This window comes from Sphingomonas sp. Y38-1Y (assembly GCF_032391395.1).
Classification (GTDB): domain Bacteria; phylum Pseudomonadota; class Alphaproteobacteria; order Sphingomonadales; family Sphingomonadaceae; genus Sphingomonas.
Genome location: NZ_CP135916.1, coordinates 2,950,866 through 3,007,630 on the forward strand (window position 1 = coordinate 2,950,866; position 56,765 = coordinate 3,007,630).

At 66.2% G+C, this 56,765-nt stretch carries 55 protein-coding genes and 1 pseudogene (2 of these 56 cut by a window edge); 22 read left to right on the forward strand and 34 right to left on the reverse strand.

Annotated features, from left to right (window positions below; translation table 11 throughout):
* From RS883_RS14000 to RS883_RS14020, 5 genes are all read left to right on the forward strand, one after another.
* A protein-coding gene (locus RS883_RS14000) for a helix-turn-helix transcriptional regulator (protein ID WP_315760798.1) crosses the window boundary here: on the forward strand, positions 1–366 show its 3' portion. Its footprint begins 102 nt before the window's first position; 366 of the gene's 468 nt are visible here — the last part of the coding sequence; its start codon lies off the left edge, out of view; it ends in the stop codon at positions 364–366.
* The gene (locus RS883_RS14005) at positions 363–701 is read left to right on the forward strand and encodes a hypothetical protein (protein WP_315760799.1); all 339 of its coding nucleotides are present in this window, start codon (positions 363–365) and stop codon (positions 699–701) included. Before RS883_RS14000 ends, RS883_RS14005 begins: the two co-directional genes overlap by 4 nt.
* A 15-nt stretch (positions 702–716) precedes the next feature.
* A complete protein-coding gene (locus RS883_RS14010) occupies positions 717–1,154 on the forward strand; it encodes a hypothetical protein (protein ID WP_315760800.1) in 438 nt (145 codons plus the stop codon).
* Positions 1,155–1,164: 10 nt separating this feature from the next.
* The gene (locus RS883_RS14015) at positions 1,165–1,599 is read left to right on the forward strand and encodes a hypothetical protein (protein WP_315760801.1); all 435 of its coding nucleotides are present in this window, start codon (positions 1,165–1,167) and stop codon (positions 1,597–1,599) included.
* A gap of 78 nt (positions 1,600–1,677) precedes the next feature.
* The gene (locus RS883_RS14020) at positions 1,678–1,914 is read left to right on the forward strand and encodes a hypothetical protein (RefSeq protein ID WP_315760802.1); all 237 of its coding nucleotides are present in this window, start codon (positions 1,678–1,680) and stop codon (positions 1,912–1,914) included.
* A gap of 126 nt (positions 1,915–2,040) precedes the next feature.
* Here the strand turns inward: RS883_RS14020 and RS883_RS14025 are convergent, their stop codons facing one another.
* The 6 genes and pseudogenes from RS883_RS14025 to RS883_RS14050 all read right to left on the reverse strand — a co-directional run bounded on the left by RS883_RS14025 (position 2,041) and on the right by RS883_RS14050 (position 7,344).
* Positions 2,041–2,922, reverse strand: a complete 882-nt coding sequence (locus tag RS883_RS14025) for a hypothetical protein (RefSeq protein WP_315760803.1) — start codon at positions 2,920–2,922, stop codon at positions 2,041–2,043.
* 1,108 nt (positions 2,923–4,030) lie between these two features.
* Positions 4,031–4,294, reverse strand: a pseudogene (locus RS883_RS14030) (conjugal transfer protein TrbE); the annotation flags it as partial.
* Positions 4,295–4,301: 7 nt separating this feature from the next.
* On the reverse strand, positions 4,302–4,580 hold the full coding sequence (locus RS883_RS14035) for a VirB3 family type IV secretion system protein (RefSeq protein ID WP_315760804.1): 279 nt from the start codon (positions 4,578–4,580) through the stop codon (positions 4,302–4,304).
* Entirely contained in the window at positions 4,580–4,909 is a 330-nt protein-coding gene (locus tag RS883_RS14040) for a TrbC/VirB2 family protein (RefSeq protein ID WP_315760805.1), read from the reverse strand. The genes RS883_RS14035 and RS883_RS14040 overlap by 1 nt, the downstream gene beginning before the upstream one ends.
* Positions 4,906–5,832, reverse strand: coding sequence for a P-type conjugative transfer ATPase TrbB (gene trbB, locus RS883_RS14045; RefSeq protein ID WP_315765145.1), 927 nt, complete (start codon positions 5,830–5,832; stop codon positions 4,906–4,908). Before trbB ends, RS883_RS14040 begins: the two co-directional genes overlap by 4 nt.
* Positions 5,833–6,372: 540 nt before the next feature.
* Positions 6,373–7,344 (reverse strand): alpha/beta fold hydrolase, encoded by a 972-nt coding sequence (locus RS883_RS14050; RefSeq protein WP_315760806.1) that lies wholly within the window; start codon positions 7,342–7,344, stop codon positions 6,373–6,375.
* Between the two features lie 46 nt (positions 7,345–7,390).
* Here RS883_RS14050 and RS883_RS14055 point away from each other — a divergent pair, with 46 nt between their 5' ends.
* Entirely contained in the window at positions 7,391–7,828 is a 438-nt protein-coding gene (locus RS883_RS14055; protein ID WP_315760807.1) for a MarR family winged helix-turn-helix transcriptional regulator, read from the forward strand.
* A gap of 162 nt (positions 7,829–7,990) precedes the next feature.
* Positions 7,991–9,895, forward strand: coding sequence for a PAS domain S-box protein (locus RS883_RS14060; protein ID WP_315760808.1), 1,905 nt, complete (start codon positions 7,991–7,993; stop codon positions 9,893–9,895).
* Between the two features lie 9 nt (positions 9,896–9,904).
* Here RS883_RS14060 and RS883_RS14065 read toward each other — a convergent pair whose 3' ends face one another.
* Positions 9,905–10,261, reverse strand: a complete 357-nt coding sequence (locus RS883_RS14065; protein WP_315760809.1) for a response regulator — start codon at positions 10,259–10,261, stop codon at positions 9,905–9,907.
* A 649-nt stretch (positions 10,262–10,910) separates the two neighbouring features.
* Here RS883_RS14065 and RS883_RS14070 point away from each other — a divergent pair.
* The 8 genes from RS883_RS14070 to RS883_RS14105 all read left to right on the forward strand — a co-directional run bounded on the left by RS883_RS14070 (position 10,911) and on the right by RS883_RS14105 (position 15,338).
* The gene (locus tag RS883_RS14070) at positions 10,911–11,078 is read left to right on the forward strand and encodes a hypothetical protein (protein WP_315760810.1); all 168 of its coding nucleotides are present in this window, start codon (positions 10,911–10,913) and stop codon (positions 11,076–11,078) included.
* Positions 11,079–11,200: 122 nt separating this feature from the next.
* Positions 11,201–11,608, forward strand: a complete 408-nt coding sequence (locus tag RS883_RS14075) for a hypothetical protein (protein WP_315760811.1) — start codon at positions 11,201–11,203, stop codon at positions 11,606–11,608.
* Positions 11,609–12,241: 633 nt separating this feature from the next.
* Complete coding sequence (locus RS883_RS14080; protein ID WP_315760812.1) at positions 12,242–12,565, forward strand: DUF736 domain-containing protein; 324 nt, start codon at positions 12,242–12,244, stop codon at positions 12,563–12,565.
* A gap of 191 nt (positions 12,566–12,756) precedes the next feature.
* Positions 12,757–12,963 (forward strand): hypothetical protein, encoded by a 207-nt coding sequence (locus tag RS883_RS14085; RefSeq protein ID WP_315760813.1) that lies wholly within the window; start codon positions 12,757–12,759, stop codon positions 12,961–12,963.
* Positions 12,960–13,394: a CopG family transcriptional regulator gene (locus RS883_RS14090; protein ID WP_315760814.1), complete on the forward strand. Its 435-nt coding sequence runs from the start codon at positions 12,960–12,962 to the stop codon at positions 13,392–13,394. Before RS883_RS14085 ends, RS883_RS14090 begins: the two co-directional genes overlap by 4 nt.
* A 54-nt stretch (positions 13,395–13,448) precedes the next feature.
* Positions 13,449–14,012: an alpha/beta fold hydrolase gene (locus RS883_RS14095; protein ID WP_315760815.1), complete on the forward strand. Its 564-nt coding sequence runs from the start codon at positions 13,449–13,451 to the stop codon at positions 14,010–14,012.
* Positions 14,013–14,023: 11 nt separating this feature from the next.
* Complete coding sequence (locus RS883_RS14100; protein ID WP_315760816.1) at positions 14,024–14,476, forward strand: DUF5360 family protein; 453 nt, start codon at positions 14,024–14,026, stop codon at positions 14,474–14,476.
* A gap of 43 nt (positions 14,477–14,519) precedes the next feature.
* Positions 14,520–15,338, forward strand: coding sequence for an APH(3') family aminoglycoside O-phosphotransferase (locus RS883_RS14105; RefSeq protein WP_315760817.1), 819 nt, complete (start codon positions 14,520–14,522; stop codon positions 15,336–15,338).
* Positions 15,339–16,011: 673 nt separating this feature from the next.
* Here RS883_RS14105 and RS883_RS14110 read toward each other — a convergent pair.
* Positions 16,012–16,164 (reverse strand): hypothetical protein, encoded by a 153-nt coding sequence (locus RS883_RS14110; protein ID WP_315765230.1) that lies wholly within the window; start codon positions 16,162–16,164, stop codon positions 16,012–16,014.
* Here RS883_RS14110 and RS883_RS14115 point away from each other — a divergent pair.
* Entirely contained in the window at positions 16,115–17,536 is a 1,422-nt protein-coding gene (locus RS883_RS14115) for a PepSY-associated TM helix domain-containing protein (protein ID WP_315765147.1), read from the forward strand. The two genes, RS883_RS14110 and RS883_RS14115, sit on opposite strands and share 50 nt — an antisense overlap.
* A gap of 155 nt (positions 17,537–17,691) precedes the next feature.
* On the forward strand, positions 17,692–17,859 hold the full coding sequence (locus RS883_RS17150; RefSeq protein ID WP_409977352.1) for a hypothetical protein: 168 nt from the start codon (positions 17,692–17,694) through the stop codon (positions 17,857–17,859).
* A 394-nt stretch (positions 17,860–18,253) separates the two neighbouring features.
* Here RS883_RS17150 and RS883_RS14120 read toward each other — a convergent pair whose 3' ends face one another.
* From RS883_RS14120 to RS883_RS14230, 23 genes are all read right to left on the reverse strand, one after another.
* Positions 18,254–18,595, reverse strand: coding sequence for a hypothetical protein (locus tag RS883_RS14120; RefSeq protein WP_315760818.1), 342 nt, complete (start codon positions 18,593–18,595; stop codon positions 18,254–18,256).
* Between the two features lie 236 nt (positions 18,596–18,831).
* Positions 18,832–21,144: a M28 family peptidase gene (locus tag RS883_RS14125; protein ID WP_315760819.1), complete on the reverse strand. Its 2,313-nt coding sequence runs from the start codon at positions 21,142–21,144 to the stop codon at positions 18,832–18,834.
* A 293-nt stretch (positions 21,145–21,437) separates the two neighbouring features.
* Positions 21,438–22,724 carry a serine hydrolase domain-containing protein gene (locus RS883_RS14130; protein ID WP_315760820.1) on the reverse strand — a complete coding sequence of 429 codons (1,287 nt, stop codon included), beginning with the start codon at positions 22,722–22,724 and terminating at the stop codon, positions 21,438–21,440.
* A 297-nt stretch (positions 22,725–23,021) separates the two neighbouring features.
* Complete coding sequence (locus RS883_RS14135; protein ID WP_315760821.1) at positions 23,022–23,990, reverse strand: toll/interleukin-1 receptor domain-containing protein; 969 nt, start codon at positions 23,988–23,990, stop codon at positions 23,022–23,024.
* 253 nt (positions 23,991–24,243) lie between these two features.
* A complete protein-coding gene (locus RS883_RS14140) occupies positions 24,244–26,874 on the reverse strand; it encodes a DNA-binding protein (protein ID WP_315760822.1) in 2,631 nt (876 codons plus the stop codon).
* Positions 26,871–27,962: a metallophosphoesterase family protein gene (locus RS883_RS14145; RefSeq protein WP_315760823.1), complete on the reverse strand. Its 1,092-nt coding sequence runs from the start codon at positions 27,960–27,962 to the stop codon at positions 26,871–26,873. Before RS883_RS14145 ends, RS883_RS14140 begins: the two co-directional genes overlap by 4 nt.
* 35 nt (positions 27,963–27,997) lie before the next feature.
* On the reverse strand, positions 27,998–33,994 hold the full coding sequence (locus tag RS883_RS14150) for a DUF3320 domain-containing protein (RefSeq protein ID WP_315760824.1): 5,997 nt from the start codon (positions 33,992–33,994) through the stop codon (positions 27,998–28,000).
* 450 nt (positions 33,995–34,444) lie between these two features.
* Positions 34,445–35,359: a HEPN domain-containing protein gene (locus tag RS883_RS14155; RefSeq protein ID WP_315760825.1), complete on the reverse strand. Its 915-nt coding sequence runs from the start codon at positions 35,357–35,359 to the stop codon at positions 34,445–34,447.
* A gap of 46 nt (positions 35,360–35,405) precedes the next feature.
* A complete protein-coding gene (locus RS883_RS14160) occupies positions 35,406–35,597 on the reverse strand; it encodes a sigma factor-like helix-turn-helix DNA-binding protein (protein ID WP_315760826.1) in 192 nt (63 codons plus the stop codon).
* Positions 35,598–35,781: 184 nt separating this feature from the next.
* Entirely contained in the window at positions 35,782–36,702 is a 921-nt protein-coding gene (locus RS883_RS14165) for a DUF2493 domain-containing protein (protein WP_315760827.1), read from the reverse strand.
* A 307-nt stretch (positions 36,703–37,009) separates the two neighbouring features.
* Positions 37,010–38,029, reverse strand: a complete 1,020-nt coding sequence (locus RS883_RS14170) for a DUF7146 domain-containing protein (RefSeq protein ID WP_315760828.1) — start codon at positions 38,027–38,029, stop codon at positions 37,010–37,012.
* A 60-nt stretch (positions 38,030–38,089) separates the two neighbouring features.
* Positions 38,090–40,189 (reverse strand): ParB/RepB/Spo0J family partition protein, encoded by a 2,100-nt coding sequence (locus RS883_RS14175; RefSeq protein ID WP_315760829.1) that lies wholly within the window; start codon positions 40,187–40,189, stop codon positions 38,090–38,092.
* A 128-nt stretch (positions 40,190–40,317) separates the two neighbouring features.
* Positions 40,318–41,517: a DUF932 domain-containing protein gene (locus RS883_RS14180; RefSeq protein WP_315760830.1), complete on the reverse strand. Its 1,200-nt coding sequence runs from the start codon at positions 41,515–41,517 to the stop codon at positions 40,318–40,320.
* Positions 41,518–41,736: 219 nt separating this feature from the next.
* Positions 41,737–42,072 (reverse strand): hypothetical protein, encoded by a 336-nt coding sequence (locus tag RS883_RS14185; RefSeq protein ID WP_315760831.1) that lies wholly within the window; start codon positions 42,070–42,072, stop codon positions 41,737–41,739.
* A gap of 102 nt (positions 42,073–42,174) precedes the next feature.
* Positions 42,175–42,468, reverse strand: a complete 294-nt coding sequence (locus RS883_RS14190; RefSeq protein ID WP_315760832.1) for a helix-turn-helix transcriptional regulator — start codon at positions 42,466–42,468, stop codon at positions 42,175–42,177.
* A gap of 194 nt (positions 42,469–42,662) precedes the next feature.
* Positions 42,663–42,995, reverse strand: a complete 333-nt coding sequence (locus RS883_RS14195; protein WP_315760833.1) for a hypothetical protein — start codon at positions 42,993–42,995, stop codon at positions 42,663–42,665.
* A 10-nt stretch (positions 42,996–43,005) separates the two neighbouring features.
* Positions 43,006–43,248 (reverse strand): hypothetical protein, encoded by a 243-nt coding sequence (locus tag RS883_RS14200; RefSeq protein WP_315760834.1) that lies wholly within the window; start codon positions 43,246–43,248, stop codon positions 43,006–43,008.
* A gap of 62 nt (positions 43,249–43,310) precedes the next feature.
* Positions 43,311–44,840 (reverse strand): tyrosine-type recombinase/integrase, encoded by a 1,530-nt coding sequence (locus RS883_RS14205; protein WP_315760835.1) that lies wholly within the window; start codon positions 44,838–44,840, stop codon positions 43,311–43,313.
* A 286-nt stretch (positions 44,841–45,126) separates the two neighbouring features.
* Complete coding sequence (locus RS883_RS14210; protein WP_315760836.1) at positions 45,127–46,434, reverse strand: MFS transporter; 1,308 nt, start codon at positions 46,432–46,434, stop codon at positions 45,127–45,129.
* Between the two features lie 75 nt (positions 46,435–46,509).
* Positions 46,510–47,829, reverse strand: coding sequence for an HlyD family type I secretion periplasmic adaptor subunit (locus RS883_RS14215; RefSeq protein ID WP_315760837.1), 1,320 nt, complete (start codon positions 47,827–47,829; stop codon positions 46,510–46,512).
* A gap of 4 nt (positions 47,830–47,833) precedes the next feature.
* Positions 47,834–49,588 (reverse strand): type I secretion system permease/ATPase, encoded by a 1,755-nt coding sequence (locus RS883_RS14220; protein WP_315760838.1) that lies wholly within the window; start codon positions 49,586–49,588, stop codon positions 47,834–47,836.
* Positions 49,581–51,071 (reverse strand): hypothetical protein, encoded by a 1,491-nt coding sequence (locus RS883_RS14225; protein ID WP_315760839.1) that lies wholly within the window; start codon positions 51,069–51,071, stop codon positions 49,581–49,583. Before RS883_RS14225 ends, RS883_RS14220 begins: the two co-directional genes overlap by 8 nt.
* A gap of 180 nt (positions 51,072–51,251) precedes the next feature.
* On the reverse strand, positions 51,252–51,503 hold the full coding sequence (locus RS883_RS14230; RefSeq protein ID WP_315760840.1) for a hypothetical protein: 252 nt from the start codon (positions 51,501–51,503) through the stop codon (positions 51,252–51,254).
* Positions 51,504–51,801: 298 nt separating this feature from the next.
* Here RS883_RS14230 and RS883_RS14235 point away from each other — a divergent pair, with 298 nt between their 5' ends.
* Entirely contained in the window at positions 51,802–52,614 is an 813-nt protein-coding gene (locus tag RS883_RS14235; RefSeq protein WP_315760841.1) for a Crp/Fnr family transcriptional regulator, read from the forward strand.
* Between the two features lie 9 nt (positions 52,615–52,623).
* On the opposite strand, the gene RS883_RS14240 is transcribed toward RS883_RS14235, so the two are convergent.
* Both RS883_RS14240 and RS883_RS14245 read right to left on the reverse strand, forming a co-directional pair.
* Positions 52,624–53,106, reverse strand: coding sequence for a metallophosphoesterase family protein (locus RS883_RS14240; RefSeq protein ID WP_315760842.1), 483 nt, complete (start codon positions 53,104–53,106; stop codon positions 52,624–52,626).
* On the reverse strand, positions 53,103–54,191 hold the full coding sequence (locus RS883_RS14245; RefSeq protein ID WP_315760843.1) for an SPL family radical SAM protein: 1,089 nt from the start codon (positions 54,189–54,191) through the stop codon (positions 53,103–53,105). Before RS883_RS14245 ends, RS883_RS14240 begins: the two co-directional genes overlap by 4 nt.
* 98 nt (positions 54,192–54,289) lie before the next feature.
* Between RS883_RS14245 and RS883_RS14250 the strand changes: the two genes are divergently transcribed.
* On the forward strand, positions 54,290–54,784 hold the full coding sequence (locus tag RS883_RS14250) for a nucleoside deaminase (RefSeq protein ID WP_315760844.1): 495 nt from the start codon (positions 54,290–54,292) through the stop codon (positions 54,782–54,784).
* Entirely contained in the window at positions 54,781–54,975 is a 195-nt protein-coding gene (locus tag RS883_RS14255; protein WP_315760845.1) for a helix-hairpin-helix domain-containing protein, read from the forward strand. The genes RS883_RS14250 and RS883_RS14255 overlap by 4 nt, the downstream gene beginning before the upstream one ends.
* A 6-nt stretch (positions 54,976–54,981) precedes the next feature.
* Here RS883_RS14255 and RS883_RS14260 read toward each other — a convergent pair whose 3' ends face one another.
* The gene (locus RS883_RS14260; protein WP_315760846.1) at positions 54,982–55,404 is read right to left on the reverse strand and encodes a DUF3597 family protein; all 423 of its coding nucleotides are present in this window, start codon (positions 55,402–55,404) and stop codon (positions 54,982–54,984) included.
* Between the two features lie 138 nt (positions 55,405–55,542).
* Here RS883_RS14260 and RS883_RS14265 point away from each other — a divergent pair, with 138 nt between their 5' ends.
* On the forward strand, positions 55,543–56,115 hold the full coding sequence (locus RS883_RS14265) for a DUF4142 domain-containing protein (RefSeq protein ID WP_315760847.1): 573 nt from the start codon (positions 55,543–55,545) through the stop codon (positions 56,113–56,115).
* Between the two features lie 128 nt (positions 56,116–56,243).
* A protein-coding gene (locus tag RS883_RS14270) for a phosphatase PAP2 family protein (protein WP_315760848.1) crosses the window boundary here: on the forward strand, positions 56,244–56,765 show its 5' portion. It continues 210 nt past the right edge of the window; 522 of the gene's 732 nt are visible here — the first part of the coding sequence; the start codon lies at positions 56,244–56,246; the stop codon falls past the right edge of the window.

Genomic DNA, 56,765 nt, shown 5'->3' on the forward strand with positions numbered 1-56,765 from the left:
CATCTCGGCCTGTCGATCAAGACGGTCGATGGGTACATCGATGGCGCAAAGGTCGGGTTAGGGGTTGCCTATCGCAAAGAGGCTGTTGCTAAGTATCACGAAACGTTCGGAAATGTTGCCCCCGGGGAAAAAATCCCGGTTGTCGCTGCTGCCGGCCATCCCGTAGCTCCGCCCTTGCAACCAGCGGTGGAGATGCCGGTGGGGCGAGGCTTGGAGCGGCTTTCGAAGCTTCAACGCCTGGGGATCATTTTCCTGATCTCACTCGCCCTCACGGCAAGCCTCGCACTGGCAGCGACAACAGCGGTGCGTTGGATCGCGATCTACGATGCGAGCAATCCACCCGGGCAGACGGGGTCAGGCCGATGATCAAGAGGGACGTTCTGGACTTCATCAACAAGCTTAACGGTGCTGAGCAGGGGTGTGATACCGCGCTGTCCAGCTATGCCGAGCTTTTGCTTTCGGCGCAGGCTGTTGAAGGCCTTAAATTCGGCGAGACCCAAGCGGTCTACTCGGACATCGCCGAGGCGATGAACCTGCTGCTTCGCGGCCGCTTTCACCTGGCGCGAGCACACGCCAAATCGCTCGAGATTGCTGAGCGTCGCGGCCTGATCCCGGTGGGCTGGGGAGATACGATGCCTACTACCGAGAAGAACCGCGACGCGTTCCCCGCCACGATCGAACCGCTTCGCGTCGCGGCTTAAACAGGTCGGGCTCGCGTGAGTGCGACCTTCTTCTTCTCGTTGCTTGCGATCAGCGCTTTGTTTGCGCTGCTGCGCGGCGGCGCGCCCGAACGCTGGATCGCTGTTATCCTCGCGCTCACGGCTGTCGCTGATTTCGCGCTCGTTTTGATGGCGGGTAGGATGATGACGCAGGATGCGCGCATCCTCCTCCTCGATGTCGCTTTGGCTGTCGTGATCACAGGGATAGCGCTCCACGCAGAACGGTTGTGGCCGATGCTAATCGCGGCGTTGTTGATCGTCGGCGCCGAGCTTCAGATCGGCGTCTGGCTTGCGCCGACGCACCAGCGGCAAGTGTACAAGGTCGCTCACGGCCTATCTGCCTATCCGATCATCCTCACTTTGCTGGTCGGCACCGCGCGACATTGGTGGCGTACGCGACATACCCCTGAGCGTGACTGGACTAATTTCCGTTAAGGAAACTTTGATGAGTAATTACGCTGCGGACTTGGAAGAGCTTGCTGCGCGACTAAAGGCGATAAGCTTGAGAGCGCCGCGGAACCTAATTTCTCCGCAGGATCACATCGCGCCCACAGCACAATCATCAGAATTCCAACGTGCGCAGCAGCTAATCGCAGAAAGGCGTAAAAGGGATGACGTCTTCTCCGGTTATGACGTCTTCGGCGAGCCTTCGTGGGACATTTTACTCGACCTATTCGTGATGGGTGAGGTCGGGCACAAAGTAAGTGTGAGCAGCGCAGTCATTGCGTCCTGTGCACCCGCGACCACCGGACTTCGGCATCTATCCATCATGGTGGAGGCCGGCCTGATTGAAAGAGTACCTGACTCGTTAGATAAAAGACGCTGCTTTGTTCGGCTGACTGTCACGGGAATGGAGCTTGTTCGACGCGCACTCTCCTAAATGGCCTATGGCTTCGCAGGAAAGTGACTTATGCTCACCTGATGCATCAGTTGAGCGACCCGTTTTAGTGAGTATGCCATGGACGATGGCGAGATAGGCGAGTGTGTTAACACTCTCATCCGCTTGCATGGCGCTCACGCAGCTAAGTATCTAATTCAGCAGCTTGATCTCGCTGCCGATGAAACGGGAAGACGAAACTGGGTTGCAATCGCCGGACGGTATGCAGACGTTCATGAACGTGTCCTTGAAGCGTTCATGGCGACAGCCTTCGAGGAAGCGGCAAAGCATCGAGCTCTTGGCGGAGAGATCCACTGACTTTGCACTTCAAAAGAAAAGATCAGCGCCCATTAGTCATTTTGAAGAAATTTTTCGCGGTCACAAGATCCATCAAAAGTATTCTTGATCGGCACGGGCCAAAGACAAAGATCATTTAGGCGCCTTTTAAGTTGATTGAGACTCAGTGATGGCGATGGTCAGTCTTTCTACACCGTGACGCCCCCGCCCTGCAACTAGTGCCAGCTTGACGCCCTTCTGCTTCCCGTCGCGAAGCTGCAATCGTGCGCTTAAGGATCGCGGCGCACCGTCGACGATCACAGCTTCTATCGCATCAGCGACTTCCTGGCGGGACAATGGCTCGAGCAATGTGATGAAGCGAACAGACTGGAGCATCAGCCGGTCAAATCCGGTCATATACTCAAGCGACTCACTCGCTTTTTCAACGTAGCCACGGAGGTTGAGATTAGCCCAGGCAATGTTTCCTAGACAAAACAAGGCGTCTTCAAGAGATGCAAGGCGGTTGGCAGTCGCATCACCTTCGCTTTCAGCACTGACATCATCAGCAACAAACAGGGTGCGTTTTCCGAACGCTATGACCGCCAATCGGTAACGCCGTTCTCGCACTGCAATCTCTGTTTCGCCTGGGCTGCCTGATCGTCGTGCGCGATCGGCGATATCTAAGAGGAAGCTTGCGACCGCTTCGCCAAAAGGTCGTGCAAGCAGGTGCCCCACGACATCAGGACCGAAGGCTATACGCGCAGTTCTATTTGCCTGTTCAATCCTTCCGCGCTCATCGGCTACTAAAACAACTTCGCGAGTAGCGTCCAGCAGCAAGGACCCCAGAGACGTCTCGGCGGTCATCTCGTGTGGCTCACAAAGGCGGCGCATCAGATCGACTGAAGTCAGCACGAGGCTGGGGCGGCCACGTCTTAGAACGAACACTGGCTCCTGAAGGGCGCGTTCCTGCCAAATTCCGAATGAACGAACGAACTCGGACGCTGTAACCGTCGCTTCGGGGCTCGCTGAAAGACGCTGGTTCTCGATCATCCCGTCACTTTGGCACTCGGAGCCGAAGCTTTAAACCAGACCCGTTCAATCCGGATCATTTTATGCGCACATCCCACATTAAAGTAATTAGCTCGGGCTGCCGCCCTGCGAACACAGGGTTGACCGCGCAACTGTTACGACGACCTCAAAGCTTGCCCGGCCTCTCGCGGGCATGAACAATAGTCGGACGGTACTGCTTTTTTAAGCGCTCCTCTGATCCGGTCGGTCTCGACCGCACTACAATTCACATGCTGCTTCGTGCCAAACGCATAAGGCAGCACAGTCCGGTCCCTTTGCCGCTTTTTAATCAATCCCCTCCATATCGGATCAAGATGGCGAGACAGAGGCATTTAGATCTGGCGCGGATCATAGCGCGTGAGCAAGGCGATGCAGGCTATGTCCACATCATCGGTCGACTAGCGGCCTGCATTGGATCAGATGATGCGATCGGAGCCGCCTATTGGCGCGCTGTCGGGCTTTTGTTCCATCAGCTACTGATTCAACAATACAGTGCTTGCGATGATTGCGACCCTGCCGATCAGATGACTGCTGTCTGCGCCGCGCATGGTGAAGGCACTGCTTCGGCTCGCTAAGCAAGGGTTGTGGCACTGTCAGTCTAACGTAGCGGCAAACGGACGCCGTTAGCGTGGCGGCATGCCACGACGGTTGAGAGCCAAGCCCCCTCTCCTTTCCACCGCTTCGTAGCGGCGTTGGCGCGAAAGCGGGTATCCGTTGACGTCACGCTGATCGCCTAACGATGGTAAGTTCTCGAAACCTGCGGATGGTGACTTCCGCCGAAACCGCTCCACGCGGGCGTTCCCTAAGCTTCGCCGCGACTGGGAACGATGCGGCGATGCCACCGCGGACTGGACCGCGGACGATTATCGGGGCTGGCAGGCAGCGAGGCCGAAGCTTTCGGCCTGGATCAAGCGGATGAGCGACGGAGGCGTGCTGCTGGTAAGCGGCACCGACCTGACCAACGAGTAAATCGCGCCCGGCGAAGGCCTGCATCAGGAGCCTAAGCGGCTCGCCGAAGCCGGCCTCTCAGCCGATCAGATCCTGCGCATAACCGGAGCGAACGCTGCGCAGGCTCTCAGTCGAAACGACGTGGGTAGCCGAGCGCGGGTACACGCTGCGCTTCGAAGAAGATCGCCCAGCCCGAACCCAGCCGGCGCAAAGCATTGTTGAGCCGGCCCGCCGTCGCGATGAGCTCGGAAGGCGTCGCGGAATCAAGGTCAGGGCCGCGGATCGCGGCAGTGCGCTGGAAGGAGCCGTCCTTGTTGAGCACGACGCCGGGGGCGATCAGCGCAGCCCAAGGCAAGACGTCGGCGAGGGTCGCGCCGCGTCGACGATATTCGCGCAGGAACATCATGTCCGCCTCACGCGCGAAGATAGGCGGGATAGCGCATGTGACGCCGCCCGACTTCGAGGAATTGCGGGTCCCGGCGCGCCGCCCAGACGGCGGCGGCGTGGCCGACCGCCCAGATGAGCAGTCCGACCAGCCACAGCCGAAGGCCGAGGCCGACGGCGCCAGCGAGCGTGCCGTTGACGATCGCGACCGAGCGCGGCGCACCGCCGAGCAGAATCTGTTCGGTCAGCGCGCGGTGGACAGGCGCGAAATAGCCTGGAATGGCCGCGCCGGGATCGATCGTCTCCATTAAATCAGCGCTCCGCCGCCGAAGCTGAAGAAGCTGAGGAAGAAGGAGCTGGCGGCGAAGGCGATGCTGAGACCGAACACGATCTGGATCAGCCGCCGGAAGCCGCCCGAACTTTCGCCGAATGCGAGGGTCAGGCCGGTGGTGATGATGATGATCACGGCGACGATCTTGGCGACGGGCCCCTCAATGCTTTCGAGGATCGACTGAAGCGGGCTCTCCCACGGCATCGAGGACCCCGAGGCTTGTGCGGGACCGGCGATGAGCGCCGCAAGCGCGCAGGTCGTGAACACCTCCGCACGGGCGCGGGCGGTGGATAGGGAGGCGTTCATCTGGCTTCTCCGTCATTGAGGAAGTGGAGGCGGTATCCGCCGGAGGCCTCGAGGCCCTCGACACGGGCGAGTTCGGCAAGGCGGCGGCCGGCACCGTCACGCACCAGCACCGCGATCAGGCCGATGGTTTCGGCGATCAGCGGTCGTGGGACGGTGGCGACGGCTTCCTGAATCAGCTGCTCGAGCCGGCGCAGTGCGCCGAGGGCCGTGCCCGCGTGAATGGTGCCGATGCCGCCCGGATGGCCAGTGCCCCACGCCTTGAGGAGATCGAGCGCTTCGGCGCCGCGGACCTCACCGATCGGAATGCGGTCTGGACGCAGGCGCAGCGCGGTGCGAACCAGATCGGCAAGCGTCGCCACCCCCGCCTTGGTTCGCATGGCGACCAGGTTGGGCGAGGTACATTGCAGCTCGCGCGTGTCCTCGATCAGCACTATGCGGTCGCCGGTGCCGGCAATCTCGTCTAGCAGCGCGTTGACCAATGTTGTCTTGCCGGAGCCGGTGCCGCCAGCGATCAGGATGTTGTCGCGATCCGCGACGGCGCTGCGGAGTGCCTCGCCCTGCCCGGGCGAAATGATGCCCGAGGCGACATAGTCGTCGAGCGTGAAGACGGCGACGGCGGGTTTGCGGATTGCGAACGCCGGCGCCGCGACGACCGGCGGGAGCAGCCCCTCGAAACGTTCTCCGGTTTCCGGAAGCTCCGCCGAGACGCGCGGCGATTGTGCATGGACTTCGGTACCGACATGATGGGCGACGAGGCGGATGACGCGTTCGGCGTCTGCCAGCGGCACGATCATCCCGGTATCGGCAAGGCCCGAACCGAGCCGATCGACCCAGAGCCGGCCATCGGGATTGAGCATGACCTCGACGATTTCCGGATCGTCGAGCCAAGCGGCGATCGAGCTGCCGAGCGCCGTTCGCAGCATCCGTGCGCCGCGGCGAGCGGCTTCGGGCCGATGGGGGTTTGCGTTCAACACTCGATACCCTGGTTTCAAGCCGGCGCGGTGCTGCTCCGGCGACAGGGCTGACTAAGGGGGCGCAATTTTTGCGCTTTGCAACAGTGGCTTGATGTCGTCGCGTGCTGGCGTCGTTTTAGAAAGCCACGGCGGCTCGGCGAACTAAGCCGGCTCGCGGAAAGGTCTGTGGGCGATCCACGCCGCGGCAGCCCGCTGCGAATCGGCTGTCGTGCCGCGACGAACGAGCCGGTATCGGATGATTGCGCTTTCTGATTGGGGAATGGTCGCTGAAACCGGCCGACGCTGACTATCCACGCATCGAACCGGCGATCGGCGGGAAAGTGTTGCTTCGCCCTGCCCGCCGATGCCGACCTGCGTCGCGGGCAGCTAAGTGCAACCGAGATCGCGCACGGCGGGGCCGCGTATTCAAGATCAAAGCGAGCGGACCGGCAGCCCGTCTGACTCGACCTCGCCTACGCGGCCATCGGACGCCTACCGGCGCTCAACCGTTCAAGTTTCTACGAACCCGTCGAAACCAACACCGCCCCCATCGTGCGCGGCGTCTACCGTCATGAGCTCGGACTTGGCGTCCAGTCGGGCGTGAACCCGTCGCATGGTCGCGAGCAGGCTGGTGGATGCCGATCCGGCGTCAACCGTACTCGCCAGCCGGGCAAGTGCCGCGTCGACGCGGGCCGGCAGCTTGACCGTCTGGTCCATGCCCTCGACCGAGGCGAGTGCGGCGCGATCGACGCTGCCAGGGTGCCGCCGCATGACCTCCAGCGCGAGATGGGTGCCGTAGGAAATGCCCCACAGCCTGAGCTTCGGCACGCCGAGCGCCCGGCGAAGGTCCTCAACGTCGTCGGCGTTCTCTGTCGTCGTGTATCCCTCAACGGCGACGCCGGCCGCCTTCCACCGCCCGACGCATTTCAGCAGCGCGCCGCGATGATGGCGGGTCAGCGTCGCCTCCGAGAGTCCGTCTGCCGGATCGAGGGCTGCGTCCGCCCGGCACGAAGGGATCGCGTTCGAGATGCCGACGCCGCGCTGATCCAGCGCGATCACGTCGCCAAGCGCTCGGAGCGTCAGGAAGATCGGCTGGCGCGGGCCCTTGGCGGCGTCGATGCCTGATCCGCCGGGACCGCCGGCGAGATAGACGATCGGGGCACCGGGGTGCGAGCTGGTCGAGCGGAACCTGACGAAGCCGATCCGGATGCGTCGCGACGACGGATCGGATCGACGCTCCAGCACCTCGAACTCGCCACGTTCTGCGGCAAGGACGGAACCGTCCCGCAACTTGAACGCGTGCGGCGTTGTCCGCAACGTGGGTGCGGTCCGGCCTCCGGCCTCCGCCAGGGGAGAGGCTGGTGGCTGCGCCGAAGCGACCGTCCCGGCTATCGCCGCGTCGACCGCCGCCACAGCGAGCAGCCGGATCAGCCGGCGACCCATCTTCCTCAAGCCATTCACAACATGCATCGTCATCGTCATCACGGACCTTCACACGCCTGCCTGGTTAGCCTAAGGTAATTAGATCATGGAAACTAGCAAGGGCCATTCTTTCGCAAACGAGCTGTCGATCATGGCGGTGCGTCTGATCCGGTGGCTACGGGCCGCGGACACCGGCTCGGCGCTTTCGGACCCGCTGACATCGGCGATGGCGGTGATTGTCCACTCAGGCGGAATCGCACCCTCCGCCCTGGCCGAACTGGAGCAGGTGCGCCGGCCGACGATCACCAAGGTTGTAGACGAGTTGGTCTCCCGCGGGCTCGTGCGACGGGAACGTCACGCGACCGACGGGCGCGCAACGATGGTGGTGGCGACCGAGGAGGGGTTGGCGCTTTGGCGCGCTGGACAGCTGCGCGCGACCGCGCCGCTCGCTGAGCGGATCGAGGCTCTCGACGCTGACGAGCTGCGGCGCTTCGAGGAGGCGCTGCCGCTGTTCGCGCGCATCATGGAGCCGCCAGCGCCGTGAGCGTACGTTGAGCGCCTGAACGTATGTCCACTATCAGGCTAGATCGAACACCGCCTGGATGTCCACTTGTGGGTCGCCTCCCAAGCTTTTCCGGAGCGCAGTTAGTGGTGTAGCAGGGGTGGAGTTGGCCCAGCACCGGCAACCCAGTAAGGTGCCGCCGTGATGCCCAGCCTGACGAACCTCGATCGCCCCATGGTTTCGCGCTCCGCCGATCCGCGGCTGTCGTCGCTCGACAGCTACGCCGTTCTCGACACGCATGAAGAGGCGGCGTTTGACGACGTCGCACTGCTGGCTTCGCAGATCTGCGAGACGCCGATCGCGCTGATCAGCTTTGTCGATGCCGACCGGCAGTGGTTCAAGGCGCGGCTCGGCATCGATGCAGAACAGACGCCGTTGTGCGACAGCGTGTGCGCACACGCGATCGGCGAGCCCGAACTGCTGGTAGTGCCCGATCTCCTGGCAGACGAGCGGACCACGGGCAGCGCTCTGGTGACGGGTGATCCCAACATCCGCTTCTACGCCGGTGCGGTGCTCCGTTCTCCGGAAGGGGAGGCGCTCGGCACCCTGTGTGTCATCGACCACCAGCCCCGTCCGGGCGGCCTGGGCGAGCGCCAGCGCACCGGACTCCTCGCGCTGGCTAGGCAGGTCATGGCGCAGCTCGAGCTGCGCCGGACCGCGGCGGCGGAGCGTAGTCTTCGAGCCGAGACGGCAGTTGACAGGGCGCGCTACGAAGCCGTGTTCAATAGCGCCGTGGACTACGCCATCGTGGTCATGGACCCGGACGGGCGCATCACGGACTGGAACGAGGGCGCCACCCGCATCCTGGGCTGGGCCCCCGACGAGATCTGCGGCCAGGACCTCTCCGCCTTCTTCACGCCGGAGGACCGCGCGGCCGGCGTCCCGCTACGCGAGATGGACGATGCGCTGGCACTCGGCCGCGGCATTGACGAGCGCTGGCACCTGCGCCGCTCTGGCGAGCGCTTCTGGGCCAATGGCGAGATGATGCCGCTGCGGGACGCGGAAAGCCGCGCCATCGGCTTCGTCAAGGTGCTGCGCGACCGGACGGAGGCACGCCTGATACAGGAGCAGCTAGCGCTCAAGGACGAGCGGCTGCAGATGGCGCTGTCGGCGTCCGGGTCGGTGGGTCTGTGGGACTGGATGGTCGAGAGCGACCTGCTGCACGGCGACGACAACTTCGCGCGGCTCTACGGGCTCGACGTCGAGCATACAGCTGCCGGGCTTACGATGGAGGAATACCAGGAGCACGTCGTTCCCGAAGACATAGCGCCGCTGCGTGAGCGCATACGCGGCGTGTTCGAGCGCGGTGAGGACTTTCTGGTCGAGTACCGGCTCGCCATCCCCGGCCAAACGCTGCGCTGGGTGGAGTGCAAGGGCCGCATGGTCGCCGACGCAGACGGGCGGCCGCACCGCTTTTCGGGCACCGCCGTGGACGTCACCGCGCGCAAAACCGCGGAGGAGCAAAAGCACTTACTGATGCAGGAGCTGTCGCATCGGGTGAAGAACACCTTCGCCATGGTGCAGGCGGTGGTGTTCCAGACCATGCGTGGCGCTGATCCTGAACTCATGGACAAGCTCCAGAGCCGGCTCGCGGCGCTCAGCCGCGCGCACGAGGTGCTGCTCCAGGAGAGCTGGTCCGCCACCACCATCACCGCCCTGCTCGATCGCGTGCTGCGTAGGGAAGCCGAGGGCGACCGGGTGGAGCTGGACGGGCCGGAGTTCGAGGTGAAGCCGGACGCGGCGCTATCGCTCTCGCTGCTGCTTCACGAGATGGCGACCAACGCCACCAAGTACGGAGCGCTCTCGGCAGAGGACGGCCGGGTCAGCGTGGCGTGGCGGCTGGAGGACGGATGCTTTCGGCTTTGCTGGGACGAGCGCGGCGGTCCGCCCGCGCAGCCGCCGACGCGCAAGGGCTTTGGCTCCAAGCTGATCGCCATGGGCGTTTGCGGCGCCCGCAGGGTGGATCTGGAGTACGGCGTTGCCGGCCTCAGCGCCTCCTTCGAGGCCAAGACCTCGTTCGTCGTTCAGGAACAGCCCACCGGCGCCTAACTCGGTGAGCTACGCTGCGTGACGGGCGCGCGCGAAGGCGGCCATGACCAGCTCGGGCTGGATCGGCTTGGCTAGGATAGCGACCGCGTCACCGCAGGGTTCGCAATCCTCGGGCGTGCCGGTGATGAAGATGGTCGGGATCGCGCCCGCGACCGCACAAATCGCCTGGACTGCGCGGGGACCGGTTCCACCTTCCCGCAGATTTACGTCCGACAGGATCACATCCGGGACTTGGTGCCGCGCCGCGCGCATCGCCTCCTGCTCACTCATCGCGAAGTCGACCGACGTCGCACCCGCCCGCTCGGCAATATCCCCCACGAACTCCGCGATCAGCGGCTCGTCCTCGATAACCAGTACGTGACACATGTATGACTGCCTTCCACGTCACCAACACGCGGGAGACGCAATCAGGCCCACCCGGTGTTCACGCGCCGTTTGTCACGGCCGCGCCTGATGCCGTGGACGAGAGCTAGACGAAGCCGCGATCCCGCGTTGCTCGGGTATCGCTTGCAGCAGCTGGTCGTCGGGCTGAACGAGTGTCCGGAGTTCGGCTACACCGGAGCCTTCTCAATGACGGCTTTTGGGTCTAATCAGCTGCCAGCAGCCCGCTGAACCAAGGCCTGCTTCCCGTGTGTAAGTGCCCGGACCGGCCATCCCGCAAGCGGCCCCTTCCTGCCATCAGAATCGCATCACAAATGCCCAAATCTGAGCCGCTTGCGAAATGGCGAGTTTCGGGCGGCATGAAGCGGATAGCCGCACACATCGTCCAGTTGCTCAAGGTTCGCCGATCTGTTCGAGATTGGCACTGAGGCGCGCTTAGGCCGGGATCCGCTCCCGCTCTTTGAGGCACTTCCTTGGCCCGGCTCACGGCCTGACGCCATCAACCCGTAAAGGGTCCGCTATGCGATGCATGCGGCCGCTTCGCTGTGCTGCGCGGTGATTGCGGCCGTGCGCCGGACACTTCGGGCGCCTGTCGAGCGGGGGCGGTCCCCGCTCCCGGACAGGAGCTACGGAGATGCCGCTCAACCTCGCCCAACGAAACGCCTTGAACCTCGCGCAGACCCTGATGACCATCGTCGTCGTATTCCGGATCGAAGGCAGCAATTTCGGTGTTGCCGAAGAACGCGAGTTCGACGGAGATCCCGCGCTGATCGTTCGCGAATATGATCCGTTCGCGCGCTGATCGCGCGGCGGCCGGCGCCTTTGGCGCCGGTTAGCGAAGTCTTTGCCGGCGACGGGCTATGCCGCTCCTATTTCGGCCGAGGGGCAGAAACTCCATTCCGGGGAGCGGCAAGCGCGTGCGACGTGCTGGCGCTCGCCGACGAATATCGCCGCGCCGCCGAGGCGCTGCTGCCGACCGGACGCCGCGGCTCGCCGCTGTCGCGCGCTCCCTATCGGCTGCTCGCGATCCACCCGATCGAGCTTTACCTGAACGCCTATCTCCTCGCCGCGGGGCATTCTCCGGCGACGGTCCGGCGTCTCCAGCACGATCTCGGATCGCGGGCCGCGCACGCGGTCGGCGCGACGCTGGTGCTGCGCAAACGCATGCTCGCGCATATCGGCCGCTTGTCCGAACGGCGCGAATATCTGAGCACCCGCTATGATTGCGCGCCAGCCGAGACCTCCGAACTGAACCGGCTCGCAGCGTCGCTGCGCGAGGACGCCGAGAAGGTGTCGGACTATGCGCGCGCGCCGGCGACCGCCGCGCGCTGATCCCATGCCGGGGGTACTCGCCGCGAGCGGCGGCCCGCCGTCTCCGGCGGGCCGCCTTGGCCTCGGGCCGTGCCGGGGTGCCGGGCGAGCACCGATCTGGTGGCTCATCGCCTCGTCCTAGCAAGGATGCGAGGTCGGTGGCGTATGGGGGCGGCAGACGCTCGAACGTGACGCTTGATGGGCGGTGTGCCCTGCGGCCCGGGGCGCGCTTGCAATGGCCGATAAGGGGGTTGGTGGCGTTCCGCAGTCGGCCGGTCAGGTCCGGACTCAAGCCTGTGTCGGAGAGGTGGCGATCGTAACCTGCCACGCCGCTTTCTGGGCACGTGCGTGTTCGCGCCACGGTCATTGTCCGCTTGCAGACCGCCCCTGAGGCCTCGTTGATGGCTGTATGGCCGGATACCGGCTTCGCCTCGCCTGACTAGCCGCAACTGCGTCACGGACTTTCTTCCCCTTGGCTGTCCACCCCACGCGCAAGCGCGCGAGGGCCCCGGATGCGCCCATTCCTCGCGAGGCAAGAAAGCCCGCTTTGGCAGTCCTCCGCTGCGCTGCGGGCAAGCTGCGGCGTCATTCGCACCCGGCCTTCTGGCGCCATCGAGGCCGCACGGGGCGATTCTCGAAATCGGAGTAAGTGACATGGCGAACATCGGCAGCTTCAAGAAGGTCGGCGAGGAATATCAGGGTTCGATCGTGACCCTCAGCGTCCAGGCCAAGGGCGTCCGGATCGTCCCGGAAGGCAATCGCCCGAACGACAATGCACCCACCCACCGGGTCTATGTCGGACGCGCGGAAATCGGCGCCGCTTGGGCCAAGACCTCGGCCGAGAGCCGCGACTATCTCTCGGTCAAACTCGACGATCCCAGCTTCACCCAGCCCATCTTCGCGAACCTCTTCGACGACGAGGGCGGTGAGACCTTCAGCCTGATCTGGTCGCGCCCGCGGCGCTCCAGCAACGACTGACACGAGGCCAAGGCGCCCCGCCGGAGACGGCGGGGCGCCTTTCGCGTGCCGGGCCGGCACGCGGTTCTGCTTCGGTTGTCCGCGCGCGGGGAGAGCGCGGTGCCAACCCCGGGCCTTCGATCGCGGGCAGTGAATGGCGAGCCTTTCCGCCGGGAATCGTCCCGCCGGAGCGCGTCGCCGTCGCCATCCGCTTGCCTCTTAATGGCGGCATCCGCCGCGAGCCGGAGCTGCCGGTCGAGCAGGAGATCATGCCCACGCCCACGCCGCTGCCAACCGGTGAATTCGACTTCGACGACTCCGCGAGCGAGGATGCCGCCGCGGCGCGGCGGCAGAGCGACAGGATGCGCGGCGCCGCTCGCCAAGCGTCCCTCGATCGCGGCGATGGGATCGAGTTGTGAGCCGGCTCAAGGTCAAGCACACGTTCCGGCTGCCCCCCGATCTTTCGGCGGCGCTCGCGGACTATGCTGCGCGCAAGCGCGTCACCCAGGCGCTGGTGGTCGAAACTGCGCTCGCCACGTTCCTGTCCGGCGACACCAGCGAGCATCTCGAAGCGGCGCTCAGCCGCCGCCTCGATCGCATCAACCGGCAGGCGGATCGGCTCGCCTGGCATGTCGAGCTGGGCAACGAGACATTGGCGCTGTTCGTGCGCTTCTGGCTACGGAACAACCCACCGCTACCCGACGCAGCGCTCGCCCCCGCTCAGGCCATGGGCAAGGAGCGATGGCAGCGATTTGTCGAAACGCTCAATCGCCGCATGGCGTTCGGACCGCGTCTGAGGAACGAGATTTCCGAGGATGTCAGCGCAGACGAAGCAGCGAAGCAGCGCTAGACGCCCATAGGCGAAGGCGCGAAAGCGATCAGCTTCACCATCGACTCCTTTCCCTTGCGCTTGCTGATCAGCGGCATCGCCAAGAACACGGCCGGCATCGGGCAGCTTCAGCAACTCTATGCCGCCTTCGACGCCGGTCAGGGCCAGGCGCTGGCACCGGTCCTCTACGACTTCTTCCTCAAGGAGCCGCCGACGCTTTCCGGCATGCCCGAGCTGATGGACGTCGCATCGGGCATCAGCGATGCGAGGCTGGAGCGGGTCGCCCGCGAGGGCCGGGACGCGATCGTGGGAACCGCGACCAACTTTCCGATGCCGCAGCTCGCACGCGCGTTGCCGCAGATGGACCTCGGTCCGACCTTCCGGTCGGACGTGCGGTCCTCCGTTCCCACGCTCGTCCTCAGCGGTGACTTGGATCTGCGCACGCCGGTCGAGGAGCAGGCCGAAGCGATCGCCGGGCTTGCGAACGCCACCAGGGTGACGGTCCGCGGCGGCGGGCACGACCTCTTCGAGGCGCACCCCGGCATAACCGGTGTGATCGCCGACTTCTTCGCGGGTCGGCCGGTCACCGCGACCGAACTGACCGTGCCGACCCCGAGCGGACCGGCGGGCGGCCGATGAGCGTCAGACCTATGTCCCGTAGGCTCGCCGCCGCGCTGCTCGTCACCGATCTGGCGTTCCTCGTCTACTGGTCGGCATCGACGCTGCAGCTCGTCGGCGTCGCCAACGCTCCCGCCGACATGATGTATGCCGACTATGTGGAGCCGCGCGTTGTCGCCTGGAACTGGTCGTTTCTGCCACTCGACTTCGCTTTCGTGCTGACCGGCCTTGCCGCGCTCTCCGCATCGCGGGGAGGCTTAGCCTCCTGGCGCACGCTCGCGATCGTCTCGCTGACGCTCACCGCGACCGCCGGCGGCATGGCGGTAAGCTACTGGACGCTGCTGGCTGAGTTCGACCCGGCGTGGTTCCTGCCCAATCTGGCTATCCTGCTCTGGCCGTTTGCCTTCCTGCCCGACCTCGTCCGGCAGGAAGGTGCCCTGTCCTCTGACCCAAGCTCGCCCGCACGTTCTGGCGATCCGGAATGACAAATCAACCGGCTCGGAAGCGAGCCGACTGAGGAGGCAAGACGTGAATGATGGTTCGACCGACGCTGACACCAAACTGACCTTGCCCGCCGACCTGACCGCGGAACTGGGCGGTTACGAGTGGGAGCGGGACGACGCGGGCGAGTCGGGCGCGATCGTCGTTCGGCTGCATGGCCGGCGCGGCGCACCCGATCTTTACCTCAAGCATGGAGGCGGGACGCTGACCGAGGACCTGCTCGCGGAAGCGGACCGCCTTCGATGGCTTGCGGGGCGGCTGCCCGTCCCAGCGGTCGTGCAGTTTCGCCATGCCGCCGACGAGGCGTGGCTGCTGACAGAGGCGCTGCCCGGCGAAACGGCATGCGAACTGCTTGAAGCCGGGACTGATGCCGACGCGCAGACGCGCGTCGTGGAGGCGATGGGGCGGTTTCTCCGGACCGTCCACTCGATCCCCGTCCAGGAGTGCCCGTTCGACAGCGGCCACGTCGGCCGGCTCGCGCACGCGCGCCGGCGCATCGATGCCGGGCTGGTCGACGAGGACGACTTTGACGGGGAGCGGGAGGGCTGGACCGCTGAACAAGTGTGGCAGGCTCTCCAGGAAGCTGAGCCGTTCTCTTCCGACTTGGTGGTCACGCACGGCGACTTCTCGCTCGACAACGTCTTGATCGCCAATGGCAGAGTCGTGGGGTGCATCGACGTCGGACGTCTGGGCGTCGCCGATCGCTACCAGGATCTCGCCATCGCTTGGAACTGCCTCGAGGAGTTCGGTCCGGCGCTACAGGCACAGTTCTTGGCAGCTTACGGCGTCACGAAGATCGACAGAGGTAAGCTCCATTTTTACCGGATGCTCGATGAGCTATTTTGAGTGTGTTCGGCTGCAAAACGCGGGGTTAGCTCTGACCCAATTTCGCTCATTCAAAGCGCTAACTTAGCTTGCGCTAAGCGGCCATTTGTTCAGGTTGATGACCGTGACGGCTTACATCTTGAGGCGCAACGTGCCGCCAACAATCCGCGGATCGCTTGGGCTGCCGATAATCAGGTCCGTGTTGCCCGCCTAGCGCGTCATGTTTTGGGTGTAACCGGCGTCGAGCCGGTTGCGCGTCCAGACGATTACCTCCGTCGCGTCTAAAAGGCAGTAGCCAACTGGTATCGGTGAGGTGGCATTCGCTGATCGTGGTGAAGCGCGACAGGCTGGGTTCACCGATGAACCCGCTGCGCGAGGCGCTGTCGACATGGACGAACACCTCCCCCCCCCTGACCACCGGGCGGACATAATCGAGCCCAGCCGTAACCGCGATCCGTGGCAGGGACGCCAGGCGGCGGCCGATTAGACTGCGCCGCTTCGTAGCGGAGGTCTGCACCTAAGTGGACATAGGCCGGCGGGATAGTTGGTGTACTCGCCGTCGAAATAGGCGACGCTGCCGCGGATGCTGAGCCCCGCACGATGATAGCGATCTGGTTCGATACGCTTTCGTTCGCCGTCACGTCAAAGTGTCGGTGTTTGCTTTCCAGCTCTTCGATCAGCAGGAAAGGTTGAATCAGGCGCGAACTGCGCGCCCCAAGAAACCTTTCGTTTTCTGACGCTCGTTGCAGCCAGGATGCGCCTTACCCGTGAGGCCGGCCATCTTGCTATCGCTAATGATGCCCGCGACACGAGTCGAACAGGCCTCGTCGGTCTCGATCGATGCCATTGCGCACACGATGCATCCGCTGGCGGTGGCGGCAAAGGCGCGGCGCTGGGCCGTACAGATGCCGACCGCCCGCCAGCCGACCGCGCGCGCCTATTACGATACGGCCACAGAGCGGAAGGTACTGCATCTTGATCCCGCGACCGGCGCGATCATCGCGCCCGAGCGCACGCTGGGCGCGACCGGCTTCTTCTATCCCTTTCACTTCAGCCTGTTTATTCACCATTGGGATCTGGGCGAGTGGCTGGCCGGGCTGGCGGCGCTGGCGATGATGGTGATGTGCGTGTCGGGTGTCGTCATCCACCGGCGCATTTTCGCGGACTTCTTCACGCTCAGGATCGTACGCAAGACACAGCGGACCACGCTCGACCTCCACAACGTGACCGGCGTCGTCGGCCTACCGTTCAATTTCCTGATCGCGTTCACCGGCCTCGTCATCTTCATGGGTGTGTACCTGCCCGGCATCCGCGACGTCCTGTATCCCGGCGAACCGGCTGCATTCGTCGCCGAAGCCTATGGCACCCCGCGGATACCGGCGCTCAAGCAACCGGCGGAGCTCGTGCCGCTCGGCCCGATGATCGCTGAGGCACAGCGTCGCTGGAACGGCGCTGCACCGGCCAGCGTGCTGATCTTCAACCCGGGTGATCGCGGCGCGTCGGTGATGGTCAATCAGGATACGTCGTCCCGTGTGACGATGGACGCGAATACGGTGATGTTCGAGGGTGCAACCGGCCGCGTGATCGCCGGACCGCATCGCTACAGTCCGACGATGATGACCTTCGGTTATCTGTCGGGAATGCACTATACGTGGTTTGACCATGCTACCCTACGCTGGCTCTACTTTATCAGCGGGCTGGCGGGCTGCGTGCTGATCGCCACCGGGTTTCTGTTCTGGATCCAGTCGCGGGCCAAGCGCCATGCCAAGGCCGGCGTGCGCGGCATGGTGCTGGTGCGTGGCCTGTCGGTCGGCGCGACGATCGGCATCGTTCTCGCCTCACTCGGCTTCCTGATCGCCAACCGCCTGCTGCCCGACATCGTGACGATCGCCGGCGTGCCGCGCGCCTGGATGGAGGTTAGGGTTTTCTGCGTTGTTTGGCTTCTCGCCTTCGCCCACGCCTGGCTGCGTCCCGGCAGCGCCTGGCGCGAACAAAGCATGGCGGTCGGCGTCGCGAGCCTGGCTGCCGTGGGGCTTAACTGGACGACGACCGGCGATATGCTGCCCGTCAGTATCGCGGCGGGGCGGTGGGCCGTGGCAGGCGTCGATCTGGTGCTGCTGGCCGCAGGCGCGATTGCCCTGGTAGCCGCGCGCCGTCTTGCAATGCGGGCGCGTGCGGGAAAGGCACGTGACGTAACTCCAAAACCGGCCACGCCATGATAATGACCGGCTTGCTGATCGCTGCGTCGCTGAGCGCATTTCTGGGAGCTGTATTGGTCGCTTTGTCCAATCGCATACACTGAATTTCAGTCTCTGGATCATCCGCTCGTTTACCCGACCGGCGTAGGAACCTGACTTGCGGTGCGCTGCTGTTTATGCTGACCGCCGTACTTGCCATTCTACGAGACGGCTGGGGGATGGGTTTGCTGCTCGCCCCCCTTCTCATCGCTGTCGCAATTGCGACAGTGATAGCAATACTTGCGGCACGACCGGGCTCGCTGCGGCTGCTTGCCTGTTTCAATCGAGCTAATCGCCGGCCCTGACGAGGTGTTTTTTCAGCGATGTTCGTGAAGAAGGTTCGCGGACGCTCAGCTATGCCCGTCATGACAGTCCGGAAAGGCCAGACATCAAGGTGAGGAAAGTCAACTAGCTCTCCATCCAAGTTAAAGCGGCTAGGTCATTCCCCACAGCCACGGACGGTTGCGACACCGCTCGCTACTTCAGCTCTTCCAGGAGGATGGGTACGTCAGGCTGTCGTTTCGAAGACCAATGGCGCCGCATTTGCGGTCGCTACGATCCGACCTCGCGGCTGCCTGGACCCACAATCGGTCGCTCAGGGGCGTTCAGTCCCGGCCCGGAAGCTGCCATTCGTTCAGCCGCTAGGCTGCGGTCCGGGGGCGCGGCCAAACGCACTGGCGGAAAGGCCGGAAGTGATGATTAGTTGCGGTTTTGCCGAACCGATCTATCGACCATCCAGAGATGGAATAGCTGTGCGCCGAGGACGAGCAGTCCGAGTGCTATGCACGTCGGGGTCGCGAGCCCTTCCTGTCCGGGCCGAGGCTGCACGATGGACAGCAGCACGCCAACGCCGATGAGCAGGAGCGTTGAGATCGCCGGGATGAACGCCAACGCGATCTTACGCGGAGCGGACCAAATCACTTCGCCGTCAAGCCACCATTGCATCGGCAACGACGCTTCGTCTCTGAAACGGATGCTTGCGCATCGCGCAATGCTCCAAATCACTGCGCTGAATGTGATCCCTATAAAGATGGTCTTCATAGACGTTCTCCCGATCGCCCAATCATACTGTAGGAAGTACCTTCGCAAAACGGGCGTGAGCGGACGTCCTGCCCGCCTCACAATCAGACATCTACGGCCGATTTCCCTGATTTCCGACTTTGGTCACCCGTTCGCGTGCGCTCAACGTCCATGGGTCAGTCTGGGCGCGACCCGCTTAGACACGCTCCGTGCTCGAACTGGCGTTATTCGCGAGAACCGAAACACTCCCGGTATTCTCAATTGCGCGAGGAGGCCGTTCCAATGGCGATGACCCGGTCCGAACCCAGCCATCCCACGACGGTCGCGGGTCGCGGCGGCAGTGACAGCTTGTTGTCAGTCGTTTCGGCCGCGACAACCTGAAGGTAGCTGCCGCGACGCGTTTCATAGCGCAGAGCGATAGGCTTGCCGGTCGACTGCCACCGCACCTTGATCCGTTTGCGACCTGTGCCGGGTGCCGGGACTACACGCCCGCCGACCACCAGCGACTGTATCGGCGTGTCCGTTGCGAGCAGCAACGTCATCGTGCGACCGCCAGCGGCCGGAACCACGACGATGCGGCGCCACGCGCCTTCGCGGGTGATGCGGATCGTCGGAGACGGCACCGCGTGGTCACCGGTGGGTACGCGCCAGACCGAATCGTTCGCGATGAGCGGCATCGACTCCCTCGCCGGCGCCGCGCCATCCCGACGGAGCATCGCCATCGTCCAAGAATCCGGCCGTTCGAGTGGGCTGACCAGCCAGTGACGGCCCTCCGGATCGGACACACCGTAAAGCTGCGACAACGCGGGAAAGCGCGGGCTGGGAGGCGTTGCACGGATGAACAACAGCAGCGCCGCAGCCGTCAGCAGCGCCGCAAAACTTAAGCGAAGGGGCAGTCCGCCCGCCAAGGGCAGTACGATCGGTGCCGCGAACAGCACGAAGACGCCGATCGCCTCCGGCGTGGGCACGCCGAGCGCCAGGAGCACCGAATGGCCGAAGATCAACAGGTAGGCGAGCGGCAGCACGCCTAATGCCGCCGCGATCCAGGCACCATGCCGAGCGAAGCGGGCGGCGACGATCCCCCCCGCTGCCGCCAGCGTCGGGAACAGGATCAGCGGCGTGAGCGCCGGCGCCAGCGATTGGACAGCGAGCGAGAGGATGAGGCCGACGAGCAAGGTTCCCGCTCGCAACGCCCGCTCGTCGATCGCTTTCGCGAACGCCCACCAGCTCGCACCCGCGGCGGCGACGCCGAGCAGGATCGTGGCGAGCGGCGGGCGGCCGAGCACGATCGCGACCCCAGCTGCGAGAAGACAGGCGAGCGCTACCGGGCCCCTTGACCGACCGTGTCGCAGCAGCGCCGCCGGAACAGTAAGGCACGACGCTGCGACCAGCCCTAGCGCTACTTCATATCGACCGAACGTCGCCATGATCCGGTGGTGCGCGCCCCAGTCGTCGGCGACCCCGGTCAGCGCGTAGCCGAGCCGCGCCGCCACGATCGAGACGAGGGCGCAGGTAAGTGCCGCGACCGCCCCACGCATCACCGCCGTCGCACCGACGCCGCCGCGGATCACGCCCAGGCCCGCAAGGCCTATCGCGATCGCCAGGAGTGGCCATCCGACCCAAGCTGGATAGCGGAACACAACCACCGGCCAGGCATCCGCAAACACCCCGTCATCGCCGCGGACTACCGGTCGAGGATCGTCCGCGACCGCGCGCACGACGGGAAGGACCTGATCGCCCAGGCTCTGGACCGTGCGCGGATCGACGTTCTCGAACGTGTCGCGAGGCGTGTGATAGTCGAACTCACCGTCGAGGAACGCGAAGTTGAGCGCGGGGATGTCGAGGCCAGCGGTCGCGGTCAGGTCCGTCCGGTTCGGCAGCTGCCGGTAGAGAAAGGTCGCTGCCGAATGGGCGAAGCGGTGGCCCGCCGTCGCGCGGTACTTGGCGACCAGCCCGCCCGACCCAGGCCCGGTCTCGAACATGGTGCCCAGGCCCCGCGTGCCACGCGAGTCGATGTTGATCAGCGCACCAATTCGTCGGGCGCGAGCGGGGTCGGCGAAGAACAGCCGCGCACCGAGCAGTCCGGCCTCCTCGCCATCGGTGAGGATCAGGACGACGTTGCGCGCCGGGCGGTCGCCGGCGAGTACCGCTCGCGCGGTCTCCAGCACGACGGCAACGCCGACGCCGTCGTCCGCCGCGCCGAACGATCCCGGTACCGAGTCGGTGTGCGCCATCATCGCGACCGCAGGCAGCTGAGGCATGCGACCTGGAAGGACCGCGACCAGCGTCTCGACCTCACCAGCCTGCACAGACGCGTTCTTGCCGGAAGAGACGCCGACGCCAATTCCGTTCAACGCGAAGACTTGCGCTCCCATTAGGCGGAGACGTTCTGCAACCACTCGCCGCACCTGCGCGGCCTCAGGCGAGCCTGCCGGATGCGGCCTTGAGGACACGGCTCGGACGATGCTCATGGCGCGCGTGGCCGAGAAGGCGGTCGGCGCAGCGCTCGATGGCACGGCGCTGGGAGGCTGCATCGCCAGCCAGGCGAGCCCGAGTGCGACGAGCATCATGATGCCCGCGGGCAGCCAGGTAGTCAGACGAGCCAAGACTTGACCATAGCGGCATGCGAGCGTGATGACGACAGTTCCCGCCGATCGGCTACGCTTGCACGACCCATCTGCAGACGTTCGCAGCCTATTTCCAACTGCCCAACTCCGGTCGTTCGTTCATGTCGGCGGACAAGCGCTCCTAGTTCGCGAAACTCTCCCCGCCCCATCGCCAGGTCTTATACGGCATCAGTTCGCGATCCGGACCGCTGTCAGCTAATGGACAGCCGAGACATAGCCAGACCGGCGACCAGCAATCAGTCGCCCTTCGGCCCCAAGTAGTCGTCGCCGTAAACCGCGCGTCGCAGGTCTCGGTGGAGCGTACCATCGAAGGGGATCACCTGTACCAGAAAGACCGCCGTGATCTTGTTTACCGGATCGACCCAGAAGAGCGTCGAGGCCCTCCCGTCCCAGAAATACTCGCCGAGAGCTCCCCGGTTCTCGCGAGCGTCTCGCGGCTGACCCGTACGGACGAAGAAGTCGATTCCGAACCCTCCGTTGCCCTTGCTGGACAGCCAAGAGCGCTCCGTCACGAGCGGGTCGAGTTGGTCGGTAGCCATCAGCTTAACCGTCGATGGCTTGAGTATGCTCACACCGTCTAGGCTGCCATTGTTCAACAGCATGCGTGCAAATCGCATATAGTCGTCCGCTGATGAGACGAGCCCGGCACCGCCCATCGTGAGCTTTCGATCAGGATTGAAGTTCAACCCGCGCTGTTCCTTCTCGGATGCACGTTGCAACTTTCCGCCAGCACCTTTCTCGTACATGGCGGCGAGCCTGGGGTAGCGATCCTCCGGCTGCGTCCAGGCGGTTTCCCTCATGCCGAGCGGGACGAAGATCTGCTCACGGACATAGCGTTCGAACGGTATTCCCGTGAGCTGCTCGACAAGAAGGGCCTGCACGTCGACGGCCGCGCTGTAGCTCCACCGCCGGCCTGGGTCGGCAAGCAACGGCACCTTGGCAAGTCGGCGGCCGAACTCGGCCAAGTCATGATTAGGGTTCAATGGCTCGAGTCTTGCCCACTCCCTTCCGGGATGATCGTCGCCCGCACCATAGCCAAAGCCGGCGGTGTGGCGGAGGATGTCGCGTATGAGGATAGGACGATCCGGCGCCCGCAAGATCGGCTTGCCCGACGCGTCGAGCCCGGCGAACACTCTGGTCTGGCTGAATTCTGGCAAATAGCGTGCGAGCGGATCGTCCAGGCCAAATCTTCCCTGCTCCCATAACTTCATCAGAGCGACACCCGTGACCGGCTTGGTCATGGAATAGATCTGGGCCAGGGTATCTCGCCGCATCGGGCGGTTGGCTTCGCGATCGGCCTCGCCGGCGATGCCGAAATAGACTTCGCGACCGTCCTTCCAGACCACGGCCGAAACGCCAACGGCGCGCCCGCTGGAGACCATGGCGGCGAGCGCCCGGTCGATCCGGGCCTTATCGATTTGGACTGCAGGGCTTGCTGCTGCAGTGGCCCTCGAGGTGCCCGGCTGCGCAACGGCTGGAACCGTGATAACGAGCGCCGCGACACCAAGAAGAAATTGTTTCACAAACGATCCCCGACGGAAAGTTCGCGAGACTAGCGGTGTCGCGTCCCGCTTGGAAGGTTGCGCGACTGCCTTATGGTCAGTTAGCGAGATCACGTGGGCTGTAGCGCAAAGGCGTGAGTCCGAACGCTCACGCAGAGCTGGCTGGGCCGACCCACAATCGGCCATTCGGCGGTCCCTGAGCGCGACCCCAAACCGGTCGTTCGTTCATGTCTGCAATGCAGCAAGCTCAAAGAGCGCCAACGGCGCAGCAAAACGGTTCGAGATGATCGCGAAGTGCACCGTGCTGACGGAGGAAGGCTAGCGGCTTCGGCTCATAGGGTCGAAAAAGGCCGACCATATCTGCTCCGCAACCTCCTCGGGTCCCACCAACTTCTCCTGCGAGCCCCCGAGATTACCGAACAGACCCTTGAACGCGAGCTCTCCCTCGCCGTCCGTGACGTAAAAGGAGCCGTTCGAGGTATTAGTGGCGCCATCGTCCGTGAGGTGGAAACTGATCTCGCGACCGGTGCGCGACATTCCGCCCATGTAGACCGTGATCGCAGCGGCCTTGCGACCGTCACGGTAGGCGGCTGCCGTGAAGCGGTTGGCGTCTAGGTTGACGATCGAGCCCTCGACGTCGGGTGCCCGCGCCTGGACCTCGGCCACCGAGTTCGCGAAGAACTCTGTAACAAACTCGAATGTCTGTCGGACGAAACGGTCGCGATCCAGATCTGTAAATCGCCGTTCGACCGCCACGTTCGCGGAGCGGGGCCGCGCCACGACGGGGGCCACGTACGACGCGGGCATCACCACCGCTGCCGGGTTGTCCTTGGAGGACCGAACACCACCATCCGCGGCGAGAAGCGCCGCGCGTACGTCTCGCGCCACGTCAAGCCAGGCTTCGTCCCGGTCAGGCCAAGACTTGACAGGGCGATTGTCGCGCGGCGTGCCCCGCAGGTTGGCTAGAGGCGTGTTGGGCCAATCGCAGTGTCGAACGATCACTGGAATGACCTTCGCTTCTCCGCTTGCGTCCCGTTCCAACGCCCTCGTCATCTCGCGCGAGTAGCAGTACTCCGAGCTGATAAAATCGGGGCTCGCCAAGCAGAGTATGACGTCGGCCTCCTCGAGGTAGGCGTCGATGGCATCGTCCAAATGCGCGCCGGCGGGGATGCGCCGGTCGTGGAACGCCTCGATCAGTCCCTCGCGCTTCAGCGTCGCGAGATGCGTCTCGAGCTCGTTTCGAAGATCCTCGTCCTTGTGGCTGTACGAGAAGAAGAGCTTGGCCATTCGCGCACGATGCGCGGCAAGCTCGAGCGCCGCAATATCTCAGTGGCCTGCCGGCGCAATCCTACTCGCGAAAAGCCGTATCGCCATGACCCAAACCCGGTCGTTCAGATCGTATTGGCCGCTACCCAGCTTCGGACACTCATTCATCGGGTCCGCGAGGGTGTCCGAGATCATCGGAACTCGGACTTTCGGCCAAGGGGCGCGGAGCTTGACACATGCTACATCGCAGCGTGGCCTGAAAACGCTGTGAGCGTCAGATCGCGGGCGCCCAGTCGATCATCTGCAGCACGTTTCCGCCCAGCTTCTGAAACGCGCGTTGACGGCAGGAGAAGACGATGATTTGCTGGTCGCGCGCCTGTCGGTGCAATGCGTCGAACATTCGCTCGATCCGGTCGTCGTCCGAGTAGACGAGCGCGTCGTCGAGGATCACCGGCGCGGGCCGGCCGTCGCGCGCGAGCAGGCGTGCGAAGGCGAGGCGGGTGAGCACCGACAATTGCTCGCGCATGCCGCCGCTCAGGAATTCGACCTTCTCCTCCTGCCCGCCGCGCGTGATCGCCTGCGGCAACAGCGTCTTGTCATCGAAGGTGATCGCGACATCGTCGAACAGCAGGCCGAGCAACGGGCGCAGTTCGTTCATCACCGGCTTCAGGTAGAGATCGCGCGCGCCCGAACGAGCCGCTTCCAGCGACTCCGTCAAGCGAGTCAGCACGGCAATCTCGCGCTCGAACGCCGCGACGCGGGTGCGCGCGGCGGACAGGGCCTCGGTCGTCTCGCGCCACATCTCCTCCACCGCGTCGTCGGATCGCGTCGTGATGCGCGCGTTCAGGCCGGCGATCGTCTCAAGCAATTGCTGAATCTCGGTGGCGGCGGCCTGTTCGACCGAGCGCAGGCGGCGCAGCGTCGCGTCGGCCGCGTCCAGATCGAGCGCCGCGGCCTGCCGCGCCTCGACCTCGCGCTCGGCATCCGCCAGCGCCGCGGCGCGCGCTGCGAGACCCTTCGCCAGCGCCTGTCCCTTGGCGTCACGATCGGTCGCGGGGCCGAGGATCGCGATGATCTGCTCGTCGCGCGTCTGTAGCCTCGCGAGAGCCGTCTCGGCCGCGATGAGGGCTTCGTCGGCATGGGCGCGGGCAGGTTCGGCCGCGCGCATCGCCTGCGTCGCCTCGCGCCGACGCTGCTCGGCTGCGTCACGGGCAATGCGCGTCTCGTCGGGATCGGCCTTCAGCTCGATCGGCGACGGATCCACGTCGGCCAGCGCGGCCACCACCTCGCGCAGAGTATCCAGCCCCTCGGGGGCGATGACCGCGAGTTGCGCCCTCGCCTCGTTGGCCTTGGCCTCGATCGACTGAGCCTGGACCTGCTGCGCACGCGCCGCCGCCAGATCGGCCACCCCCATCGCGGCGAGCAAGGTCCCGCGCCGCGCTTCGGCCGCCGCGAGCCGGCCGTCATCGCCGCCTGCGGCGTTGGAGCGCAGCGTGATCGTGCCGATACCCGGCGCGACGAGCTGGGCGTGGCCGTCGTAACCGCGCTCCTCGCCGTCGCCGAGCGGCGCCCCGCCCATTGTGACGCGCGCAGCAGACGCCGCGTCGTAGGCAACCATGACGGACGGACGCGCGGCGTCCCGAACCGCGCGGATGCGCGCGATCTCGACATCCAGATCGGCCAGTTCGTCGACCGCACCGCTGGGCACCCGGACCCCGGCGAGCCGCGCCACACAGGTTTCGATCGTGCCGCGCACCGCCTCGGCATGCCGTAGCCGCTCCTCCCTTGCCTCGCGCCGTTCGGCCGCTTCGCGCGCCTTCGCTGCCGCATCGAGCAGGGTCAGCAGGTCCCGCGCCGCCGTCTCGTCGGTTTCGGCGGCCTCGATCTCGGTCTGCGCGCGGGCGATCGTCTCGCCGGCCGAGCGGCGGCGCTCGACTGCTTCGTCGCGGCGGCGATTGGCGTCGCGGCTGTCGTCCGCTAGCTGTCGCGCCTCGGCCAGTGCCTCGTCGAACTGCCGCTGTTCGCGCGCAGCGGCGTCTCGCCGTTCGCGTGCCAGATCGCATTCGGCCTGCGCCCCCTTCAGCCGCTCGGCCTGGGCGCGGGCAGCATCGAAAGCGAGCTCCGCTTCGTCCACCGCCTGTCTGCGGGCATCGCGCAGCTCGGGGCTTTCCAGCTCTGCCAGCCGACGCTGGGCAGTGCAGCGCCGGTCGAGTTCGTCGCGCAGTGCCGTCACCTCGCCGGCGAGCCTTTGCTCTTCCGCTGCCAGTTGGTCGCGCGCCTCTATCGCGGCGGCGTAGCGCCCACCCGCCTTGGGTCGACCGGTGGCGGTGACGAGTGTCGCCGCGGCCTGCTCGACGGCAGCCATGATCTCGGCCATGCGCCGACCACCGGTCATCGCCTCCACCTCGCCCTGCACCGATTCAAGCAGGCTGGTGCGGACTTGCAGATCGCTGTCTTCGTCTTTCTTGCTGCGTGGTTCGATACCCGTGAGGCCCTGGCGCACCCATAGCAGCCCCGCCGGCCCGCCCGCGCCGCCATGAATCAGCGTTGCGATGAAATTCTCCGCCTCGTCGGCCTGTGCCATCAGCCGCCCGGATGCGAGGTCGACGATCTTGGCGAAGCGACCGGCATAGAACTGCTTGGTGATCCGGTAGCGGCCATCGCCGACGATGATGTCCGCCTCGATCAGCGGGTTGCCGCCGCTATAGGGGCGCAGGGCGCGCACGCCGCCGGCGGTGCTCGAATGCGGCTGGAAGAACAGGCCGTGCAACGCCTCGAAACTGGTTGACTTGCCGAATTCGTTGGCGGCGCACAGCACGTTGACGCCATCGCCGATCTCTTCAAGCGCGACACCGCGCCCGGCGAACCGCTTGACGTTGTGGAAGCGAAGGGCGGTGACCTTCATTGCGACACCTGTTCGACATAGGCGTAGAGACGCGCCAGCGCGCCGCTGGCAATCGCCCGCTCAGCGGCGGAGCGGGCGGCGTCCTCGCTTTCGGCGAGCAGCGCGTCGGCCGCTTCGCGCAGCGCACCGGCACGATCGATCCGGTCGAGATCGCCGACGTCGCATTCGGTGGCGAGCCCGATCTCGTCAAGATCAAGCCAGGCGAAATCGGGGGCGGCGCGCTCGATTCCGGCCGTCAGAGCTGTGCGAGCGGCAAGCCCGGTGCGGCCGCTCGCAACCACGCGGGCGAGCGTCTGCCGACGATCCCGCAGGTCGGGCAGCAATGCGTCGAGCGCGGCGCCGGGATCATCGTCCGCGAGCAGATGGAGGTCCAGCGTGCGCCACGCAAAGCTGCCGGTGGGTATTGGCGTGACGATTGGAACCGCCCCGGTGCCGGCGATATCGACCAGCAGCGCCGTGCCGATGCGATCGTGCTTGAACCGATCCTGCTCGGGCGCGCCGCTATAGTGCGTGTGGGGATCGACCGCGATCGCACCATGCCAGTCGCCCAGTGCGAGATAGTCCAGGCCCGCGCGACGTGCGCGATCCGGGGCGATCACCTCGCTGCCGAACGCATCTTCGGAGAAGGTCTGGATCGCACCATGGGCCAGGCCGATGCGGATCGCACCATCGGCGGTGGCCGCGCCGTCCATCCATTCGCTGAGATCACGACCCGGCCGTCTCGTTGTACAGGGGGCCGGCAGGAGGACCGCACCGTCCGTCAGGTCGATCGGCGCCGCTTGTGTGGCCAGCACCACATTGCCCGGCACCTCGCGGGCCAACAGCGTCCACAATTCGGTCGCCTGCAGCGAATCGTGGTTGCCTGGCAGGATCACCCAGCGGATCGGCGCATGATGCGCCATCTCTGTCAGTGCCTGTCGGCGCACATCGGCGGCGGGCGTTTCGGTGTCGAACGTGTCACCCGCCAGCAGGATCGTATCGACGCCGTTCAGCCGCGCCTGCTCGGCCAGCTTGCCGAGCACCGCATGGCGGGCCTCGCGCAGCCGGCCGGGGAGGTCGCCGGAGAAATTGCCGAAGCGCTTGCCCAAATGCAGGTCGCTCGAATGAATGAAACGCGCCATGCTCACGCCTCTACAGACGTGGTGGGATCGGTCGATCCGGTTCTGTCGCCGCGACCGCGCGCGATCGCCTCATCGAGCCGCGCGCGCGATCCGGCGGCCAGCCGCTCGACGCCGAGCAGTCGCGCCAACTCGCGCGCCGGATCCGGCTCTTCCAGCAGATCGGGATTGTCGCGGACAACCGCCGCCAGTTCCGCCAGCGGGATATCCGGGATTGCCCGGCGCGCCTCATCGCCATGAGGCGACCGATAGGGATGGAAGTCGGTGACGGCGCCCGCTTTCCAGATGAACTCCCCGCTCGATTCCTGCGTCCGGTCGTAGCCGCGCAGGTGCATATCGATCCGATCGCGAATCTTTCCACCGGTGCGGAGCCAGCCATGCGCGCGGGCGACGCGCTGGCACAATATGTCGGTGCGAAGCGGACTTTCGGTCTCGATCACCGCGGCGATCATTGCGCGCAACGCATCGCGATAGGCGAATTCGTAGAATTGATCCGGATCCGCCGCGAAGCCGGTCAGATCGGTGATCCGGTAGCGGCCGTCCTCAGCCGCCCGGATCATCGGCGCGGCGACCGGCACCGCGTCGGCGATCCGAACCGGCATAGCAGGGGCCGAAAGTTCTGCTGCCACTAGCTCGATCTCGATCGGCACCGGCGCGGGCGTCACCTCCTCGCTCAGCCCCGCCGCCGCGTCGTCACGGATTTCCTCGATCGCCTCGATCTCATGACCCATGTCCCAATGCGCAGTGACATCGGTGTCCGGGTCCGCCGCGCGGCTTGCCTCCAGCAGCGCCTCAAGCGCCGCGTGCAGCCGATCCGCGCACCCGGCGGCGTCATACCACCAGTCGGTCGACCAGACGCGTAGCATGTTCCAGCCGAGCCCCGTCAGCACCTGCTCGCGCACTTTGTCGCGATCGCGCGCCGTCGCCGCGCTGTGATAGGTGGCGCCGTCGCACTCCACGCCGGCGAGATAGGCTCCCGGCCTGTCCGGATGCCGGATGCCGAGATCGATGCGGAAGCCCGAGATGCCGACCTGCGGCATGACCTGCCAGCCGCGCTGTTGAAGCCGCGCGGCCACCGCCTCCTCGAACGGCGATTCAAACCCTCCGACCGAGCCGATGTCCTGCGCCGGCAGCGCGATCGCGCCGCGCTCGGCATAATCTAGGAACGTCTTCAGATGATGGACGGCGGTCGCCTTGGTGCGCGTCGGATCGATCTGGTCGGCCGTAAAGCCCGAAAAGACGACCAGTTCCTGCCGTGCACGCGTGACGGCAACGTTCAGCCGCCGCTCGCCCCCATCGCGGTTGAGCGCGCCGAAGTCCATCGTCAGTTTGCCCGCCGCATCCTTCCAGAACGTTATCGAGAACAGGATGACGTCGCGCTCGTCACCCTGCACATTCTCCAGATTCTTGACGATGATCGCCTCGACGCGCTCGTCCGCGAAGAACCACTCGAGCGCCGGCTCGCGGCGCCGGGCGGCGTCCAGCAGGTCGAGGATCAGCGACTGCTGCTGCGCGTTGAAGGTGATGACGCCCAATGTCGGCCGACTCTTCTCGGGAAGGTCCAGCCACGAGCGCATGCGGGCGACCGCCTCGTCCGCGACGGCCTGCGCCTCGATCCGGTTGGTCCGGCTCTTGCCACGATCGTAAACGCCGCCCGGCACCTTGCGCAGCCTCACGGCCCTGTCGTCCACCTGCGGCGACGGGAAGGTGACGAGCCGGTTCTGGTAATAATGGTTGTTGGAAAAGGCGATTAGCGATTCGCTGCGGCTGCGATAATGCCAGCGCAGGTCACGCACCGGGATGCCCGACGCCTTCGCTTCGTCGAGGATGCTTTCCATGTCCTTTTCATGGTCGGCGACATCGTCGTCATCGTCGTTGCTGCCGAAGAAATTGGTCGGCGGCAGCTGTTTGGGATCGCCGACGATGATTGTCTGGCGCCCGCGTGCGATGGCGCCGACCGCATCCCAGGTCGTAATCTGCGAAGCCTCGTCGAAGATCACGACATCGAACAGCGCCTGGTTGGGCGGCAGATATTGCGCGATCGACAGCGGCGACATCAGCATGCACGGTGCGAGTTTCGAGAAGGTCTCCGGCATCTTGCCGATCATGTCGCGGATCGAATGGCTCGGACGCTGCAACTCCATTTGATAGCGCAGCAGGCCCAGTTCGGACGCGCGCGGCACGCTCTGCACCGGCGGCAGATTGTGCGCGAGTGCGCCGATCACGCGGCTGGTGGCATGCGTGCGGACAAGATCGTCGATCTCGCGGAATTCGACGATCGCATTTTCGTGGCTGAACCGGCGAAAATCGCGCAGCACCGGATCGCCGTCCAGCGCCGCTGGCAGCCACCAGCGGGCATAACCGAGCTGGAACGCCTGGCGTGCGCGATCGGCGGGCACGACCCCGGCCGCGATCTGCTCGACCAGCGCACCGAGCCCTGCGGCGATCGCCCGGTTGCGGATATGGCACCATGCCGACCAGTCTCGCAACAGGTGGCGCGCCTCCATAAGTGCGGTCAGCGAGGCGGAGAGGGTCGCCAGCGCATCCGGCGCCGCATCGAGCGCGATGTCGCGCCCCGCCGCCCTAGCGAAGCGGCTCCGCGCGCCGTCAAAGCCCTGTCGGGCGGCCAGCAGCCTGGCCCCGGCCTGCCAGAGCCGATCGCTCTGATCGCGCTCGCGCAAGGCGGCGGCGACGCGTTGCGTGACACGCTCCACCGCCGCCGCATCGCGGCCGTCCAAGCGCAGCGCCGTGCGCAGCCTGCCCGCACGGTCGAGGATATCGGTGATCCGGGCAGCGTCCGTATCGAGCCCGGCGACCGGCAGCGGCCGGCCGGCGAGCGGCGTAGCGTCAATCCTCGCCAACAGATCCTGCATTCGCGCGAGCAGCGGCAGATCGGTCGCAGGATCGGACTCACCATCATCGGCATAGCCTTGCAGCAGCCGCGCCACCTTGCGGGTGCCGAGCATCGAGAGCGGCCAGATCGAGGCATTGGCGTCGCGCCACTGGCGGTCGAGCGCATCGGTGTCGATCGCCCGCACGGCATCGAGCGTGAAACTCGCCGTAAGCTGTCGCTTCGCCTGGCGAAAATTCGTGATCGCCGATTGCAATGCCGCGAGGTCGCCTGCCAATTGCGCAAAGCCAGGATCGAAGGCGATCGAAAGATCGTACTCGCGCCCCGCCTCGACCGCGTCAGCCAGCGCGGTGAGCGTCGCGAGCTCGTTCGTCACCGACTGGTCGGTCGCAGCGACGCCGAGTGCGCTGCGCCAGCCATCGAGCGATCCCGCAAGCAGATCGGCGGCGTTGCGCAGCGATTGCGCAGCGGTGAGCAATTCGTCCTGCCGTGCCGCGCCCAGCTCTTCGATATCGACCAGATCCAGCGCGGGCCGTCGCTCGACCGAGGCGAAGACCAGCCCTAATTCCCCGGCGAGGTCTTCGAGCGCCGCCAGCGCCTGCGCGTCGTGCGTTTGCCCGCGCGGCCAGTCCAGGGCCGGCGCCGGAGCATCGGCGTCACGCAGCGCAACGCCCAGCGCGAGATAGGGCGTCCAGCCGTTCGGCGAGGGACGGTGCAACGCCTCCACATAAGCGTTCAACGTGTCGCGGCGCAGCTTCAGCCGCTCGTTCACAGCGATCCAAGCTGCCGGATCGACCCGCCCGCCATGTTCCCAAGCGGCCTTCAGCTGCGCGAGGAAATGCCGCCGATCAGCCTTGCTCGAATGCAGCTCGATACAATGATCGCCCAGCCCATGTTCGCGCAGGCGGCGGTAGACGACGTCGAGCGCTGCCGTCTTTTCCGCCACGAACAGCACCGTCTTGCCGACCGCAAGACAGTTGGCGATCATGTTGGCGATGGTCTGGCTCTTGCCCGTGCCCGGCGGCCCGACGATCACGAAATCGCGCCCCTCTGCCGCCGCGAGGCTGGCGGCGGTCTGCGAGGAATCGGACGGCAGCAGGCTAATGATGTCCGCCGGCGCATAGACGCGATCGAGGTCGCGCTCGTCGCGGATCGCGGGCTCGCCGCCGTCCCCGCCGAACGGCCGGTCCGGTGTGTCGATCAGGTGGCGGACAACCCGGTTCTCACGCAGCGCCTCGGTCCGCTCGACCAGATCCTTCCACATCAGGAACTTGGCGAAACTGAAGGTCGACAGCGCCGTGTCATCGACAACCTCCATGCCGGGCACGTCGCGTACCGCCTGGCGCATCATCGCCAGCACGCGCGGCACATCGACGCCGCTGTCGTCGACCGGCAGCTCGCCGCCGAATTGCGGCAGCCGGAGATCGAAATCGCGCTCCAGAAATTGAAGCAGCGTCGCATTGAAGCGCGGCTCATCCTCGTGGAAGCGCAGGCGGAAGGGGGCACTGGCGCTGCGCCGCTCCAGCTTTACGGGCACCAGCAGCAACGGCGCGCGATAACTGCGCTCGTCCTCCGGCTTCTTCTTCCAACGCAGGAAGCCGACCGCCAGGAACAGAGTGTTGGCCCCGCCCTCGGCGAAATCATTGCGCACCTGCCGGTGCAGATCGATCAGGCGCGCTTCGAGCTGCGCCGCGTCCAGCGGCGACGGCAGTTCGTCGCGTTGCAGGGCCTCGGCGGCAAAGCCGCGCTGGAGATCGCGGCCGTGCACCTCGCGATACAACGCCGCGTCGCGCTCACCGAGCGGGTTCTGCTGCGGCAGCGATACGATCTGGATCGCAGCACCGTTCGCCAGCCTGTCCTCCAGATAGGCGACATCGGTGCAAAGGAACGGGATCGTCTTCTTCGACTCTGGAAAGTTCAGCAGCCGGTTGCGCAGGGTGAGGTCGAGCAGTTTCTTCTGCCAGCGATCGATGCGCCCGGCGGCGGTGGTCGGCTTTTCCTCGACCGACAGGTCCGGCAGTTCGTTGAACGAGGGGGCCGCGGGCAGGGCCAAGGCCGAGGCGGACACATCGTCGTCATCACCCAGGGCATCCTGCCGCGCCTCGTGCGAGGCGAGCGGGGTGATGCCGCCGCTGCGCGCGCGCCGCACGTCGATGGCCGCGACGAAACCATGCGCCTGCTCCTCGCTCATGCGATGGTCCAGCGCGCGCTGCGCCGCATCCAGCGCCATCGGCGGGCGGTGGGTGACCCCGGTCGTCTCGAACACAATCAGTTCGCGCGACGCCAGCGCCTTGCGAACCTCCATCTGGTCGGTCTCGATCGTGTTACCGAACGTCCGCTTCGTCAGCCAGACGCCCACCGCCGCATGGCCGTGGAACATCAAAAGCACAGGATAAAGTCCGGCCCCCTCCAGCGCCGCCGCGATCAGGAGGGTAGTATCGAGGCAGGTGCCGAGCCGCTCCTCGGCGATCGTGGCGGGGCGGCGCACCTTCTGACCGCGATCTTCAAAACTGGCCGGCGGCTCGGCATAATGGATCGCCATCGCCGCGACGGCGGAATAGATCGCCGCGGCGAGCATGTAGCTGCGCTGCGGATCGCCCGACTGGTAACCGTCCAGCCCGCTGGGATGGCCGTGCTCGGCCAACCGGTCGGCGGCGCTGCGCAGGATGCGGGCGACGGCCGGGTCGTTCGGCATCACGAAGGCGGGCAGCAAGTGCGCCATGTCGGCGACGCCGCCCCATTCGTCCCGCGCGAGCAGGCGGACCGGGAAGCGTTGCTCGTCGAGCACCGCATTGTCCGCCGACAGCCGCAGCGTGATCTCACCGCGCTCTGCCTCGTTCAGTCCGGCGAGATAGTCGGCGTCCAGATCGACCTTGCGATCGGCCAGAGGAAGGTTGTCGCCAGGGACGAGCCGGTCGATCGTCCAGGACTTAGGCCGCAGGAACGCGGGAGACGAGGTCAGGTCGACGCGAATATTCTCTTGATGCTTGCCGGCGGTATTATCGATCCGAATGGAGCGGACGACGGGTATCGCGTTCTGATAGGAGGCATAAGTGAAGCTTCCCGCAATATCCGCGGTAATGGTCGGATTGGCCGCGACAGCGTCTCCGGCATCTGCCCCGATCGGGTTTTGCGCGCTAAGATCTTTCATAAATTCCCCCGTCCCTACGGGAGGTTAATCGAGCAACTTCGCTAAAAAAAGACCAAATTGGTTCCTGATCGGTTCGATCGATCTCGCGTGATGTGCGGCGGATTTTAACGAGCATGGTTCGAAAGCGGTCAGGCTGCTTTCCGCCCAACTCCACCCGATCGCGGTGTATGCCCGGACGCATGAACGAACGGCCGCTTATGGCCGCCACTATCGAAAAGCGGACCGGCGGCATTCCACCCTTTCCTCCTTTCCTCCTTCTCGTCAAATGATCGAACGACGGCTTCCTGCATCGACGACAGATCGGCTGATTGAGTGAGATTGGACCGCAAGCAAAACTTAGATGTCTGCGTTCGCGATCGTGATCGGCGCCGAGCGATCGACACGCGCGGTGGCTTGGTGCAGCGCAGCGGCATAAAGCGCAGTCGCGTCTCAGGCGCCAAACGCCAGAACTCAGATTGACAATCCGCTTGCTCGCGAATGAAGGAGTGTCATTTGCTCCAAACTAAGCGCTTCCACGATGTCCCGCAGCCGCTTAACCGACAGGCCCAAGGCGCTTAGGTCCTCAATGCTTATCTCGTAACTTGGAGAGTACCGCGCCTCAACATAGGCGCGCTTGAGCAGCTGAAAACGGCGGCGATCGACGCGTGTGGCGCGCGGCCATGCGTCTACAAGCCGCGGCTCTTTATCCTCGGAAAGCGAGCGCAAGAACTTGATATTGTGCGAGCGGGGGAAATACATCGTACGCACTAACAAGAAGCAGGCATATGCTCGCTCAGTGGCTTGATGGAGCGTGAATGCCGCAAGGTTGTTATCTCCCAGACCTTGGTAGAATTCCGCGCCGACGAGCAGATTGCCAATGCCTACATACCAATGGTCGAAATACTCCTGCGCCATGCCGAGCGCATCCGCCGCCGTGAGCGGCTTGGGCGCCGCCAACGCGTGCTGCGGCAGCTCATACAGCACCACCCCGTCGCGAACGATATCGACCCAGAAATACTCGCCGCGCTGAAGCGCCTTGTTCACCTCGTCGAGGGTGTGAACGATGATGTTGACCGGCCGCTGAACCTTCGGATCGTGGAGGATCTTGTCCTCCGCGATATACCAGTAGGCGGCAATGTCGGTCAGATCCTCGTGGCTGACGATGACCAGCAGATCGAAGTCCGACTGGTAGCCGTTCTCGGGCTCGTCGACCCAGTCGCTCCGCGCATAGCTGCCGAACAGGATGATCTTGAGGATCTTGCCGTTCTTCTTCCACGGCTGGGTACTGGTCGAGATCGCCTGCGCGAACTCGGCCATCAGCGTGTCGCGCACGCGCGCCAGCTCGGCCTGCTGGACATCGGGAAGGTGGTCGAGATCGACGCGCATGATCATTTCCTAGCTGTGGCTTGCCGTTTCCTCAATGTTCCTGCGGTCATTCGCTAAACTGCATGAGGTGAGCGATGGCGGATCCCAGCAGCCGCTCAACCTCGGCGACGGTGATGTCGAGCTCGGCGGCGATCTGGAAATAGTCGAGATTGCGGTAGCGTGCCCGGTCGAACACCTGACGCTCGGGGTCGGGCATCGCGTCGAGGGCATTGCGCAGTCTGCGAAGCTCGCGATTCATGATCATTCTCCTGTCGCATGCCGGCCGGAGCCGGGAGAGAGACGGCACGGGACCGCGACAGGAGGCGGGGCGCACCCGGCGGGCCGGAACGAAGTGGAGGACCTGGCGCCGAAGGCCCAGGTTGCGCGGCGCCGGCGCGGGCCCAGGACGGATCGCCCGGCTCCGGCCTGCGTGTCGGCGGCGATCATCGCCGCCGGTGATCAACGATCGCAATGCCAGCGCTGCGCGCCTTGTCGAACAGATTGTCCTGGATGCCGCCGCCCGGGAAGATGATGATGCCGCGCGGCATCAGACCGATCACCTGATCGTTGCGCTTGAAGGGTGCAGAGCCACGGCTGTGCTTGGCGAAGTCGGGCGCAATCGGCACCTGCGGCACCTTGCGCTCGCGCGCCCAAAGTGCGGCGATGTGCTCGGCTCCGGCGCGTGATGCGCCGTGGAGCAGCACCATTTGCGGGTGGCGGCCATGAACCTGGTCGAGCAGCTGCCAGATCTTGCGATGGTCGGCATAATCGGCACCGCCGCTGAGGTAGATGCGCTCGCCCGGCGGTACGAGCAGCTTCGCGTCGGCATGACGCCTGTCGTTGACGAATTGGCGGCTCTCGATGACGGCGGCAGTCATGGCGCGCCGGTTGAGCATCGATCCGCTGCGGGGCAGCCAGGGTTTACGCAGATGAAGGCGGAACTGCTCGGCGAAGGCTTCGCGAAACGCTTCCATTGCGTCGCGTCGCTCGATCATGGTGCGGCCTTCGGCAATCGCGGTTTCCAGCCCGACCGACCTGACCTCGGAACCGTCCTGCTCGCGCTGCAGCCGGTGCTGGCTAAATTCGTTGCCGTCGAGGTCGCGCTCGATCCGCTCGACCGCGCGGTGGAAGACGTTGGTGAAGCCCCAGAGCAGATCCTCCAGGTCGGGCTCGAGGCGGGTGTCATCGAGACAGGCGATCATCGCATCGAAGGTGTCGGCGGCGGCGCCTTCGACCATCCGGCCCTCAGGTAACGGACGGGGATCAAGCTCGTCGTCGAATGGCCTCCGCCCAAACAGTTCGAGCTCCTGAAGAAGCTCTGAGAATTGCGAGCCCTGCGGCTCCTCGCGATCGTCTTCGGTCATGGCCTGTCTCCCGTCTGCTAGCCGCGCCCTCGCGGCCTTCCGGCGACACGAGGCGGCGGGCGGCGCGGGCGCGCACCTCCAGCGAAGCCGCCGGCGAAGTCGGGGAGGCCGAAGCGCAGCGGAGGACGGCGAAGCCGGCTATTTTGCCTCGCGATGCAAAGCGGGCCTCAAGCCCGCGGCGGAAAATAGCCGGGCGGCGCCGTTGCGCGCCCGCGCCGTATGCCGACCCGTCGCCCTCTCGAAGGCCGGGCGCGGCTCCTTGCAGATGGCAGGAATGGCGTGGCGTGCGACCGGCGGCGGCACGCATTCAGGACAATGAGAGCGCATCCTCATGCTGGAGCTGCGGGCGAAGGTGTCGTGCCAGCGCCTCGACCCCATCGGCGCAGAGGTCGCTGTTGAAATCGTCGAGCCGGGAATCGAGCGGCAGCAGCTCGACACCCGCCGCCACCGCGCGCGCCGACAGTGCGGCGAACGCCATCGCCCCTGCAGCATCGGCTTCTCGCGCGACATAGAGGCGGCGGAGTACCGCCGAAAAATTGAGCGCGGCGAGATGATTGGCGGACAGGCCCGCGATCATCGGCATACGCGGCAGCACCATGCGGAGCGAAAGCATGGTCTCGACGCCTTCGCCGAAGATCATCACCGGACCCGCTGCCCCGAAGCGGACGCCATTGCCAAGCAGAGTGCCCATGGCCCGTCGCGGGCGGACAAGCCGGGCCTTCGTACAGTCGCGCGGATCGAGCCAGGTCCGCTGGACCCCGGTAACGGTGCCGTCTTCCTCGGTGACCGCCGCGATCAGTGCCGGCATTGCTGATGGCGTGTCCGGCGGATCGTCGCTGCTGCGTCGATGCCAGCAGCGCGGATGGAAGCGGAGCCACCGCTCGGCGCGGATGCCGGTGATGCAACGGATGCGCAGATAGCGCTCGGCGACCGTCGCGCCGATCAGCGCGGAAGCCGCGAACAGGCGCTGGGCCGCCTGAGGCGAGCCATGCGCCACAGGCTCGCTATCTTCGAATGCCGGCTGCGGCAGCGACAGGAAGTGACGCGCCTCGGCGAGCGTGTCTGCAAGCGCGAGGTGGCTGCAATGCGCGCCGATCAGGTCGAGCAAGTCGCCATGTTCACCGGTCGCGGCATCTGTCCATTTACCGGCCGCGCCCTTGCCGCGATCGGGGCCTTTCAAACGCACATAGAGGCTTTGCCCTTTGGAACCGTGGACGTCCCCGGCGATCCAGTAGCGCCCGTCGCGATGGCCGGCGGGAAGATAATGGCGACAGACGGCTTCGGCACGCTGCGCAAGCTGCCGGGACAGGTCCGAGGCATGGGCCATGACGGGCTCCTGCAAAAGAAGGGGACCCGCCGCGCGCGACGGGTCCCCGGGTCGCCCAAGCTATTCGGCAGCGATGGCGAGCGGCGCTTCGTCCTCACCTTCCAACGGCTGCTCGGCACCCGATACGGCCTCCGCCGACGCCGCTGGCGGGACCGGTCCCGGCTCAGCGGGGGTGCGGAGCGGCTCGGCAAGCCAACCGCTGCCCGCGAGCAAAGTCTCGGCCTCGCGCGCCATGTCGGGCTTCTTGAAGCCGGTGAGGCGGACCGAGACTTCCGGCCCCTTCGCTTCCTCGACCGCGGCGAGGATCCGCAGCTTGGTCACGCGGCCGAGATAATTGTCGACCGTCGCCGACCAGCCCGCCGCGACCGGATCGAGCCCGGCCGCGCGGGCGAGGATATGCGAATGCTCGATCCGGCCTGCGACCGCTCGCGCCGACACGCGCCCGTCATTGTAGCGGTTGGCGGGTTCCCACACCGCATTGATGCCGAACGCGGCGCAGTGCGCGAAGAGCATCGCCTGACCTTCAGCGCTGAGACCGCCGAGCGCGCCCCAGAGCTGGTCCGGATCGTCGGGCAGTCGCGCTTCCCAAGCCTCGTGTCGCTGGTCGATCGCCCGCGCCGAGGGACAATCGGCGAGCCCCGGCGCCTGGGTCCCGAGACTGCCGCCGCGCATCGAAATGCCGACGCAGCTCTCGGTGCTCGAATAGGCATAGAAGGCGTCAAGCACGAGTGCGTGCAGCACGGCGGCGAACGCTACCTCCGGGCTGAGCGCGACCGCATTGCGGAGCGCCAGGGTCCGCCACGTGGTGAGCTCGGTGACGAGCCGATCGGGAAGCGGCTTGAGCAGATCGTCGGGATCTTCGTCCTCGTCGGTCTGCTCGCCCTGCCCGACCATTGCGTCCGCCGCGCCATCCTCGGCGTCGCCACCGGGCTCGCGCACCTCGACATCGTCGTCGGCGCCGTCTTCGCTGGCGACCACTGGCTCATCCTCTGGACGGACATAGCCGCGATCGATGTTGAGATTGCCGAGATGATCGATCGTCACGAACACGCCAGCGCGCGCCATCGCCTCGGGATCATAGGCAAGCGGCCGCTCCACCAGCGCCGCGATCTCTTCGTCGATCGCATTCACCCGGACATGGACCTCGTCAGGTATGTCGCGCGCCTCGGCCCATTCGGCCTCGAGCGCGTCGGCTTCCTCGCGAAGCACCGCAAGCCGTGCTTCCTGCTCCTCGGTAAGGTCGGGCTGCGCGCCTTCGATCGGACGCATGCCGTCGTCATAGGGGTACGGCAGGTCGACCGCGGCGACGACCCATTTCCAGCCCTCCATGCCGACGCCCTCTGCCAGGGCACCGAGCTTGTCGGCGACCAGCGTCTCGAGCAGGCCGACATCCTGCAGCCAGCCGCCATCGTCGTCCTCAAAGAGGTCGCGCAGCACATAGCCGCCCGCCGCCACATAGGCGTCTAGGCCGACGAAGCGGGCGCGCTTGTCGGTCGCGCGCACCGCCTGCTCGGTCAGCTTGCTGCGGATCATATAGGGCTGCTTGTTGTAGCTGGACTGGAGTTGCTCCCAGACCTGCTCCTGACGCGCATGGTCCTCGGACACTGAGAACGCCATCAGCTGCTCGAGCGTCATGCCGTCCTCGGCATAGACCTCGTGCAGCGCAGGCGAGACCGAGGCGAGGCGCAGGCGCTGCTTGACCACCGCGGGCGTGGTCATGAACGTGGCCGCGATCGTCTCGACGTCCGTGCCCTGCCCGGCGAGCTGGCGCATCGCGCGGAACTGGTCGAGCGGATGCAGCGCCTCGCGGTGGGTGTTCTCAGCAAGCGAATCCTCCTCGGCCGAGATCTCGTCGTCCTCGCGAACGATGCACGGGACCGGCACGGTCCGGGCGAGCCGCTTGGCCTTGACGAGCTGCTGGAGCGCGCGGAAGCGGCGGCCACCGGCCGGCACCTCGAACTTGCCCGTAAGATTGCCCTCGGCGTCGCGCTCGGCGCGCACGGTGAGGCTCTGCAACAGCCCGCGCCGCGCGATGTCCGCGGCGAGCGCATCGATCGAGACGCCGCCCTTCACGCGCCGGACGTTCGACTGGCTGAGCACCAGAAGGTTGAAGGGAATGTCCCGGGATGCGCTGAGCGCGATCTTGGTGTGCTTGGTCATCGGTCTTCTCCAGGACGGGCAGCCGGGAGACTCTCTCTCGGCCCTCAACCCGTCATGGAGCCGGCGCAGCCCTCTACCTCTGAAGGAGGAGAGGACCGCGCCGACACCGCGCCGCCGGGACGTGGCCCCTACCCCACCGCAGCGAGGAGCTTCGACGCCTTGCCTTCGAGATCGAGCCGCGCATCCTGGTGCGGTCTAGCCCGCGCCAGCGCGGTGATCCCCTGGACGAAGTCGAAGATCGAGGTGGGCGGATGCCCTTCCTCCTCGAGCACGGTGGCGATGATCCGGCCGGTCTCTGCTTTGGAGAAGCCGCGCTTGCGCAGGAAGTCTTCCCGATCCTCGTCGGTGCGCGCGACGATCCGGGCCCGCGCCGCCATGATGCCGGACATGAAGGGCTGGGGCGATGAGGTCGCGAAAGTCTCGAGCGCGGGCGCAGCCTCGTGCGCGAAGCGGTTGGCCGCGAACTTGGAGTGGCGAATGCTGATCTCCTCGAAGCCCTCGGCACCCCAAATGTTTCGGTTCATGCAGACCGCCCGGAGGTAGAAGCTCGCCATGCCGAGCGTCTTGGCGCCGACCTCGCTGTTCCAGCAATAGAAGCCGCGGAAGAACAGGTCGGGGTCGCCATTGGGGAGGCGGCCCGCCTCGATCGGGTGGGCATCATCGACCAGGAACAGGAAGACGTCGCGGTCGCTGGCATAGAGGGTGGTCGTGTTCTTCGTCACCTCGACATGCGGATTGTGCGTCATGGTCGACCAGTCGAGCAGCCCGGGCACTTTCCAGCGCGTGTCGCCGGTGCCGTTGCCGGCGATCTTCATGACGGCGGCGACCAGCTCATGGTCCCAGATCCGCCCATAGTCCGGGCCGGTGACCGCGCGCAGCTCGGTGCGTCCGTCCTCGGTCTCGAGCGTCTTCATCAGCTCTGCGCGGTGGGACAGCAGCCCGTGCTGGAGGTTGATGCCGGCGAGCGGGGCGGGCAGCTCACGCAGATAGCCCGAGGGCGCTCCCACCAGGCTGCACAGCTGGCCGAACGACCAATGGGTCGGCGCGACGGGCTCGTCGCGACCGGGCACGATCAGCGCCAGGTGCTCGGTATTGTCCCGGCTTGCCTCGACCCGAACCTCGCGGGTCTCGACGGTGCGCGTGGTGGCGCGCCGCGCTCGCGCCATAGTTGCTGCATGCAGTTCGCCGAGCGAGAGGTAGCGCTCGTCGTCGGGCCGCGAGAACCATTCGGACGAGACCCGCCCGATGCGGGATCCGCGCGAGATGTCGACCTTATAGGGCGCGGAACGCCGAGGCGGCTCGGATGCGTGGTTGAGGACAGTCGCCATGGAAGTTCTCCGCGACGGGCGCTGAAGAGACTCTCTCTCAGCCTTGACCCGTCACGGCCGAACCGGCCGCCCTCTCCCTCTCTCATCCGCTAGGGCGTTGCGGGGGCGCCGCACCCCGCAGAAGGGGTACGTCCAGACGCAAGGCTAAGCGTCAGGGGAAGGCCTTCCGCTTCCGGCATGCTGCCGCATCCGTTTGCTGTTCGCGTGACACCTGAGCGCTCAGCCCATTTGCTTTATGCCAACCCTAGCGCTCATCAGCAGATTATAGAGGGCCGCTATTCCGCTGCGAGTACCGCGCGCCGCGCAATAGGTGAAAACGACCCGCTGCTTGGCGCGGGTGAAGGCGGCAAAGAAGCCGGCTGTTGCCTTGGACTGATTCCCCGCGAAGCTCCACCAAGCGCCATCGATGGGCTGGGCGTCACTGGCGTGGCGAGCGGGCCATTCGGGCTGCATGCCGCCGAGATCTGGCTCTACGCCGCGATCATGGCCCGCCGTCGAGCGGTATGTCCGGGGAAAGATCGAAACGGCGCGGGTTGTCGATTCACGCCTGATCATAGTCGAAGGTCGAAGATCGGCGCGGCCCGCCGTGTGCGAACCGCAGCAGCACGACGGGGACCAGCGCGTCACCCAGCGCGACCTTTGCGCGATAGTCCGCCATCAGAATGCGACGCCATCGTCATCGGATGCATCGCCCACGCTGCTGACACCGCCTTCGCCGCGCCTGCGCCAACGCGCTGCCTGAGAACTTCGCCCTCTTTGTGGCAGACTGCGATCGGTCAAAGCCAGGCCAAGTTCGTCGTTGCGGATGTCGATCAACTCGCCGAGGCGCTCGGCAAGGCCAAGAACAATCAGGACATCGGCGAGCGTGCCGATGCCGATGCCCGGCTCGCCCTTCTCCAACCGGGTTATAGTGCTGGGCGACGCGCCGGACCGCAGCGCGAGGTCAGCCACAGACATCCGCCGCCGGAGTCGTGCCGAACGAAAGTCGTTGCCAAGCTGGCGCAATATCAGTCGAGACTTAGGCGAGGACATAATGCAGCATATATAACGCGCAAACCCCATTAATCAGTCAAATATGACATGTTAATACAAAGCAGCCAGCTTGCAGCCTTTTCATCGCGCGAGGCAACGCGGCTTGACGGCTCTCAACGGAAATCATGGCTGCGCACCTTGATCAGGTCCTCCGCATCGGCACCGCTCGGAAAAGGCGGCGAGTAGAGACCGCGCGGCCGCGGCCGCCAGCCCGGATCGCCGCGATCCGGCGCCCCGGCATGGGTCGCACCGTCGCCACGCCCGAACGTCACCGGCAGCAGTGCGATCGCCTCCACCTGCACATCGGTAGCGGCGGCCATGACGACATAGGCGTCGATCGCTGCGGAATGTTCGGCCAGGACTAGTCGCGCCAACGCAGCGGCACGCGCAGGCTCGCCTTCATCGAGCGCGTCCCAAGCGTCGTCAGCGAGGCGGCGATAATCCATCGTCTGCGGCCTAGCTGGCATCCACAAGTATCAGCACAAGCAGATCAACGGGATCGCCCGGCCGGTCCGATGACACCTGCTCGAGATGGATGGTGTAACCGTCGCCCTCATGCTCGCGGACCCGGCGTACCAGATACTGAAACGAAGCCAGGTCGATATCGCGGTCGCTCGCCGGTTTCAGCGACGCGCCACCTTCTGTTCGCGTGAAGAGGAAATTGCCGCCACCCTCAATAAGCTCATCGATGAAAGCCAACGCCGATCCCCCTTTATTACAGCCCGTGTCGAGGGAGCCGCGGGACTTGTCCAGCGGTGCTGCTAGGCGGCGAGCTCGGCTGCAGGCGGCGCGTCAGCATGCACGCGCTGCCACGCCTCCACAGCTTCTGCCGAATAAACGACCCGTCGGCCGATCTTGCGGAACGCCGGCCCCGTGCCTTGCCACCGATATGTCTGCATCGTCCCAACCGTGTATCCGAGCTTCGCCGCCGCCGCACGGGTGTCGAGCCACTGCGTGCGTATGACAGCGCCCAGCACCGGGTCGGCCGCGGGCAACTGGCGCTCTGCATCCTGCGCCCAGAACGCCTCGAACGGGTCCTCGTCGGCGCTGTCGGGCGGAGCTACCTCCAGGCCTTCGCCAAGGCAGCGAGCGATCTCGTCGGAAATGCGCTCGGCGGCCGACTTGAGCGGATGATCGGAAAGATGGGTGTAGCGCTCGGTGGTCTTGGCGCTGCGGTGGCCGAGCAGCGCGCCGATGATCAGCATGCTGTCGCCGGTCGCAGCGCCGATCGACGCAAAGCTGTGCCGCAAATCGTGAATGCGCACATCGTCCAGACCGGCGGTCTTGCGAACGCGGACCCAGACCGCCTGCAGGTCGGTGACATGCGTGCCGTTCTTCTTGCCTGGCAGCAGATAGGGGTTTCCTTCGATTGGGGGTGTCATGGCGATGATCCGCATGGCCGGCCCGCCCAGATGCACCACCTTTGCGCCGGTTTTCGAATCCGGCAGGCGCAGGCAGCGGTGATAGCGGTCGATATAGCTGTGCTTGAGCTTCAGGATCTCGTTCTTTCGGCAACCCGTCAGCATCAGCAATCGAAGCGCGGCGATCGCATACTGGCTCTCCACCCCAAGCGAGGCGGCTGCGGCCAACGCCTCGCCTAGCCGCGCCAGCTCAGCGGGCGACAAGAACCGCTCCATCTTCTTTCCGGGGAACTTGCGCACGCCAATCGCAGGATTATCGGCGCGAAGCTTGCGCTCGACTGCGACACCCAGCATCGCGCTCACCGTAGTCACGCATTGGTTGGCAGCACCTTTGCCGCCGCGGACGCGCGATAGCCTGCGATGACCCTTCTTCAGCGTCCGCGCGGTCTTCCCGGCAGCGATATCGCGCAGCATCTGTTCGATGTCGCTGCGTTCGATCTTCGACACCCGCCGCTTCCCAAGGAGCGGCAAGATATGGTTTTCGATATTGTTGCGCGCCTGACGGATCGAGCTCTCCTTGGCGGTAAACAGCGTCTCGTTCAGATAGGTCTCGCTCAAATCGGCGAGCGTGAGTTCTTTCCGCTCTCCGATTCTTTCTTGCTGAGGGTCGATGCCATCTACGACTTTTCCTAAAAGGCTTTTCGCTTCGCTGCGTGCGGTTTCTGGCGTCCAGGGCGACCCATGCGGGCCAATCTTGAAGCGGCGCTGACGTCCCTCGATGCGGTACTGGAGGACATAGACCAGCTTGCCCGCAGCCGATATTCTCAGCCCGAAACCAAGGACATCGCTGTCCCATACGAAGCGGTCAGTTCCATCGGCCGAGAGGCCATCGACGATCCGCTTCGTAATTCGAACACGATCGCTGGACATGCTGTGATACTCCAACCCCGACTTCAGCCTTCCCAGAGCGTCCGAAATTTGGAAGCAGATCGGAAGCAAGAGGCAGAATATCGTGGGTTGAATTTTCGCGCTCTAGGATAGGCGAGTCAAGAAAAAACGGCTGAAATCGTAGGTTTAGAAAGACTAGCGCAAGTAAAAAAGCGTCTTGGTAAGGCTGAGGTCGTGAGTTCAATCCTCACCGGCAGCACCATTTTTCTCCCGATCGCGCGCATTTAGCGCCGTCGGGGGCACACCCGATCTCCGACGATGCCTCTGTTCACGCCGCCCGGCTACGATCCAGTCGTGGCAGCAGCAGGAAGAAGCCGGCCGCGGACAGCGCGAGCGCGACGGACAGCAGCGCCATCGGCGCCAGGTTGCTGCCGGTGGCGTCGCGGACGGCTGGCACCGCGTTCTGGGCGACGAAGCCGCCGAGATTGCCGATCGAGTTGATCGCCGCGAGGCCGGCGGCGGCATGGGCGCCGGTCAGCAGCCGCTGCGGCACGCTCCAGAACATCGGCTGTCCGGCGAACACCGCCGCGGCGGCGAGGCACAGGCACGCGAACTTCACCGCCACGCCGGGCAGCACGACGCTTCCCATCAGCGCCGCCGCGGCGATCAGCATCGGGCCGACGATATGCCATCGGCTCCCTCCCCGCCGCGCGGCATGGCGCGGCACGAACCACAGGGCGAGGCCAACGCAGATCCAGGGCACGACGTTCAGCATGCCGTTCTGGATATTCGACGCCCCAAAACCGCGCACGATCGTCGGCAGCCAGTAGCTGAGACCATAGGCGCCGAGCGGCATCGCGAAATAGAGCGCCGCCAGCCGGAGCACGTCGGGATTGACCATCGCACGCCATGCCGATCCTTCCACCACCTGCGCGGGTTCGGCAGCGAGCGTCCGGGCCAGCCACGCCTTGTCCGCGTCGGTGAGGAAGCGTGCGTCCGCCGGGCGGCTGGGCAGCATCAGGAGCACGACCGGTGTCATCAGCACCGCGGGCAGCCCCGTTGCGACGAAGATCCATTGCCAGCCCGCCAGGCCCCACAGGCCGCCAAGCTCCAGCAACGCACCGCCGATCAGCGAGCCGACCGCATTGGCGACCGCGCTGGCGATCATGAACCATCCGACCATCTGCGCGCGCCGCGCCTGCGGGTACCAGAGCGTCAGGACGAACAGCACGCCGGGAAAGAACCCCGCCTCCGCCGCACCCAGCAGGAAGCGCAGCACGTAGAACATCGTCGCGTCGCGCGTGAAGCCGAGCGCGACGGTGATGAGGCCCCATGTGCCCAGGATCCGCGCGAACCACACACGCGCGCCGACGCGCGCTAGGATCATGTTCGACGGCGCCTCGAACAGGAAATAGCCGAGAAAGAACAGGCTGGCGCCCAGGCCGTACGCCGCCTCGGACAGTCCCAGCGCGTCGACCATCTCCAGCTTGGCATAGGAGACGTTCTGGCGGTCGACATAGGCGAGCAGATAGAGGACGAAGAGCAGCGGCATCAGCCGCCGGCTGATCCGCCGCAGGACGCGTTCGCCCTCTGCGGCGTCGGCAATGCCATCGGTCGACCCCAGCTGCTCGCGCATGTCCGCTCCCCTCTCTCAAGCCGCGTATGACGGCTAAGGGCCTTCGGGACCAGCGAAAGCGGGCGAAACCTCCCGTCAGTTCTCGCGGAACGCCCGCGCAAAGGCGTCGCCGAGCGGGGCGAGCAGATAGTCGGCCAGCGTCCGTGCCTCGGTCTCGATCGTCGCGGTGACGGGCAGGCCGGGCTGGAGCGTCACGCCCTCCCCTGCCAGCGCATCGGGATCGCTGACGATGATCTGCGCGCGGAAATACTGGCCGGATCGTTCGGCGATCGGTGCGGGCGACAGCGCGGTAACGCGGCCGTCGACGCTGCCGTGCGTGCGCGGATTGACGCTGGTGAAGCGCAGCTTGGTCACTTGACCCACGCGGACATCGTCGATGTCCTGGGGACGGATGCGCGCCTCGACGATCAGCGTCCGCCGGTCGGGTACGATCTGCATCAGCGTCGCGCCGCCGCCCACCACCGACCCCTGGCCGATCGCGGCCAGGCTCGACACGCGGCCTGCGACCGGCGCGCGCAGTTCGGAGAGCGAGGCATCGTACCGGGTGACGCGCAGCGACGGCCCGAGTTGTGCAAGCTGTGCCTCGATCTGGCCGAGTTCGGTCACCACCTGTGCCATCTGCGTCTCGCCGAGCCGCGCCTGTTCCAGCCGCGCCTTGGCGATGCCCGCGCCGCCGGTGACGGTCTGCGTCTCCAGCTCCGCCGCGGCGCGTTCGAGCGCGCGGACCTGCGTACGGCGGGCATAGCCCTTCTCATAGAGGCCGCGCATGACGCGCAGTTCGTCGCGGATCAGCGCGAGCTGCCGCTGCGCGCCGCTGCGGGTGGCAACCGCCGCATCCGAATCGGCCGCGGCCATGCCGCGCTCGGCGGCGCGGATCTCGCGGTGGCGGCGAAAGATCGCCTGCTCAGTCGCGATCGCCGACGCGGCGGCCGGCTGGCCGGCGCGAGCCGTAAGCGCCTGGGGAAAGGCGATCGCGGCGCTGTCGTCGCGCTGGGCGATCAGGCGCGCCTGCCGCGCGAGCAGCGCGTCCCGCCTGGCCTGTGCCTGTTCGAGCAAGGCCCCGGCACGGGTGCCGTTGAGCTCTACCAGCGGCTGGCCCGCGATCACGCGCTGTCCCTCGGCCACCCGGACACGGGTCACAACACCGCCGGCGGGTGGCTGGATGACGATGCGGTCGCCGCTCGTCGTCACTTCGCCGGGCGCTACCGCCGCGCCCGAGATCGGCGCCAGGAACGCGAACAGCAGCAGCGCGCCGAAGAACAGCCCCGCGACGACAAGGCCGGTGCGAACGACATGCCGCGCGTCGTCGAGCGGCCGGGCGACCGCCGGCTCCCAAATTGAGAAGGCCTTGCTGCCGGGGGCTGCGCCGCCGGAGTGGAGAAAGTCGAGTTTCATGGCGTCATCCCACCGGTGCTTCGGCGATCGAGCGAACGAGGTCGGTGCGCACCTTGCGGAACACGCGCGCGCGCGGCCCATCGAGCTGCAGGCGGCCCTTGTCGATCACCACGACGCGGTCGACATGCGCGACCGGATTAAGGCGATGAGCGATCAGGAGGATCGTCGATCCCTGGCGCTTCAGATACTGGAGCGCACGCGCCAGCGCCTCCTCGCCATCCTGGTCGAGATGCGCGTTGGGTTCGTCCAGCACGAGCAGCTTGGGGCTGCCGAACATCGCGCGGGCCAGGCCGATGCGCTGGCGCTGCCCGCCCGACAGCCCAGACCCGCCCTCGTCGACGCGCGTCTCATAGCCGTCGGGCAGGTCGAGGATCATCTGGTGGACGTCGGCGCGTACCGCCGCCTCGATCACCAGCTGGTCGGCGCATTCGGAGAAGCGCGCGATGTTGTCGCGCAGCGTGCCGGGAAACAGCCCGACATTCTGCGGCAGATAGCCGATGTGCCGCGCCAGCATGTCACGCGACCAGTGCCGCGCGTCGAGCCCGCCGATATGCACCGCGCCCTCGGTCGGCGCCTGTGCCGACACGATCAGCCGCGCCAGGCTGCTCTTGCCCGCGCCCGACGGGCCGACGATCGCGACCGACTCGCCCGCCTCGATCGTCAGGTCGATGCCGGTCAGCGCATCGCGCTTGCCGCCCGGGGGCACGAAGCGCACGCGGTCGAGCCGGACGGTCGCGCCGCCGATCGGCGGCTCCACCCGCTTGATCCGCGCGGGTGCGGCGCTCAGCACCTTCTGCACGCGGCGTCCGGCGGCCAGGCCCTGCTCGATCTGTCGCCAGCCGGTCACCGCCACCTCGATCGGGGCGAGCGCGCGGCCCAGCATCATGTTGGCGGCAAAGATCGCGGCGGGAAGGATCGATCCCTCGATCGCCAGCCACGCGCCGACACCCAGCATCGCGCCCTGCATCACCAGCCGCAGGAAGCGGATGGCGGAGGCGAAGTCGGCATTGCGGTCGCTGCCCGACGCCTGGCGCCGCATCATCGTCTCGCGATCGGTGCGCCAGCGGCCCGCGAGCGCGCGATCCATGCCCATCGCGTGGACGGGATCGGAAAAGCGCGCGATCGCGTCGGTGAACTGATAGCTGCGGATCGCCGCTTCCTGCGACGCCTTGTTGTCCGCGCGCGTCGTGCGTTCGTTGAGGAAGGCCAGGCCGATCAGCCCTGCCGCCCCGACAAGCGCGGTCAGGCCGAGCAGCGGATGCAGCACGAACAGCACGATCAGGAACAGCGGCATCCAGGGCACGTCGAAGAAGAACTGCGCCCCCTGTCCGGCCAGCGAGGCGCGGAACTGGTCGAGGTCGCGCAGCGGCTGGGCGTTGCGCTTGCCCGCCCCCACCTTGCCGCCGACATCGATGATCGCCTGGAACACGCGGCCCGACAGCAGTCGGTCGATGCGCGCGGCGGCCCGCACCAGGATGCGCGCGCGCGCCGCATCGAGCACCGCCATCGTCGCGAGCGCGAGCAGCAGCGCGACGCTCAGCCCGATCAGCGTCGGGATGCTCCCCGACGGGATGACGCGGTTGTAGATCTGGATGAGGTAGATCGGCGAGGCGAGGAACAGGAGGTTCACCGCGCCGGAAAACCCCGCCGCGGTCCAGAGCAGGCCCTTGGTCGCGCGAAGCGCGCCGGCGAACTCGTCGCCGGGCTTGTAATCGGGGTGCGCCGGATCGAGCGCGGGGGGAAGCTTCGGCTCAGCCATGCCCGTGATCCTCGTCGAACAGACTGCCGAGCCCGTGCTTGTCGCCCAGCAGCGAGCCGATCCCCGCCGACGCGGTATCGAGCAGGCCGCCCGTATCGGTATCGGTCAGGCCGGGCAGGTCGCCCGCCATCTCCAGCAGATCGGGTGCGGCGCCGAGGCTGGCGAACACCGGCTCGGCAACGTCGCCCGCGCCATCGACGATCGCGAACCCGTCGCTGGCGGTGAGAAGCTCGGTCAGCGTGGCGATCCCACCCGCGGGGTCGAGCCCGCCGATCTCGACCGCATCGACGATCGAGCCTGCGTCGTCGACCAGTCCGGCGCCCGTATGGCCGACCGCTTCGACAGTCGTGCCGACGGTTTCGAGCGCCGCGTCCACGACGGGCGCTGCGGTCGAGGTCAGAGTGCCGACTGCCGCGCCCGTGTCGGCAAGCAGATCGCTCGTTACCTGCGTGGTATCCGTGATCGTCGCGGCGGCAGTATCGGTAACGGCCGCGACGGTGGTGCCGACGGTCTCGATCGCCGCATCCACGACAGGCGCGGCACTCGCGGTCAAGCTGGCGGCTGCCGCGCCGGTGTTCGCGAGCAGGTCGGCGGCCACTTGCGTGGTTTCCGCAACCGTCTCGCCCAGGTCCGCAGTCAGGTTCGTCGTGGTCGCGGCGACATCCGTCACCAGCGCCGCGACATTATCGGTGGCGTCGTTCAGCGTCGCTGACACCGCGTCGATCGTTGCCGCAGTCCCATCGGTGAGGGTGCCGGCCACGTCGGCGATGCCGTCCAGCGCCGTGTCGACGGTGCCGACCACCGCATCGACCGTCGCGGCGGTGTTGGCGGTCAGGTCGGCGACCGTCGCTTCGACGCCTTGCAGCAACGGCGTCTCGCCCGGCGGCAGCGCCTCGGCAAGCGATTGGCTGATCTGGTCGAGCGCAGCGGCGACCTGGCCGATGCCAGCGGCGGCAGGGCTGTCGAGCTGTGTGACGAGCTGTTGAAGCGCGCCGGTCAACGCCTCGGCATTGGCGCGCACCGCCTCGACCGCGTCGGTCACCGGCGGCGCCGCGGCGGCAGTCGGTGCTTGCGCAACATCGCCGCTCGCCGGCGGGGCGGGCGGCAACGATGAAGGAGCGGGCGCGAGGGCGACCGCGGGCGCCACTGGCGTGATCGCTGCCGTGTCGATCGGTGCCGGCTGGACCACCGGAGCAGCCGCAGGCGCGGCCGCGGCGGTCAGCCCGGCGAGCAGGTTGGTCTCGGCAGACGCCGCGTGGTCGGCAACGACCGTCCCGGTCGGCGCAGCGGCGGCCGGGGTGCTGTCGCCCGCGGCATCGCTGGTTGCGGCAGCGGCGTGCGCGGCGGCCGGCAACGCGATCGACCCCGCCAGCCCGAAGGCCAGCGGGGTCGGCGCGAGCAATCCGACCTCGTTCGCACCGCTGTGGAGCGGCTGGGCGCGCCCCGCGCGATGCGGTTCGGGTGGCTGGGAGGGATCAGCCATACGGATTGGTCTGACTCATGGACGTTTCACCTCGAAGTCGATGGAACCGCCGGCGATCCGGTGGGTTGGCATCAGGTCTCCTCGGCGTTGATCACAGGTCGATGAGCGTGCATCGCGCTTCTTAGGAAGCAGTCGGCCCCGCATCGTTGGCGCGATGCGGGGCCGAATTCGTTAGGCAGATTAGCCGAAGATGCCGCCGCCATCGCTGTCGGAGAAGCTGTCCGTCATGCTCGACAGGATGCTGCCGACGTCCAGATCCAGGCCGAATGAACCCGAGTCATAGCTGGTGTCGCTCGACCCGTCCTCGTCGATGCTCTGGTCGTAGCTCTCATAGCTCGCGTCGACCGAAGCCACCGCCGTCAGCGCGCCCAGAAGGTCGCTGCTGTTGTCCGATTCACCGCCATTGCCGAACAGGCCCGAAAGAAAAGCCATCTCATGTCTCCTTGTGTTCGTGCATCGCGTGACGTCATCAGGTCACGGCAAGAGAACCGGTAACCCCACCGGGAAGTTGCGACGCCATGAGGGCACCCGAGGCACGCAGGCTTGATGTTTCTCATACGCTCCAGAGTAACGGGCCCTCCGGTGCCTCCACCCCGCTGCCGGGTCGCCATCCTTTAACCATGTGCGAAATATCGTAGTGTCGTCCGGTCAGCCGAGCCAAATCCCTGACGAAGCGATTTTCTTTTTGGACGCTGGTGCAGCCAATCGCCGCCAGGCGCGCTTTGGGGCCATGCTTTCCACGCGGCCAACCACGTCCAGCCTCGCCACCAAGCTCATCAGCGCCGGCGCGCTTCGGGAAGATGGCGTGCCCGTGCTCGACGCGCTGCTCGCCCGGGACACCCGGCTGATCGACGATGGCATGCCGATCTTCGAACAGGGTGAGCGGCCCGAAGCGATCGAGGTCATCGTCGCCGGCTGGGCGATCCGCGACCGCAGGCTGTCGGGCGGGCGACGCCAGACGGTCGGCATCCTGTGCGCGGGCGACGTCTGCGACTTCAACGTATTCCTGATGAAGCGCGCCGACAGCGGGTGCCACGCGGTTGGCCCCGTGCGCGTCGCGCGGATCGGCCGGCGCGCGCTCAACCAGCTCAACCAGCATCATCCGGCGATCGGCCAGGCGCTGTGGTGGGAATCGATGGCGGCGGCGGCGATCCAGCGGGAATGGGTCGCCAACCTGGCGTCGCGGCGTGCCGAGCCGCGCATCGCGGCGCTGCTCTGCATGCTGTACGCGCGGATGCAGCTTGCGGGCGAGACGGCGGCTTCGGCGATGCCCTGGCCGTTCACGCAGGGCGATCTGGCCAATGCGTGCGGGCTGACCGTCGAACATTGCAACCGGAGCCTGGCGGCACTGCGCAAGCGCGGGCTGGTCGAGATCCGGGACGGCCAGGTGACGTTCCACGATCCGGCGGCACTCGCCCGGTACGCGACGTTCGACGCCGCCCCGTTCCACTGCGACCCGGCGCTGCTGCCCTTTGCGGAGGAGGAGGCCCGTCCTCACGCGCCCACGCCGATGATCTCGGCCGACTTCGCCCCCGCCGCCTGACGTCGGCGCTCAGCCGAGCAGGTCGTCCAGCGTCACCGGCGCGAAGCCATGGATGTCGACGCCGACGTCGAATTGGCGCGGCATCGGCTTCAGCCGGCCATGGCTGTGCCCATGCAGGTTGATCGCGCCCTTGTGCTGCCCGTTCCAGCTTCGGAAGGGATAGTGGCACAGGACCAGGCGGCGACCGTCGACCTCAATCTCGGCATAGTCGCCGACACTTGCCCACCCGGCGGCCGCAACCGTTCCAACCGGATCGTTGTTGCCGCGCAGCAGGTACTTGGTGCCGTTCAGCTGGGCGAGCAGCAACGCCACCTCGGCCGCACGCCGGGCCACGTCGCCCAGGTGCCAGACCGTGTCCGCCGGACCGACGACGGCATTCCACCGCTCGATCATCGCCGCGTCCATCGTCGCCGTGTCGGCGAAAGGACGACGCTGGATGTTGATGGTGCGGTGATCACCGAAATGCGTGTCGGCGGTGAAGAAGACCGTCATGTCCAGTAGAGGATGCGTGCTGCCGGCAGTTCGGCGGCGATCCGCGCCTCGAAGAAGTCGCGCAGCGCGCGCATCGTGGCGGCGTCGTACACCTGCTTCTCGCTGCCGAACTTGGTCCGCTTGGTCGTCCGGTTTACCTCGCTCATGTCGAGCGCGGAGCCCGGATACCAGCTTTCGAGCACCGCCTTCGATCCCGGCGTGAAGCGATGGGTGATGAGTTCGATGGACAGGTCGAGCGCGGATATCTCGGCGAGCGCGGCGGCGGCGTCCTCGATCAATCCGCCATAGGCCGCTTGCCAGCCCGCCGCCGCGATGATCGGCGCGATCGTCAGCCCCACCGGATAGCCGGCCAGCGCCATCCGGCGGAGCGCGGCCAGGCGCGCGGCGACCGGCGCGGTACCGCCCTCGAACCGCGCGAACGCGCCGGGGTTGACCGACGCGCGCATCCGGGTGCGGCCGCCATGCGCGATGCTGAGCAGCGGCGCGACGTCCGCGAACTTGCTGGTGAAGCGAAGCTGCACGGGCGCCTCCCAAGCGCTGAAATACCGGATCGCCGCCGACAGCGACCCGGTGATCGGCTCCAGCGCGAGCGGATCGGTGTAGCAGGACGCCTCGAACGTCGTCCCCTCATGCTCGCGGTCACGGCTGCGCGAGGTGATCGTGCCCGCCCCCAGATAGCCGGGCAGCGCGTCGAAGATCTCTTCGAGGTTCGCATAGGCGCGGGTGATCGGCGGCCCCTTGAGCGAGCCGGCGAGATAGCAGTAGCTGCAATGCGCCGGGCACCCTTCGGCCAGGTCCATTCGCCAGTCCGCGCTCGGTGCGATCGGCTGGAGCCGGCGCTTGGACGGCGGCGCGACGACGACCGCCAGCGTCCGCTTGGCGGCGACATAGGCGCGGCGGGGATCCTCCGGCAGGTTGAGAATCAGGCGATCGCCCGAGAGCTCGACCACCTCGATCCCGCGCGCCGCCGCCGTTTCGGCGATGCGGCGGCCGTGCGCGAACCCCATGGCAGCACGCGTGACGAGGATGCGGGCCGGTTGCCAGCCCGGATCGGTGCTAGGGTCTGGCTCGGCGGCGGTGGCCATGGCCCTTGAACGATCGGCGATGCCGGACGGTCCGCCGATTTCTCCAGCGCGACGCGGCGATCCTGCGCCGCGCGCGTTGTGCGTGCGGGAGACGATCGATGTGCGCAGGGGCTGACGAACAATGGATGCGAAAGGCGATCGAGGTCGCGTCGTCGAAAGGCACGGATCCGTCGAACTCGCCGCTGGGATGCGTGATCGTCCTGGACGGGCGGGTGATCGCGGCCGAGCGTAACCAGACCGAGGAACTGCCGGACGCGACCGCGCATGCGGAAATGATGGCGATCCGCCGCGCCTGTGAGGGGATCGGCGACATGGAGCTGCGCGGCGCGACGCTCTATTCGACGCTCCAGCCCTGCGGCATGTGCACGATGGCATCGATCTGGTCGAAAGTCGGCCGGGTCGTCTATGGCGCCGGCCGCGACGACGTGCACGAAATGTATTTCGAGGCGCGCCACGTCGACACGCTCGCCTTCATCGCCGACGCGTATCGCGACGATATCGAGATCGAGGGCGGATGCCTGCGCGAGGAATGCGCACGGCTCTATTACGGTCCCGACGACCATCCGCCCGTCGAGGAGCAGGGAAACCTATGAGCGACAAGGTCCGACTGAACAGCGCGAGCGCCGACGAACTCGACCGCGTGCCGGGCCTCGAAGGGCATGGATTCGAGATCGTCCGGTACCGCGAGGAGCGCGGCCGCTTCACCGACATCTGCCAGCTCGAGGAGGTGCCGGGCCTCACGCAGAAGACCGACGAGAGCCGGTCCCACCTCGAGCTGGACTAACGCTCTTTAGTTGCGCAGCTCGTTTGGCACGACCCCGCCATTTTCGGCGAGCTTGGCCATCACGGCGCGGTGCAGCGCGATGTTCTGCTCGGCGCTGCCATGATCGCCCGCATGGACGCCGAGCTCGTCGGCAAGCTCGCGGCGGGCCTGGAGCGAGGAATCGAGGTCGAGGAGCTTGAGCAGATCGACGATCGACGACTGATAGTTGCCGCCGCCGCCCTTCATCGACGCCATTTCCGACAGCACCGCGCCGACATCGACCGGCTGTGATGCAGGCGCCGACTGCTGCGGCGCGGCCGGCTGAGCGGGCGCGCTCGCGGCCGGGGCAGCAGCGGCCTGCGCTGCCGGGGTGGGCGTAGGACGGGGCGCCGCCGGCGCCTGAGCCTTGTGCCCGAAAATCTTGTCCTTGATGCTGGCGAACAAGCCCATTGTGCAACTCCCTGAATTCGCGCGGTGGCGAGGATGTCGAGCGGGCACAACGGTTTGTGCGGGCATCGGCTCCGCCCGTCGATCGGAACGCCGCGCCCGCCCGGCCGTTCTGGCGACGATCGTTTCTGGAGAAAGCTCATGCAGATCCGCAACTTCGCCGCCGTCCCCGCCCTTGCGCTCGCGCTGTGCGCCTGCGGGTCGAACCGGGACACGCCCGCCAACGACACCGTCGCGGCGACGATGAACGAGACGACGATGAACGACATGGCGACTGCGCCTGCCGCAACCGCCTCGCCCGCGCAGACCTTTGCCAACGCCGCCGCCGCCAGCGACACGTTCGAGATCGAGACGTCGCGGCTCGCGCTCTCGACCTCGCAGTCGGCATCGGTGAAGCGCTTTGCCCAGTCGATGGTCGATGCGCACACGCAGTCAACGGCGAAGCTCAAGACGGCCGCCAGCGGCGCCTCGATCACGCCGGACCCCGCCCTGACCGCGGAGCAGACCGCGACGCTCGCGGATCTTCGCGGCAAGTCGGGGGCGGCGTTCGACACCGCCTATATCGAGGCGCAGCGCGCCGGCCATGCCAAGACGCTCGACACGCTGAAGGGCTATGCCGCGTCGGGCGACGCGCAACCGCTCAAGGCGTTCGCGACCGAGATGGTGCCGATCGTCACCGCGCACCTCAACATGGCGAGTGGCCTGCGCCCGTAAGCTTGCGTCGTGGCGGGGTCGGTCCACGAACGGGCTGACCCCCGCATCGTGCCTGACGTCGGCGCGTCATCGTCGATGATGCTTGCGATGGCGCCGCCAGCCTGCCAATCGCGCCGTCGGAGGTTCGATTGACTGCAACCGGCACCACCGGACGCTGGGCACGGCGTTCCGACACGCGCATCCTCGTCACGCTGCTGATCGTCACGGTCGCGCTGGCGAGCTTTGCCTATATCGCGTCCGAGGTGGTCGAGGGGCATCCGCTGGCGATCGATCGCTGGCTCCTGCTTCAATTGCGCAGCGTCGCCGATCCGGGCCTGTCGATCGGACCACGCTGGTTCGCGCAGGCGATGATCGATTTCACCGCGCTGGGCGGCGGCACCGTCCTGACCTTGGTGACGACCCTCGTGACCGGATATCTGATGGCGCGGCGAAAGATCGCGCTGGCGGCGTTCGTCGCTTCATCGATCGTCGCGGGCAGCCTGCTCACCGCGCTGCTCAAGATCGCGTTCGCACGCGCGCGACCCGACATCGTGCCGCATCTGGTCGAGGTCAGCTCGGCGAGCTTTCCGAGCGGTCATGCGATGAACTCGGCGATGGTCTATCTGACCGGGGCGGCCTTGCTCGCGAGTGCCGAGCCGAGCCGCCGCGTC

Coding starts and splice junctions, on each gene's coding strand:
- RS883_RS14005 (WP_315760799.1), top strand. CDS start 363: ATGATCAAGAGGGACGTTCTGGACTTCATCAACAAGCTTAACGGTGCT.
- RS883_RS14015 (WP_315760801.1), top strand. CDS start 1,165: ATGAGTAATTACGCTGCGGACTTGGAAGAGCTTGCTGCGCGACTAAAG.
- RS883_RS14020 (WP_315760802.1), top strand. CDS start 1,678: ATGGACGATGGCGAGATAGGCGAGTGTGTTAACACTCTCATCCGCTTG.
- RS883_RS14025 (WP_315760803.1), bottom strand. CDS start 2,922: ATGATCGAGAACCAGCGTCTTTCAGCGAGCCCCGAAGCGACGGTTACA.
- RS883_RS14035 (WP_315760804.1), bottom strand. CDS start 4,580: ATGGAGACGATCGATCCCGGCGCGGCCATTCCAGGCTATTTCGCGCCT.
- RS883_RS14040 (WP_315760805.1), bottom strand. CDS start 4,909: ATGAACGCCTCCCTATCCACCGCCCGCGCCCGTGCGGAGGTGTTCACG.
- trbB (WP_315765145.1), bottom strand. CDS start 5,832: ATGCTGCGAACGGCGCTCGGCAGCTCGATCGCCGCTTGGCTCGACGAT.
- RS883_RS14050 (WP_315760806.1), bottom strand. CDS start 7,344: ATGACGATGACGATGCATGTTGTGAATGGCTTGAGGAAGATGGGTCGC.
- RS883_RS14055 (WP_315760807.1), top strand. CDS start 7,391: ATGGAAACTAGCAAGGGCCATTCTTTCGCAAACGAGCTGTCGATCATG.
- RS883_RS14060 (WP_315760808.1), top strand. CDS start 7,991: ATGCCCAGCCTGACGAACCTCGATCGCCCCATGGTTTCGCGCTCCGCC.
- RS883_RS14065 (WP_315760809.1), bottom strand. CDS start 10,261: ATGTGTCACGTACTGGTTATCGAGGACGAGCCGCTGATCGCGGAGTTC.
- RS883_RS14070 (WP_315760810.1), top strand. CDS start 10,911: ATGCCGCTCAACCTCGCCCAACGAAACGCCTTGAACCTCGCGCAGACC.
- RS883_RS14080 (WP_315760812.1), top strand. CDS start 12,242: ATGGCGAACATCGGCAGCTTCAAGAAGGTCGGCGAGGAATATCAGGGT.
- RS883_RS14100 (WP_315760816.1), top strand. CDS start 14,024: ATGTCCCGTAGGCTCGCCGCCGCGCTGCTCGTCACCGATCTGGCGTTC.
- RS883_RS14115 (WP_315765147.1), top strand. CDS start 16,115: ATGCCCGCGACACGAGTCGAACAGGCCTCGTCGGTCTCGATCGATGCC.
- RS883_RS14110 (WP_315765230.1), bottom strand. CDS start 16,164: ATGGCATCGATCGAGACCGACGAGGCCTGTTCGACTCGTGTCGCGGGC.
- RS883_RS17150 (WP_409977352.1), top strand. CDS start 17,692: ATGCTGACCGCCGTACTTGCCATTCTACGAGACGGCTGGGGGATGGGT.
- RS883_RS14120 (WP_315760818.1), bottom strand. CDS start 18,595: ATGAAGACCATCTTTATAGGGATCACATTCAGCGCAGTGATTTGGAGC.
- RS883_RS14125 (WP_315760819.1), bottom strand. CDS start 21,144: ATGATGCTCGTCGCACTCGGGCTCGCCTGGCTGGCGATGCAGCCTCCC.
- RS883_RS14135 (WP_315760821.1), bottom strand. CDS start 23,990: ATGGCCAAGCTCTTCTTCTCGTACAGCCACAAGGACGAGGATCTTCGA.
- RS883_RS14140 (WP_315760822.1), bottom strand. CDS start 26,874: ATGAAGGTCACCGCCCTTCGCTTCCACAACGTCAAGCGGTTCGCCGGG.
- RS883_RS14150 (WP_315760824.1), bottom strand. CDS start 33,994: ATGAAAGATCTTAGCGCGCAAAACCCGATCGGGGCAGATGCCGGAGAC.
- RS883_RS14155 (WP_315760825.1), bottom strand. CDS start 35,359: ATGCGCGTCGATCTCGACCACCTTCCCGATGTCCAGCAGGCCGAGCTG.
- RS883_RS14160 (WP_315760826.1), bottom strand. CDS start 35,597: ATGAATCGCGAGCTTCGCAGACTGCGCAATGCCCTCGACGCGATGCCC.
- RS883_RS14165 (WP_315760827.1), bottom strand. CDS start 36,702: ATGACCGAAGACGATCGCGAGGAGCCGCAGGGCTCGCAATTCTCAGAG.
- RS883_RS14170 (WP_315760828.1), bottom strand. CDS start 38,029: ATGGCCCATGCCTCGGACCTGTCCCGGCAGCTTGCGCAGCGTGCCGAA.
- RS883_RS14175 (WP_315760829.1), bottom strand. CDS start 40,189: ATGACCAAGCACACCAAGATCGCGCTCAGCGCATCCCGGGACATTCCC.
- RS883_RS14180 (WP_315760830.1), bottom strand. CDS start 41,517: ATGGCGACTGTCCTCAACCACGCATCCGAGCCGCCTCGGCGTTCCGCG.
- RS883_RS14185 (WP_315760831.1), bottom strand. CDS start 42,072: ATGATCAGGCGTGAATCGACAACCCGCGCCGTTTCGATCTTTCCCCGG.
- RS883_RS14195 (WP_315760833.1), bottom strand. CDS start 42,995: ATGGATTATCGCCGCCTCGCTGACGACGCTTGGGACGCGCTCGATGAA.
- RS883_RS14205 (WP_315760835.1), bottom strand. CDS start 44,840: ATGTCCAGCGATCGTGTTCGAATTACGAAGCGGATCGTCGATGGCCTC.
- RS883_RS14210 (WP_315760836.1), bottom strand. CDS start 46,434: ATGCGCGAGCAGCTGGGGTCGACCGATGGCATTGCCGACGCCGCAGAG.
- RS883_RS14215 (WP_315760837.1), bottom strand. CDS start 47,829: ATGAAACTCGACTTTCTCCACTCCGGCGGCGCAGCCCCCGGCAGCAAG.
- RS883_RS14220 (WP_315760838.1), bottom strand. CDS start 49,588: ATGGCTGAGCCGAAGCTTCCCCCCGCGCTCGATCCGGCGCACCCCGAT.
- RS883_RS14225 (WP_315760839.1), bottom strand. CDS start 51,071: ATGGCTGATCCCTCCCAGCCACCCGAACCGCATCGCGCGGGGCGCGCC.
- RS883_RS14230 (WP_315760840.1), bottom strand. CDS start 51,503: ATGGCTTTTCTTTCGGGCCTGTTCGGCAATGGCGGTGAATCGGACAAC.
- RS883_RS14235 (WP_315760841.1), top strand. CDS start 51,802: ATGCTTTCCACGCGGCCAACCACGTCCAGCCTCGCCACCAAGCTCATC.
- RS883_RS14240 (WP_315760842.1), bottom strand. CDS start 53,106: ATGACGGTCTTCTTCACCGCCGACACGCATTTCGGTGATCACCGCACC.
- RS883_RS14245 (WP_315760843.1), bottom strand. CDS start 54,191: ATGGCCACCGCCGCCGAGCCAGACCCTAGCACCGATCCGGGCTGGCAA.
- RS883_RS14250 (WP_315760844.1), top strand. CDS start 54,290: ATGTGCGCAGGGGCTGACGAACAATGGATGCGAAAGGCGATCGAGGTC.
- RS883_RS14255 (WP_315760845.1), top strand. CDS start 54,781: ATGAGCGACAAGGTCCGACTGAACAGCGCGAGCGCCGACGAACTCGAC.
- RS883_RS14260 (WP_315760846.1), bottom strand. CDS start 55,404: ATGGGCTTGTTCGCCAGCATCAAGGACAAGATTTTCGGGCACAAGGCT.
- RS883_RS14265 (WP_315760847.1), top strand. CDS start 55,543: ATGCAGATCCGCAACTTCGCCGCCGTCCCCGCCCTTGCGCTCGCGCTG.